Annotated in this window: 53 protein-coding genes and 1 pseudogene (2 of these 54 running past the window's edge); 25 read left to right on the plus strand and 29 right to left on the minus strand. The window is 72.5% G+C overall.

Translation table 11 applies throughout. From position 1 onward, the window contains the following. From OG965_RS12720 to OG965_RS12735, 4 genes are all read right to left on the minus strand, one after another. Positions 1-1,801 carry the 5' portion of an endo-alpha-N-acetylgalactosaminidase family protein gene (locus OG965_RS12720; protein WP_371652117.1) on the minus strand. It extends 1,268 nt beyond the left edge of the window, so only the first 1,801 of its 3,069 coding nucleotides appear in the window; it begins with the start codon at positions 1,799-1,801; its stop codon lies off the left edge, out of view. Between the two features lie 254 nt (positions 1,802-2,055). Further along, positions 2,056-3,195 carry a sensor histidine kinase gene (locus OG965_RS12725; protein WP_371652118.1) on the minus strand — a complete coding sequence of 380 codons (1,140 nt, stop codon included), beginning with the start codon at positions 3,193-3,195 and terminating at the stop codon, positions 2,056-2,058. Next, positions 3,192-3,845: a response regulator gene (locus OG965_RS12730; protein ID WP_371652120.1), complete on the minus strand. Its 654-nt coding sequence runs from the start codon at positions 3,843-3,845 to the stop codon at positions 3,192-3,194. The genes OG965_RS12725 and OG965_RS12730 overlap by 4 nt, the downstream gene beginning before the upstream one ends. A gap of 82 nt (positions 3,846-3,927) precedes the next feature. Continuing rightward, the gene (locus OG965_RS12735) at positions 3,928-4,710 is read right to left on the minus strand and encodes a trypsin-like serine protease (protein WP_371652121.1); all 783 of its coding nucleotides are present in this window, start codon (positions 4,708-4,710) and stop codon (positions 3,928-3,930) included. A gap of 268 nt (positions 4,711-4,978) precedes the next feature. Here OG965_RS12735 and OG965_RS12740 point away from each other — a divergent pair, with 268 nt between their 5' ends. From OG965_RS12740 to OG965_RS12770, 7 genes are all read left to right on the plus strand, one after another. Then, positions 4,979-5,887 (plus strand): hypothetical protein, encoded by a 909-nt coding sequence (locus OG965_RS12740; protein WP_371652123.1) that lies wholly within the window; start codon positions 4,979-4,981, stop codon positions 5,885-5,887. A 331-nt stretch (positions 5,888-6,218) separates the two neighbouring features. After that, positions 6,219-7,388, plus strand: a complete 1,170-nt coding sequence (locus OG965_RS12745) for an ABC transporter substrate-binding protein (RefSeq protein WP_371652124.1) — start codon at positions 6,219-6,221, stop codon at positions 7,386-7,388. A gap of 8 nt (positions 7,389-7,396) precedes the next feature. Beyond that, positions 7,397-8,299 carry an ABC transporter permease gene (locus OG965_RS12750; protein WP_371652125.1) on the plus strand — a complete coding sequence of 301 codons (903 nt, stop codon included), beginning with the start codon at positions 7,397-7,399 and terminating at the stop codon, positions 8,297-8,299. Then, positions 8,287-9,156, plus strand: coding sequence for an ABC transporter permease (locus OG965_RS12755; RefSeq protein WP_371652126.1), 870 nt, complete (start codon positions 8,287-8,289; stop codon positions 9,154-9,156). Before OG965_RS12750 ends, OG965_RS12755 begins: the two co-directional genes overlap by 13 nt. Continuing rightward, a complete protein-coding gene (locus OG965_RS12760; protein WP_371652127.1) occupies positions 9,153-10,211 on the plus strand; it encodes an ABC transporter ATP-binding protein in 1,059 nt (352 codons plus the stop codon). Before OG965_RS12755 ends, OG965_RS12760 begins: the two co-directional genes overlap by 4 nt. Then, positions 10,208-10,858 (plus strand): HAD family hydrolase, encoded by a 651-nt coding sequence (locus tag OG965_RS12765; protein WP_371652129.1) that lies wholly within the window; start codon positions 10,208-10,210, stop codon positions 10,856-10,858. The genes OG965_RS12760 and OG965_RS12765 overlap by 4 nt, the downstream gene beginning before the upstream one ends. Before the next feature lie 40 nt (positions 10,859-10,898). Beyond that, complete coding sequence (locus OG965_RS12770) at positions 10,899-11,657, plus strand: GntR family transcriptional regulator (protein WP_371652130.1); 759 nt, start codon at positions 10,899-10,901, stop codon at positions 11,655-11,657. 43 nt (positions 11,658-11,700) lie between these two features. Here the strand turns inward: OG965_RS12770 and OG965_RS12775 are convergent, their stop codons facing one another. After that, positions 11,701-12,108 carry a ribonuclease domain-containing protein gene (locus OG965_RS12775; RefSeq protein ID WP_371652131.1) on the minus strand — a complete coding sequence of 136 codons (408 nt, stop codon included), beginning with the start codon at positions 12,106-12,108 and terminating at the stop codon, positions 11,701-11,703. Positions 12,109-12,285: 177 nt separating this feature from the next. Between OG965_RS12775 and OG965_RS12780 the strand changes: the two genes are divergently transcribed. Next, positions 12,286-12,756: a MarR family winged helix-turn-helix transcriptional regulator gene (locus OG965_RS12780; RefSeq protein WP_371652133.1), complete on the plus strand. Its 471-nt coding sequence runs from the start codon at positions 12,286-12,288 to the stop codon at positions 12,754-12,756. Between the two features lie 26 nt (positions 12,757-12,782). Here OG965_RS12780 and OG965_RS12785 read toward each other — a convergent pair whose 3' ends face one another. Further along, a complete protein-coding gene (locus OG965_RS12785) occupies positions 12,783-13,664 on the minus strand; it encodes an SDR family oxidoreductase (protein ID WP_371652135.1) in 882 nt (293 codons plus the stop codon). 1 nt (position 13,665) lies between these two features. After that, entirely contained in the window at positions 13,666-14,445 is a 780-nt protein-coding gene (locus OG965_RS12790; RefSeq protein ID WP_371652136.1) for an SDR family oxidoreductase, read from the minus strand. A gap of 56 nt (positions 14,446-14,501) precedes the next feature. Between OG965_RS12790 and OG965_RS12795 the strand changes: the two genes are divergently transcribed. From OG965_RS12795 to OG965_RS12810, 4 genes are read left to right on the plus strand one after another with little or no spacing between them, the layout of a single operon-like run. After that, positions 14,502-15,266 (plus strand): enoyl-CoA hydratase family protein, encoded by a 765-nt coding sequence (locus OG965_RS12795; RefSeq protein ID WP_371652137.1) that lies wholly within the window; start codon positions 14,502-14,504, stop codon positions 15,264-15,266. Continuing rightward, a complete protein-coding gene (locus tag OG965_RS12800) occupies positions 15,263-16,111 on the plus strand; it encodes a CoA transferase subunit A (RefSeq protein ID WP_371652139.1) in 849 nt (282 codons plus the stop codon). The genes OG965_RS12795 and OG965_RS12800 overlap by 4 nt, the downstream gene beginning before the upstream one ends. Next, a complete protein-coding gene (locus tag OG965_RS12805; protein WP_371652140.1) occupies positions 16,108-16,845 on the plus strand; it encodes a CoA-transferase subunit beta in 738 nt (245 codons plus the stop codon). The genes OG965_RS12800 and OG965_RS12805 overlap by 4 nt, the downstream gene beginning before the upstream one ends. After that, the gene (locus OG965_RS12810) at positions 16,845-17,912 is read left to right on the plus strand and encodes an NAD(P)H-dependent flavin oxidoreductase (RefSeq protein ID WP_371652141.1); all 1,068 of its coding nucleotides are present in this window, start codon (positions 16,845-16,847) and stop codon (positions 17,910-17,912) included. Before OG965_RS12805 ends, OG965_RS12810 begins: the two co-directional genes overlap by 1 nt. 294 nt (positions 17,913-18,206) lie before the next feature. On the opposite strand, the gene OG965_RS12815 is transcribed toward OG965_RS12810, so the two are convergent. The 5 genes from OG965_RS12815 to OG965_RS12835 form a co-directional block, all read right to left on the minus strand. Continuing rightward, entirely contained in the window at positions 18,207-19,799 is a 1,593-nt protein-coding gene (locus OG965_RS12815; RefSeq protein WP_371652142.1) for a DEAD/DEAH box helicase, read from the minus strand. A gap of 94 nt (positions 19,800-19,893) precedes the next feature. Beyond that, positions 19,894-20,097 (minus strand): cold-shock protein, encoded by a 204-nt coding sequence (locus OG965_RS12820; protein WP_053727847.1) that lies wholly within the window; start codon positions 20,095-20,097, stop codon positions 19,894-19,896. Positions 20,098-20,285: 188 nt separating this feature from the next. Further along, entirely contained in the window at positions 20,286-21,443 is a 1,158-nt protein-coding gene (locus tag OG965_RS12825) for an acetyl-CoA C-acetyltransferase (RefSeq protein ID WP_371652144.1), read from the minus strand. 27 nt (positions 21,444-21,470) lie between these two features. Next, positions 21,471-22,085 carry a TetR/AcrR family transcriptional regulator gene (locus tag OG965_RS12830; protein WP_371652146.1) on the minus strand — a complete coding sequence of 205 codons (615 nt, stop codon included), beginning with the start codon at positions 22,083-22,085 and terminating at the stop codon, positions 21,471-21,473. A 15-nt stretch (positions 22,086-22,100) separates the two neighbouring features. Then, entirely contained in the window at positions 22,101-22,889 is a 789-nt protein-coding gene (locus OG965_RS12835) for an SDR family oxidoreductase (protein WP_371652147.1), read from the minus strand. A gap of 76 nt (positions 22,890-22,965) precedes the next feature. Here OG965_RS12835 and OG965_RS12840 point away from each other — a divergent pair, with 76 nt between their 5' ends. After that, positions 22,966-24,114 carry an acyl-CoA dehydrogenase family protein gene (locus tag OG965_RS12840; protein ID WP_371652148.1) on the plus strand — a complete coding sequence of 383 codons (1,149 nt, stop codon included), beginning with the start codon at positions 22,966-22,968 and terminating at the stop codon, positions 24,112-24,114. After that, positions 24,111-25,166: an acyl-CoA dehydrogenase family protein gene (locus tag OG965_RS12845; RefSeq protein ID WP_371652150.1), complete on the plus strand. Its 1,056-nt coding sequence runs from the start codon at positions 24,111-24,113 to the stop codon at positions 25,164-25,166. The genes OG965_RS12840 and OG965_RS12845 overlap by 4 nt, the downstream gene beginning before the upstream one ends. Here the strand turns inward: OG965_RS12845 and OG965_RS12850 are convergent. The 5 genes from OG965_RS12850 to OG965_RS12870 all read right to left on the minus strand — a co-directional run bounded on the left by OG965_RS12850 (position 25,163) and on the right by OG965_RS12870 (position 30,231). Next, a complete protein-coding gene (locus OG965_RS12850; protein ID WP_371652151.1) occupies positions 25,163-25,891 on the minus strand; it encodes a VWA domain-containing protein in 729 nt (242 codons plus the stop codon). The two genes, OG965_RS12845 and OG965_RS12850, sit on opposite strands and share 4 nt — an antisense overlap. An 81-nt stretch (positions 25,892-25,972) precedes the next feature. Then, positions 25,973-27,073, minus strand: coding sequence for a hypothetical protein (locus OG965_RS12855; RefSeq protein WP_371656930.1), 1,101 nt, complete (start codon positions 27,071-27,073; stop codon positions 25,973-25,975). Between the two features lie 13 nt (positions 27,074-27,086). After that, on the minus strand, positions 27,087-27,305 hold the full coding sequence (locus OG965_RS12860) for a hypothetical protein (protein WP_371652152.1): 219 nt from the start codon (positions 27,303-27,305) through the stop codon (positions 27,087-27,089). 62 nt (positions 27,306-27,367) lie between these two features. Beyond that, positions 27,368-28,432, minus strand: a complete 1,065-nt coding sequence (locus OG965_RS12865) for a hypothetical protein (RefSeq protein ID WP_371652154.1) — start codon at positions 28,430-28,432, stop codon at positions 27,368-27,370. Then, positions 28,429-30,231, minus strand: coding sequence for a DUF2334 domain-containing protein (locus OG965_RS12870; RefSeq protein ID WP_371652156.1), 1,803 nt, complete (start codon positions 30,229-30,231; stop codon positions 28,429-28,431). The genes OG965_RS12865 and OG965_RS12870 overlap by 4 nt, the downstream gene beginning before the upstream one ends. Positions 30,232-30,536: 305 nt before the next feature. Between OG965_RS12870 and OG965_RS12875 the strand changes: the two genes are divergently transcribed. The 4 genes from OG965_RS12875 (at position 30,537) to OG965_RS12890 (ending at position 33,987) form a co-directional block, all read left to right on the plus strand. Beyond that, entirely contained in the window at positions 30,537-30,755 is a 219-nt protein-coding gene (locus OG965_RS12875) for a hypothetical protein (RefSeq protein ID WP_371652157.1), read from the plus strand. Then, positions 30,752-31,996, plus strand: coding sequence for a glycosyltransferase family 2 protein (locus tag OG965_RS12880; RefSeq protein WP_371652158.1), 1,245 nt, complete (start codon positions 30,752-30,754; stop codon positions 31,994-31,996). The genes OG965_RS12875 and OG965_RS12880 overlap by 4 nt, the downstream gene beginning before the upstream one ends. An 87-nt stretch (positions 31,997-32,083) precedes the next feature. Next, positions 32,084-33,274 carry a non-hydrolyzing UDP-N-acetylglucosamine 2-epimerase gene (gene wecB, locus OG965_RS12885; protein WP_371652159.1) on the plus strand — a complete coding sequence of 397 codons (1,191 nt, stop codon included), beginning with the start codon at positions 32,084-32,086 and terminating at the stop codon, positions 33,272-33,274. After that, positions 33,271-33,987 (plus strand): calcium-binding protein, encoded by a 717-nt coding sequence (locus OG965_RS12890; RefSeq protein WP_371652160.1) that lies wholly within the window; start codon positions 33,271-33,273, stop codon positions 33,985-33,987. The genes wecB and OG965_RS12890 overlap by 4 nt, the downstream gene beginning before the upstream one ends. A gap of 131 nt (positions 33,988-34,118) precedes the next feature. On the opposite strand, the gene OG965_RS12895 is transcribed toward OG965_RS12890, so the two are convergent. From OG965_RS12895 to OG965_RS12905, 3 genes are all read right to left on the minus strand, one after another. Further along, on the minus strand, positions 34,119-35,579 hold the full coding sequence (locus OG965_RS12895) for a glutamate synthase subunit beta (protein ID WP_371652161.1): 1,461 nt from the start codon (positions 35,577-35,579) through the stop codon (positions 34,119-34,121). Further along, positions 35,572-40,143: a glutamate synthase large subunit gene (gltB, locus tag OG965_RS12900; protein WP_371652162.1), complete on the minus strand. Its 4,572-nt coding sequence runs from the start codon at positions 40,141-40,143 to the stop codon at positions 35,572-35,574. Before gltB ends, OG965_RS12895 begins: the two co-directional genes overlap by 8 nt. 423 nt (positions 40,144-40,566) lie before the next feature. After that, entirely contained in the window at positions 40,567-41,298 is a 732-nt protein-coding gene (locus tag OG965_RS12905; protein WP_371652163.1) for a VIT1/CCC1 transporter family protein, read from the minus strand. A 242-nt stretch (positions 41,299-41,540) separates the two neighbouring features. Between OG965_RS12905 and OG965_RS12910 the strand changes: the two genes are divergently transcribed. The 7 genes from OG965_RS12910 to OG965_RS12940 all read left to right on the plus strand — a co-directional run bounded on the left by OG965_RS12910 (position 41,541) and on the right by OG965_RS12940 (position 49,702). After that, a complete protein-coding gene (locus tag OG965_RS12910; RefSeq protein ID WP_371652165.1) occupies positions 41,541-42,542 on the plus strand; it encodes an ADP-ribosylglycohydrolase family protein in 1,002 nt (333 codons plus the stop codon). Beyond that, positions 42,542-43,894, plus strand: coding sequence for an ADP-ribosylglycohydrolase family protein (locus tag OG965_RS12915; protein WP_371652166.1), 1,353 nt, complete (start codon positions 42,542-42,544; stop codon positions 43,892-43,894). Before OG965_RS12910 ends, OG965_RS12915 begins: the two co-directional genes overlap by 1 nt. A 61-nt stretch (positions 43,895-43,955) precedes the next feature. After that, positions 43,956-45,119, plus strand: a complete 1,164-nt coding sequence (locus OG965_RS12920) for an ADP-ribosylglycohydrolase family protein (protein WP_371652168.1) — start codon at positions 43,956-43,958, stop codon at positions 45,117-45,119. Next, positions 45,116-46,816: an ADP-ribosylglycohydrolase family protein gene (locus tag OG965_RS12925; protein WP_371652170.1), complete on the plus strand. Its 1,701-nt coding sequence runs from the start codon at positions 45,116-45,118 to the stop codon at positions 46,814-46,816. The genes OG965_RS12920 and OG965_RS12925 overlap by 4 nt, the downstream gene beginning before the upstream one ends. Further along, positions 46,813-47,718, plus strand: a complete 906-nt coding sequence (gene rbsK / locus OG965_RS12930; protein WP_371652171.1) for a ribokinase — start codon at positions 46,813-46,815, stop codon at positions 47,716-47,718. Before OG965_RS12925 ends, rbsK begins: the two co-directional genes overlap by 4 nt. Next, entirely contained in the window at positions 47,715-48,902 is a 1,188-nt protein-coding gene (locus tag OG965_RS12935; protein WP_371652173.1) for a CaiB/BaiF CoA transferase family protein, read from the plus strand. Before rbsK ends, OG965_RS12935 begins: the two co-directional genes overlap by 4 nt. After that, entirely contained in the window at positions 48,899-49,702 is an 804-nt protein-coding gene (locus OG965_RS12940) for a CoA ester lyase (RefSeq protein ID WP_371652174.1), read from the plus strand. The genes OG965_RS12935 and OG965_RS12940 overlap by 4 nt, the downstream gene beginning before the upstream one ends. A gap of 156 nt (positions 49,703-49,858) precedes the next feature. Here the strand turns inward: OG965_RS12940 and lgt are convergent, their stop codons facing one another. The 9 genes and pseudogenes from lgt to OG965_RS12985 form a co-directional block, all read right to left on the minus strand. Next, complete coding sequence (gene lgt / locus OG965_RS12945; RefSeq protein ID WP_371652175.1) at positions 49,859-50,776, minus strand: prolipoprotein diacylglyceryl transferase; 918 nt, start codon at positions 50,774-50,776, stop codon at positions 49,859-49,861. Between the two features lie 302 nt (positions 50,777-51,078). Further along, a pseudogene (locus tag OG965_RS12950) lies at positions 51,079-51,900 on the minus strand (DsbA family protein); the annotation flags it as partial. Positions 51,901-52,029: 129 nt separating this feature from the next. Continuing rightward, entirely contained in the window at positions 52,030-52,845 is an 816-nt protein-coding gene (trpA, locus tag OG965_RS12955) for a tryptophan synthase subunit alpha (RefSeq protein ID WP_371652176.1), read from the minus strand. Continuing rightward, a complete protein-coding gene (gene trpB / locus OG965_RS12960; protein ID WP_371652178.1) occupies positions 52,842-54,089 on the minus strand; it encodes a tryptophan synthase subunit beta in 1,248 nt (415 codons plus the stop codon). Before trpB ends, trpA begins: the two co-directional genes overlap by 4 nt. Positions 54,090-54,238: 149 nt before the next feature. Continuing rightward, positions 54,239-54,394 (minus strand): tryptophan biosynthesis modulator TrpM, encoded by a 156-nt coding sequence (trpM, locus tag OG965_RS12965; protein ID WP_190088809.1) that lies wholly within the window; start codon positions 54,392-54,394, stop codon positions 54,239-54,241. A 4-nt stretch (positions 54,395-54,398) separates the two neighbouring features. Next, a complete protein-coding gene (gene trpC, locus OG965_RS12970; RefSeq protein ID WP_371652180.1) occupies positions 54,399-55,208 on the minus strand; it encodes an indole-3-glycerol phosphate synthase TrpC in 810 nt (269 codons plus the stop codon). Positions 55,209-55,356: 148 nt separating this feature from the next. After that, a complete protein-coding gene (locus tag OG965_RS12975) occupies positions 55,357-55,794 on the minus strand; it encodes a DUF2752 domain-containing protein (RefSeq protein ID WP_371652181.1) in 438 nt (145 codons plus the stop codon). Between the two features lie 73 nt (positions 55,795-55,867). Then, a complete protein-coding gene (locus tag OG965_RS12980; protein WP_371652182.1) occupies positions 55,868-56,140 on the minus strand; it encodes an HGxxPAAW family protein in 273 nt (90 codons plus the stop codon). Positions 56,141-56,271: 131 nt separating this feature from the next. Beyond that, positions 56,272-56,781: the 3' portion of a TIGR02234 family membrane protein gene (locus OG965_RS12985; protein WP_371652184.1), read on the minus strand. It continues 141 nt past the right edge of the window; the window shows 510 of its 651 coding nt (coding positions 142-651); its start codon lies off the right edge, out of view — the gene reads right to left on this strand; it ends in the stop codon at positions 56,272-56,274.

Here is a 56,781-nt window from a genome sequence, read left to right on the forward strand (position 1 = left end):
TGGTGATCCGGCGGGTGCCGTCGGCGTCGGAGACCGAGGTGGCTCCGGGCCCGAAGAAGGTGATCTCGTGCTCGCTCCAGCGCCGGATCGGATACGCCTGGAGGTACTTGGCGGGCAGCGACCGCGTCCAGATCAGCTCGTAGAACGCCGTCCAGTCGGTCTTGCCGACCCACCCCTCGAAGTTGCCCATGCGGGCATGGCCGAGCAGGGTCGGCCACTTGTCGGCGAAGACGTCCTTCTGGTGGTTCCGGACGAAGCGGATCAGCCGGGAGTTGATGCCGCGCGAGGTGTCGCCGCCGTAGTCGGTCTCGTTGGCCCAGTGCGACCAGAGCGAGGAGCGCTCCAGGCCGTGGCCCCACTCGGAGGTGACCAGCCAGCCCTGGGCGCGCAGTTCGCGCTGGAGGCGGTCGGAGGTCCAGCCGGACTCGCGGAACACGTCGATGTAGAGGGCGCCCAGCGCCGGGTCCGCGTCGCGGCGCAGCGCGGCGAAGCGCCGCGCGATGTCACCGGAGACCAGGTCGCGGCGCTGGTCGATGCGGTACGACTGGTCGAGCCAGTCCCACTGCTCGTTCGCCTTGTCGACCAGCGTCTCGGAGAAGGCGTGGGCGACGGGGTAGGACTCGGTGGCGTTGACGTGGACGGCGAAGTCGCTGTTCCACTTCTTCCCTTCGCGGACCAGGTGGTTGAGGTCCTCGATGCCGCCCGCGCGCTCGTTGTAGTTGCCCGCGTAGTCGGGGTGGGCCGAGTCGTGGCCCTCGGACTGGTAGCCCTTGAGCAGTGTGTACTGGCGCAGGCCGTCGGTGGCGAGCGAGATCCGCTTGACGTTGTCGAGGGTGGCCAGGAACGGGTTGGTCGCCTGCGAGGCGAAGTTGAACGGGATGTGCGGGACGACCCGCAGATGCTGCTCGTCGGCGCCGAGCGGGCTGACCATGATGTCGCGGAACGCGATGGCCGCGTCCTGCCAGTCGACGGTGCCGTCGCCGTTTCGGTCACCGGTGACGATCACGGTGGCGTACGGCAGCGGCTCGGTGTCCGGCACGGCGGCGGTGGCGGCCCGGTGCGTCCACTGGCCGGGGACGAGCCGCGCCTCCACGTACCCGTCGCGCTTGCGGGTCTGGCGCCACAGCCGCCCGTTCTCCCAGGTGGTCCCGGCCGCGCTGTCGGGCTTGTCGTAGACGGTGTTGGTCTCGACGGCCCCGCCGAGCCCGTCGTGCGCGAGCACCGCGTACGCGCAGCCGACCGGCGCCGCGTCCGGGGCGGTGTCCGCGGTGACCCGGACGAGCGTGTCTCCGCTCTTCGCCTTGTCCAACTGGATCCGGGCGGCGAGCAGCGCCGCGCCCGGCTGGTCGCTGCGCACGGAGAGCAGGGCGAGGCCGGGGATCTGGAGGGTGCCCACGCGCAGGGCCGCGGTGTCGTCGATCCGGGTCACCCGCCAGTCGACGCGGTGCCCCTCGACGCGGATCTCCACGCCGATCTCGGTGCCGCCCTCGAAGGCGAGCGTGTACGCGGCCCGGTCCCGGCCCGTCCGCACGGTGACCCGGGGCGTGTGCGCGACCCCGTCGACCAGCACGCTCGTGACCGGCTCCTCCTGCCCGTACAGCTTCGCGCCGGTCGCGCGGTCGGTGTACGAGACGATGCGCGGGAACGCGGTGCCGACCCGCACCTCCAGGTCGCGCGAGCGGATGGCGCTCTCCCCGGCGGCGAGCGCGACCCCGGGCGCCCCCAGCGCGACCCCGGCCCCGGCCAGCGCGGTGGCCGCCACCACCGTCCTCCGCTTCGGTCCGCTTGCTTCAGCGTTCACGCCGGCTTCCTCCTCGTGACGGGGTCTCGTGCCAGGTCACGATGGGCCGGGAGGGGGGTGCGCGCCCATGGACAAAGGGGGAGGGGGTGTTGGACTAAGCGCTTCGGGTGCGGGTTGTGGTGGGCTGGTCGCGCAGTTCCCCGCGCCCCTAAAAATGCCGCTTCGCGGCAATCACCTGGGCGCCCCGCAGGGGCGCTTCAGGGGCGCGGGGAACTGCGCGACCAGCCCCCGCCCACCCGCAGACGAACCCCGGGCTAAAGAAGCGGCAGGACTGCCAGCACCAGCCAGCCCCCCTCCGGCGCCGGGCCCGCCGTCAGTTCGCCGCCGAGGGCCGTCACCCGCTCGCCCAGGCCCGCGAGGCCGAACCCCCCACCCCGCGCGCTCGGCGGCAGCCTCGCCGCGCGGGAGCCGTCGTCCGCGACCCGGACCTCAAGGCCGTCCTCGACCAGCCGCAGCCCCACCCGCACCGCACTCGCGTCGGCCGCGTGCTTGCGCACATTGGTCAGGGCCTCGCGGACCACGCGGTAGGCGGCCGCCGCGACCTCGCCGGGGAGGCTTTCGTCCAGGCCCGCCTCCACGTACAGCACGGCCGGCGGGCCCGCCAGGGAGAAGCGGTCGGTCAGCTCGCGCAGCTGCGCCAGGCCCGCGACCGGCTCGGTCTCCGGCTCGCCCTCGCGCAGCACCCGCACCAGCCGGCGCATGGCGCTCAGCGCCTCGCCGCCCGCCTCCTCGATCCGGCCGAAGGTATCGGCGGCCCGCTGCCCCTCGACCGAGGTGAAGCGGGCCGCGCGGGCCTGGACGACGATGCCGGTGACGTGGTGGGCGATCAGGTCGTGGAGCTCGCGGGCGAGTTCGATGCGCTCGGCCGTGCGGACGGCCTGGAGGTCGCGCACGCGCTGCCAGGACTGGGCGCGCAGCAGCAGCGAGTACGCACTGACGACCACCGTGAGCACCGCGAAGAGCAGGGTGAACCGGCCGGGCGAGGCGTCCCGGACCGGCACCGCCATACAGCCGAGCCCGAGCACAGGACCGAGGACGGCGGCGGTGCGGGACGGCGCCCGCAGCAGGACCGCCGCGAGCAGCACCAGGAGCGCCACCGCCTCGCCCATCCCCCAGACGACCTCCGGGCGGTCGAGGAACATCAGCCCGGTCGCGGCCCAGGTGACGACCGCGGCGGCCCAGGCCCGTACGACGAGGTCGAGTCGGGGCCACGGCAGTGCGCACAGACAGACCACCAGGCCCGAGGCCCAGACGACGGCGTGCGGCGAGGTGGGCCGGCGGGCCAGCGCCAGGCCTTCGAAGACGACGAGCCCGACCAGGACGGCGGCGAGCGCCGCGCGGGCGGCCTCGGCCCACCGGGGGTGGCGGCGCAGCCAGCGGCGGAGCGGGCTCACGCCGCGCCCGTGGCCAGTCCGCTCTCCCAGGCCCAGGCGGCGATCTCCACCCGGTTACGGGCGCCGAGCTTGCCCTGCACATTGGCCAGATGGGTCTTCACGGTGGAGAGGGAGACGTACAGTTCGGCGGCGATCTCGGCGTTGGTGGCGCCGCGCGCCAGACAGCGCACGACGTCGCGTTCGCGCTCGGTGAGGGGTTCGGCGGGCTGCCGCAGGGACGTGGCGGGGCGGGCGGCGGCGAGCTCGCGCAGCAGCCGGACCGTGATCGCCGGGGAGACCAGGGAGTCCCCGGCGGCCGCCGCCCGTACCGCCTCGACCAGCATCTCGGGGCTGGCGTCCTTGAGGAGGAAGCCGGAGGCGCCGCCGTGCAGGGCGGCGTGGACGTACTCGTCCAGGTCGAAGGTGGTGACGATGACGATGTGCGGGCGGTCGCGGCCGGAGAGGCGCCGGGTGACTTCGAGCCCGTCGAGGCCGGGCATGCGGATGTCGAGGAGCAGGACGTCCGGGTCGTGCCGGTCCACCGCCTCCAGGGCGGACGGGCCGTCGAAGACGTCGTCGAGGACGTCGATGTCGGGCCTGCTCTCCAGGATCATGCGGAACCCGGTCCTGACCATCTCCTGGTCGTCCGCGATGACCACTGTGATCGGCATGTCCACATATGACCAGATTGGGCCGGACGCCCGCAAATTCGGGGCGCCCGGCCGGGAGGAGCCGTGCGGTGCGAGCGGCGCGCTAGAGGGTGGCCGCGGCCTTCGCGATGTCGGCGGCGAAGGTCGAGACCTCGCTGTACACGCCCGGGTAGCCGGGCTCGGCGCAGCCCTGGCCCCAGCTCACGATGCCGACCTGGATCCAGGCGTTGTTGTTGTCCTTGCGGAACATGGGGCCGCCGGAGTCACCCTGGCAGGTGTCGACGCCACCCTGCTGGACGTAGCCCGCGCAGATCTCGTCGCTCGGGACGAGGTCGCTGCCGTACGCCTGCTGGCACTGGGCGTCGGAGACGAACGGGACCGTCGCCTTGTAGAGGTAGCGCTGCTGGCCGCCGCCCTCGCTGCGGGCGCCCCAGCCGGCGATGGTGAAGGTGCCGTTGTTGAACGCGGTGGTGGTGGCGAGCTTGAGGGTGGGCTGGTCGACCGGCTTGGCGAGCTTGATCAGCGCCCAGTCCTTGCCCTGGCCGTTGTAGCCGGGCGCCTGGAGCACCTTGGTCGACTTCACCTTGATGGCGCTGCTGCTTTGGAGGTCGACGACGCCCGCGGTCGCGGTGATGGAGGTGTTGTTGCCGGAGCCGCTCACGCAGTGGGCGGCGGTGAGAACGATCTGCTGGGTGTAGAAGGCGCCGCCGCAGCCCATGGAGAGGCGGACCATGAACGGGAACTCGCCCTGGGCGGCCCGGGTTCCGCCGACCACGGGCGCCTGGGACGCGGAGGCTCCCGTGACGGGCTGGAGGGTGAACGCGGCGAGGGTGACCGCCGCGACGGCTATGCATCTCTTGAGCGCACGCACGAGGGTGTTCTTCAAGGGACTGCCTTTCGTGGGGGGGTTGAACGTGGGGGGGGTTGAGCGTGGGGATTGTCGGACGTTGGGGATTGTCGGACGTGGGGATTGGACGTCTCCGCGCTCCGGCGCGCCGCTGGGATGACATGGGCGCGTCAATGCGCGTGTTGTGGATTATCGGAGCTCCCCGGGCGCCCAACAAGGGCGACTTTCCGGCCATGTGTACGAAGGCGGGGTGCCGCGGGTCCCTCGTACAGTGGAGGCTGGTTCACCGTCGTACGGGGGTGACAGCGTGGCCCATACGAACGCGGCCGGGTCCGGGGCGAGTCACGGCTCCAGTCCTGTCGTCCACGGGTATCCGCACATCGAGACCGTGCGGGCGGCGATCACCGCGCTGTACCGGCGGCTGTCGTCCGACGGGATCCAGGGGTACGCCACGAGCATCCTCCCCGCCGACGTGGCCTTCGCCGACCACGACGACCTCCATCTGGGGGCCCAGCGGGTGGCCCGGGCGCTGGTCCAGCACCTGCATCTGCCGGACGCCCGGATGATCGTCGGATTCCGCGAGATGCAGCACGCGGCGTCGGTCGAACTGGCCGCGGGGCCCGAGTACTTCATCGAACTCAACGACCGCTTCCGGCGCCACCGGCGGGACATCGGGGCGGCCCTCGCGCACGAGATCACGCATGTGCTGCTGCACCGGCTCGGGCTGGAGTTCCCGGGGACGCGGGACAACGAGATCCTCACGGACACGGCGACCACGTACCTGGGGGCGGGGTGGCTGCTGCTCGACGCGTTCCGGGAGGACGGGGTGTCCAGCCAGAAGCTGGGGTACCTGACGCCGGAGGAGTTCGGTTACGTACTGGCGAAGCGGGCGGCCGTGTTCGGCGAGGACCCGTCGCCGTGGTTCACCAGCCCGCAGGCGTACCCCGCGTACCAGGCCGGGCTCGCCCGGGCCCGGCGCGACGAGCAGCAGCCGCCGCTGGTGGCGGCCGGGTGGGCGGGGCGGCGGCGGTACGCCCGCGACCGGCGGGGTGCGCGGGGGTCGGTGGGGGCGCCGTACTCCTTCGAGGGGGAAGGTTCCTCGCTGCGGGTGTGCTTCTCGTGCCCGACGTGCGGGCAGCGGAATCGGGTGGGGGTTCGGGGGAGGGTGCGGGTGCGGTGCGGGGTGTGCCGGACGGTACTGACCTGCGATACGTAACCCCCCTCCGGGGCTGCGCCCGCGGACCCCGTTCGTCTGCGGGCCGCGTGTGGCTGGTCGCGCAGTTCCCCGCGCCCCTAACGGGGCCCGCACCTCGAACGCCGGAGGAGCTGGAATTACCTAAGGGGCGCGGGGAACTGCGCGACCAGCCCCCACCGGACCCGCAGACGAACCCGCAAATCAGCCACCACCCCACCGGCCCGGCCGAAATTCGCCCCCTCCCGCCCTCCCCGACGCCCCGCGTTCACCGCCGCGTCACGCCCCACCCCCGTAATGAAGGAGTTGTCTGTACAACAGTTGGCTGTACAACCTCGCCCCTCATGGAGCCCTCGTGACGACCGCCCCCCGTATCCGCACCGCCGGTATCGCCCTCGCGCTCACCGCATCCGCGTTCGCTCTTGCCGCCTGTGGCGCGAAGAGTGACGCCAAGAACGTCGACTCGGGCGGGAAGGGCGGCGGGGTTTCCGCCGCGGCCGCCGGGTCCGCCGCCGAGGCCGGCGGGATGGATGCCCTCATCGCCGCCGCCAAGAAGGAAGGCACGCTCAACGCCATCGCCATCCCCCGCGACTGGGCCAACTACGGGGCCCTCATCGACGGGTTCCAGAAGAAGTACGGGATCAAGGTCGCCGTCGAGAACCCGGACGGGACCAGTCAGGACGAGATCAACGCGGTCAAGACCCGCAAGGGCCAGGACCGCGCCCCGGACGTGCTCGACCTCGGTGCCTCGTTCGCGCAGGCCGCGGCCCAGCAGGGGCTGACCGCCCCGTACAAGGTGACCGCGTACGACAAGATCGCCGAGGGGCAGAAGGACGCGCAGGCCCGCTGGTTCAACGACTACGGCGGCTACGTCTCCATCGGCTGTGACGCCAAGCGTGTGAAGCAGTGCCCGCAGACCTTCGCCGATCTGCTGAAGCCGCAGTACAAGGGGCAGGTCGCGCTCAACGGCAACCCGACCAAGTCGGGTTCGGCCTTCGCCGGTGTGTATGCCGCCGCCCTCGCCTCCGGCGGGTCCTTCGACGACATCCAGCCCGGTCTCGACTTCTTCGGCAAGCTCAAGAAGAACGGGAACTACAACCCCGTCGAGTCCACCCCGGCCACCGTCGAGAAGGGTGAGACCCCGATCAGCATCGACTGGGACTACCTCAACGCCGGGTATGGGGAAGAGTTCAAGAGCAAGGGGCTGGACTGGAAGGTCGCCGTGCCCAGTGACGGCATCTATGCCCAGTACTACTCCCAGGCCATCAACAAGGACGCGCCGCACCCCGCCGCCGCCCGACTGTGGCAGGAGTACCTGTACTCCGCCGAGGGGCAGAACCTGTGGCTGAAGGGGCACGCCCGTCCCGCGCTGATGACCGCCATGGAGCAGGACGGCTCGCTCGACAAGGCCGCCGCGGCCGCGCTGCCCAAGGTCGCGGGCACCCCGAAGTTCCCGGCCGAGGCGCAGACCGCCAAGGCCAAGCAGGTCCTCGCCGCGGGCTGGGCCAAGGCGATCTCGGGCTGATCTGATCCATGACCTCGTCACTCATCACCTCCTCCTCGTCGGGGGCCGGCGCCGCGACCGACGTGCGCCGTCCCCGGCGGCGGGGCCTCAAGGCCCCCGGGCCCTGGCTCGCCGCCCTGCCCCTGCTCGCCTTCGTGGCCCTCGCCTTCGGGCTCCCCGCCGTCGCCATGTTCAACGGCGCGCTCACCGTCAACGGCTCGTACGGGCTCGGCAACCTCGACCAGTCCCTGCACGGCGCCTACCGCACCGCGCTCCTCGGCAGCCTCAAGCTGGCCGCCGTCACCGCGGGCATCGGCTCGGTGCTCGGACTGCTGCTCGCCCAGGCCGTCGTCACCTCGCGCGGCCGGGCGCTGCGCGAGGCCGTGCTCACCGCGTCCGGCGTCCTCGCCAACTTCGGCGGTGTGCCGCTGGCGTTCGCCTTCGTCGCGACCCTCGGCAACGCCGGTGTGCTCACCACCCGCCTCGGCCTCGACCGGCACGGGTGGAGTCTCTACAGCTTCTGGGGACTCACCCTTACCTATCTGTACTTCCTGGTGCCGCTGATGGTCCTCACCGTCGCTCCCGCGCTCGACGGGCTGCGGCCGCAGTGGCGCGAGGCCGCCCTCAACTCCGGTGCCAGTGCCTGGCAGTACTGGCGGCACGTGGGCATCCCGGTGCTGCTGCCGACGCTGCTCGGCGGGTTCGTGCTGCTCTTCGGCAGCGCCTTCGCCGCGTACGCCACGGCCGCCGCGATGGTCGGCAGCTCGGTGCCGCTGGTGACGCTCCAGATCGCGGACGCGCTCTCCGGCAACGTCCTGATCGGCCAGGAGAACGTGGCGCTCGCCCTCAGCCTCGACATGATCCTGGTCGCGGCGCTCGTCATGGCCGTCCATCTGCCGCTGCAGCGAAGGAGCGCCCGATGGCTCGCCTGATCCCGGCCGGGGTGCGCCCGTGGCGCGGCGTCGTCCTCGGCGCCGCCGGGCTCTACTTCCTGGTTCCGCTGATCGCGGCTCTCGTTTTCACGGTGGATGTGCCGGGTCAGGGGTTCACCCTTGATTCGTACACGCAGATCTTCTCCGCCGACGGCTTCACCACCGCACTGCTGCTCTCCCTCGGCCTCGGGCTCACCACGGTCGCCCTGGCGCTGCTCCTGACGCTCCCGGCCGCGCTCGCGGTGCGGCTCTCCGGCTCGGGGCGGCTGCGCTCGGTGCTCGAAGTGGTCTGCACACTTCCGCTGGTGGTGCCGCCGGTCGCGCTGGTCGCCGGGATCGGGACCGTGCTGAAGTGGGGGCCCGACCACCTCGCCACCACTCCGCTGTACGAGACGTTCGTCGCGGTGCAGGACCCCGACTTCCCCGTAGTGCTGGTGCTCGCGTACGTGGTGATGGCGCTGCCGTTCGTCTACCGCTCGCTGGAGGCGGGGCTGCGGGCCGTCGACGTCCGTACGCTCGTCGAGGCCGCCCGTGACCTGGGCGCCTCCTGGCCCCGGGCGATCGTCTCGGTCGTCCTGCCCAATCTGCGCACCGCGCTGCTCAACGCCTCGTTCCTGGCGCTCGCGCTGGTGCTCGGCGAGTTCACCGTGGCGCAGCTGCTCGGATTCCAGCCGTTCGCGGTGTGGATCGTGCAGGCGTCCGGCTCCAACGCCCAGCTGTCCGTGGCCGTCTCGCTGCTCAGCCTGGTGCTGACCTGGGTGCTGCTGCTGGCTCTGACCGCCGTCTTCCGTACGCGTGCCGCCCGTTCGGCGCGCGCCCCCCGCAGTGACAAGACCAAGAAGGAGGCGGGCGCGTGACGATCACCGACGCACCTGCGCGCACCGGAACCGCCCTGAGGATCCGGGGGCTGCGCCGCACCTTCGGCTCCGCCGTCGCGCTCGACGGGCTCGACCTCGATGTCGCACCCGGTGAACTCCTCGCCCTGCTCGGCCCGTCGGGCTGCGGCAAGACCACGGCGCTGCGGGTCCTCGCGGGCTTCGAGAAGCCCGACTCCGGTCAGGTGCTGCTCGACGGCGAGGACATCGTGCCGGTCCCGGCCAACCGTCGCGACACCGGGATGGTCTTCCAGTCGTACAGCCTCTTCCCGCATCTGACCGCGGCCGACAACGTGGCCTTCGGGATGCGGATGCGCAGGGTCGCGGCGGCCGAACGGCGTTCGCGCGCCGCCGAGTTGCTGGAGCTCGTGGGTCTGCCCGACCACGGCGGGCGCTTTCCGCACCAGCTCTCCGGCGGTCAGCAGCAGCGCGTGGCGCTGGCCCGGGCGCTCGCCCTGCGGCCCCGGCTGCTGCTCCTCGACGAGCCGCTCTCGGCGCTCGACGCCCAGGTGCGGGTGAACCTGCGCGAGGAGATCCGGCGGCTCCAGCTGGAGCTCGGGATCACCACCGTGTTCGTCACGCACGACCAGGAGGAGGCCCTGTCGATGGCCGACCGGGTCGCGGTGATGCGCGGCGGACGGCTCGAACAGTGCGCGACCCCGGCCGAGTTGTACGACCGTCCGGCGACCGCGTTCGTGGCGTCCTTCATCGGCACCATGAACCGCGTCCCGGGGCGCCTCGCCCCCGACGGGCAGGCCGAGGTCCTCGGCGTCACGCTTCCCGTGGACGGCCCGGCGGCCGGTGCCACCGCGTTCCTGGTGCGCCCCGAGGCGCTCGACGTGTCGGCGGACGGCCCCGACCTCGTGACCGGCAGCTCCTTCCACGGGGCCAGCACCCGGCTGCGCGTCCGGCTCGCGGACGGCACCGAGGTGAAGGCCGATCTGCCCTCGCACGCGGCGGGCGCGTTCGGCGCGGGCGCGGCCGTCACCGTACGGCCGCAGCGGCGTCCGGTGCTCGCGGCGGGTGAGGAGGCGTGAGCGGGCTGCGGGCGGTGCTCTTCGACATGGACGGCACCCTGGTCGACACCGAGCGGGCCTGGGTCGAGGTCGTCGAGCAGATCGCGGCCCGGCACGGGTACGCGCTGGTGGGCACCGGGCGCACAGCGGTGTACGGGCGGTCCGTCGAGGACACCGCCACGATGCTGTACGAGCCGCTCGGCGTTCAACAGGACGTTCTGGCAGCCGAGTTGGGCGACGGGTTCGCCGCGCGGCTCGCCGACGGGGCCGAGCCCCGGCCGGGCGCGCTGCGGCTGCTTTCGGTGCTGCGCCGCAACCACGTGCCGACCGCGCTGGTGTCGGCGTCGCCGCGCGCCGTCGTCGACCGGGTCGCGGCCTCCCTGGCCGGGCACCGCTTCGACGCGGTGTACGGGGCGGAGGACACCGTACGGACCAAGCCCGCGCCCGATCCCTATCTGGCGGCGGCAGCGGCGCTCGGCGCCGAGCCTTCACGGTGCGTGGCCGTCGAGGACACGGTGACGGGAGTGACGTCGGCCGAGGCGGCGGGGTGCGCGGTGCTCGCGGTGCCGTCGATGGAACCCATCGCGCCCGCGGCGGGCCGGACCGTGCTGGCTAGTCTGGAGGAAGCCGATCTGGCGTTGCTGCGCTCGCTGATCAGCGTGCACTAGCGGGCAGTTGACGGGGACAGGAACGGGGACGGGGAACGACATGGCAGGCAAGGCGGCGCCGCTGTACCGGAAGGTGGCCGGCGATCTGCGGGCGGCCATCACCGCCGGGGAGTACGGGTCGGGGGCGCGGCTGCCCGCCGAGGACGAACTCGCCCGTACCTACGGCGTGTCCAGGGGCACGGTCCGCCAGGCGCTCGCCGCGCTGCGGGCCGACGGTCTGGTCACCTCGCGGCGCGGGGCGCGGCGGGTGGTGCTCGGCGGGGGCGGGACGCGGCTCCAGAGCTTCGAGGAGCTGCGGTCGTTCGCGCGCTGGGCGCGCTCGCAGGGCGAGGAGCCGGGCGGCCGGACGGTCGCGGTGGATCCGGGCGGGGCGACCGAGGAGGAGGCGTACCACCTGCGACTCCCGGTCGGGGAGCGGATCTTCCGCGTCCTTCGGGTCCGTACGCTCTCCGGGACCCCGGTGATGGTGGAGCGCACGACCTACCCGGAGCGGGTGGGCGAGCTGGTGGCGGCGATGGACCCGGGCCTCGCCTCCCACGCCGACGAGCTGGAGGCGCACGGGGTGCTGTTCAGCGACGCCCTGCACACGATCGACGTGGTCCCGGCGGACGCCGCCGACGCGGAGCTGCTCGGCTGCCGGGCCGGTGACGGCCTGCTGCGCGAGCGCCGCCGCTCCACCGACCCGGCCGGCCTGCCGCTGGAGTGGTCCCAGGACCGCTATCTGCCGGGCACGGTGGCGTTCACCGTCCGGAACTCGTCGGGGTCGAGGGCGATGGGCAGGAGCCTCAACGGCTCGTGAGGCTCCTGCCCGCCCGGGTCCGCCCGGGTCCGCCCACTGTCGCTCAGCAGCCGTGGTCGACCAGGTCGAACGTCGCGTAGTGGTCCGAGGTGTAGTAGTCCTGGTCGGTCTGCTGTCCGGTGACGATGCGGCGGGCGCCGCGCGTCGGGGAGCCGGGCGTCTTCACGGTGTACTCGTGGTAGTAGCCGCTCGACTCCGACGGCAGCACGTGCTCGCGGTTGGAGAAGACGACGCCGTCCTGGGAGTACGGGAACGGGCCGCCCTTGTCGATGAGCCGCAGCGTGTCGTACGCCTGCGAGGGCAGGTCGGAGTAGCAGATGCTGCCGACGCTCTGTACGGACACCGTCGACGAGGCGGCCGCGGTGGCCGGAAGTGCGGCCGGGCCGAGGAGGAGGGTGGCGGCGAGAGTGGCTATTCCGCCGAGCGTGGTGATGCGTGGGGGGATTCTCATGCGGTCATGATGACGCGCGTAGAGCAGCGGCCGTCAACATCAACTCCGTTGAATTTCCCACGAGTTAACCTGCGGCACCCGCCCGTAACGGAAGCGTCTGCCGCTCTTTGCTCTCATAGGAAGAATTTGGCCATTCTTTCGTTTACGCGAACTAAAGACTTGCTACTCTCTCCCGCCATGGACCACAGCCTCGCTGCCGACCGTGCCAAGGCGGTCGAAGATCTTCTCTCCGTGACGCGCGCACACAGCGGTGTCACGGTGATGTTCCACACCGCGGTCGCCGAAAGGCAAGGCCTGGGCGCCTCCGAAACCAAGACGCTCGACCTGCTGGAACGGTTCGGTCCGCTCACCGCGAAGGAACTCTCCCAGCACACCGGCCTCGCCCCCGCCTCCGTCACCGGCCTCGTCGACCGCCTGGAGGCCAAGGGGTTCGTACGACGTGCCAAGCACCCCACGGACAAGCGGCGCGTCCTCATCGAGATCCGCTGGGAGAACATCGATGGCCTGAAGCGGTTCTTCGTGGACTGGTCCCATCAAGTGGCCGAATTCTGCGAGGAGTTCACCACGGAGGAGCTGGGGACCGTGATCCGCTTCCTCGCCGGCAACAGCACGCTCCAGCGCGAGGCGGCGGCGCGGCTGGGGCGGTAGCGCGGGACGCGCCGCCGCCCCGCCCCTCACCCCGCCCCGTACACCGCCCCCGGCACCTCCGCCTCCCCCAGCAGCCGTCGGGCCGCCTCGCCCGCCTCCGCCGGGGTCCAGCGGGCCCCCTTGTCCGCCGTCGGACCTGCGCGCCAGCCCTCCATGACCGTGATGCGGCCCCCCTCCGCCTCGAAGACCCGGCCCGTCACGCCCTCGCTCGCCGCCGAGCCGAGCCACACCACCAGCGGCGACACGTCCTCCGGCGCGGCCGCGAGGCCGGTGAAGACCCGCTCGGTCATCCGGGTGCGCGCCGCCGGGGCGATCGCGTTGACCTGGACGCCGTACCGCGCGAGCTCCGCCGAGGCCACCAGGGTGAGGCCGACGATCCCGGCCTTGGCCGCCGCGTAGTTCCCCTGGCCCACACTGCCGAGCAGACCCGCGCCCGAGGTCGTGTGGACGACCCGGGCGACCGGACGGCGGCCCGCCTTGGACTCGGCGCGCCAGTGCGCCGCCGCCTCCCGCAGCGGCAGGAAGTGACCCTTGAGGTGGACCCGGAGGACCGCGTCCCAGTCGTCCTCGTCGAGGTTGACCAGCATCCGGTCGCGCAGGAAGCCCGCGTTGCTCACCAGCGTGTCCAGGCGGCCGAAGTGGTCGAGGGCCGCTTCGACGAGGGAGGCCGCTCCCTTCGCCGTCGCGATGTCCCCGCCGTGCGCGACCGCCTCGCCGCCCGCCGTACGGATCTCGGCGGCGACCCGCTCGGCCGGGCTGCCGGGGGCCGGGGCGCCGTCGAGGCCGACGCCGAGGTCGTTGACGACGACCTTCGCCCCCTCGGCCGCGAACGCCAGGGCGTGCGCACGGCCGAGCCCCCGCCCCGCCCCGGTCACCACGACGACCCGTCCCGCACTGCTGTCCGTCATCTCAACTCCCTTGCCGCTCGGGCGATTTGTTGACCGTGGCCGCGTCCAGGAACGCCGGGCGCTCGCCGCCGCCGTGGACCAGGAGGGACGCGCCGGTGATGTACGCGGCCCGGCCGGAGGCGAGGAAGACGGCCGCCTCCCCCACCTCGTCCGGCTCGGCGAGGCGACCGAGGGGCACGGTCCGGGCGACGGCCGCGACGCCTTCCTCGTCCCCGTAGTGCAGCTGCGCGAGCTCGGTGCGGACCATGCCCAGGACGAGCGTGTTGACCCGCACCCCGGGCGCCCACTCCACCGCCATCGAGCGGGCCAGGTTCTCCAGGCCCGCCTTGGCGGCGCCGTACGCGGCGGTGCCGGGCGAGGCGCGCGTACCGCTGACGCTGCCGATCATCACCACCGAGCCGCCGGACGCCCGCAGATGCGGGTACGCGGCGAGCGAGGCGGTGAGCGGCGCGGTGAGGTTGAGCTCCACCACGCGCGCGTGACGCTCGGCGGACGACTCCCCGAGGAGGCGGTAGGGCGTGCCGCCCGCGTTGTTGACCAGCACGTCGAGGTGCCCGTACGCCGCCGCGACCGCGTCGAAGAACTCCCGTACGGCGGAGGGTTCGCGCAGGTCGAGCGGGCGGAACTCGGCCTCCCTGCCCCCCGCTTCGACCGGCCGCTCCGGTGGCCTGCGGGCGCAGACCACCACCTCGGCGCCCGCCGCGAGGAACGCCCGCGCGATGCCCGCGCCGACGCCCCGGGTGCCGCCCGTGACGACCGCCGCCTTCCCGGCCAGCTCCATCCGCTGCTACCTTCCCTACCTAACAAATGTTTGGTGGAAAGGTAGCTGATCCGCTCATGGGTGTCTCCACCACCGGCCCCGAGAAGGGGATTTCCCTCGTCACCGTCGACTTCCCGCCCGTCAACGCGCTTCCCGTGCACGGCTGGTACGAGCTGGCCGACGCCGTGCGCACGGCCGGGCGCGACCCCCGGATCCGCTGTGTCGTCCTGGCCGCCGAGGGGCGCGGCTTCAACGCCGGGGTCGACATCAAGGAGATGCAGCGCGACCCCGGCCACAGCGCGCTCATCGGCGCCAACCGGGGCTGTTACGAGGCCTTCGCGGCGGTGTACGAGTGCGAGGTGCCGGTGGTCGCGGCGGTGCAGGGGCACTGCCTGGGCGGCGGGATCGGCCTGGTCGGCAACGCCGATGTGGTGGTCGCGAGCGAGGACGCCACCTTCGGGCTGCCCGAGCTGGACCGGGGCGCGCTCGGCGCCGCCACCCATCTGGCCCGGCTCGTCCCCCAGCACCTGATGCGCGCGCTCTACTACACCTCGCGGACGGCCACGGCCCGGGAACTGCTGGCCCACGGATCGGTGTGGAAGGTCGTCCGGCGGTCCGAACTCCTCGACTCCGCCCTGGAGTTGGCGCGTGAGATCGCCCGCAAGGACGGCTCGCTGATCCGGCTGGCCAAGGCCGCCATCAACGGCATCGACCCCGTCGACGTCCGCCGCAGCTACCGCTTCGAGCAGGGCTTCACGTTCGAGGCCAACCTCAGCGGCGTGGCCGACCGGGTCCGCGACACCTTCGGCGAGCAACCGGGGAAGGGGAGGGAGCGGGCATGACGGACAAGACCATGACGCCCGAGGAGGTCGTCGCGCGGCTGCACAGCGGCATGACCCTCGGCATCGGCGGCTGGGGCTCGCGCCGCAAGCCGATGGCGCTGGTCAGGGCGCTGCTCAGAGCGCCGGTGACGGATCTGACGGTGATCTCGTACGGCGGCCCGGACGTCGGCCTGCTCGCGGCCGCCGGAAGGATCCGCAGACTGGTCGCCCCCTTCGCCACCCTCGACTCCATCCCGCTGGAGCCGCACTTCCGCGCGGCGCGCGAGGCGGGGGCGTTCACGCTGACGGAGATCGACGAGGCGATGTTCATGTGGGGGCTGCACGCGGCCGCCAACCGGCTGCCCTTCCTGCCGGTACGGGCCGGACTCGGCTCGGACGTCATGCGGGTCAACCCCGGTCTGCGGACGGTGACTTCGCCGTACGAGGACGGGGAGACGTTCGTGGCCGTGCCCGCGCTCCACATGGACGCGGCCCTGGTCCACCTCAACCGCGCCGACCGGCTCGGCAACGCCCAGTACCTGGGCCCCGACCCCTACTTCGACGACCTGTTCTGCGAGGCCGCCGACAGCGCGTACGTCTCCTGCGAACGTCTCGTCGAACCGGGCGGCTTCGCGGACGCCGTCCCGCAGACCCTCCTCGTCGGACGCCACTCGGTCACGGGCGTCGTCGAGGCGCCGAACGGGGCGCACTTCACGTCGTGCGTACCGGACTACGGGCGGGACGAGCCGTTCCAGAAGCTGTACGCGACGACGCCGTGGGACGAGTTCGCCACGCGGTTCCTGGCGGGGCCGGACGAGAAGAGCTACCAGTCGGCCGTCCAGGCCTGGCACGAGGAGGTCCGATGACGGACTCGACCGTGGTGATCAGCCGCGCCGAGTACTGCGTGATCGCCTGCGCCGAGGCGTGGCGCGGCGACGGGGAGGTGCTGGCCAGTCCGATGGGCCTGATCCCGTCGCTCGGCGCGCGGCTGGCCCGGCGCACCTTCGCCCCGGACCTGCTGCTCACCGACGGCGAGGCGACGCTGGTCGGGGCGGACGGGGCGGCCGAGGGCTGGCTGCCGTACCGCCGCCATCTGACCATGGTCACCGGGGGCAGACGGCACGTGATGATGGGCGCGAGCCAGATCGACCGGTTCGGCAACCAGAACATCTCCTGCATCGGCGACTGGGCGGCGCCCACCCGCCAGTTGCTCGGGGTGCGCGGCGCCCCCGTCAACACCCTCAACAACCCGGTGAGTTACTGGATCCCGCGCCACTCCCCCCGGGTGTTCGTACCCGAGGTCGACATGGTGTGCGGCGTCGGCTACGACCGGGCGGCCGCCGCCGGGGCGCGTTACCACCGCATCCCCCGGGTCGTCAGCGACCTCGGCGTCCTCGACTTCGCCACACCCGGCCGCACGATGCGGCTGGCGTCGCTGCACCCCGGGGTGACGGTGGAACGGGTACGCGCGGCGACGGGCTTCGAGCTGACGGTGGAGGACAAAGTCCCGTACACGCGAGATCCGACTACTGAAGAACTGCACCTGATACGAGAGGTGCTGGACCCGGAGGGGCGGCGCGACGGGGAGGTCCGTCGCTGATGGAGACGGCACTGACCCGCCTGGTGGGGGTGCGGCACCCGATCGTACAGACGGGGATGGGGTGGGTGGCCGGTCCCCGTCTGGTGTCGGCCACGGCCGAAGCCGGGGCGCTGGGCATCCTCGCCTCGGCGACGATGACCACGCGGGAGCTGCGCGCGGCGGTACGGGAGGTCAAGTCGCGTACGGACGCGCCGTTCGGGGTGAATCTGCGGGCGGACGCGGGGGACGCACGGGAGCGGGTGCGGATCATCGTGGAGGAGGGGGTACGGGTGGCGTCCTTCGCGCTCGCCCCCTCGCGGGAGCTGATCGCCTCGCTCAAGGACGCCGGGGTGGTGGTCGTGCCGTCCGTCGGGGCGCGGCGGCACGCCGAGAAGGTGGCGGCGTGGGGCGCGGACGCGGTGATCGTGCAGGGCGGGGAGGGCGGCGGGCACACCGGCGAGGTGGCGACGACGGTCCTGCTGCCGCAGGTCGTGGACGCGGTGGACATCCCGGTGGTGGCGGCCGGGGGCTTCCACGACGGGCGCGGGCTCGTGGCGGCGTTGGCGTACGGGGCGGCGGGGGTCGCGATGGGCACGCGGTTCCTGCTCACGTCGGACTCTCCGGTGCCGGATGCGGTGAAGGCGCGGTATCTGGCGGCGGGGGTGTCCGATGTGATCGTGACGCGGGCGGTGGACGGGTTGCCGCACCGCATGCTCCGCACGGAGCTGGTGGCGTCGCTCGAACGGGCCGGGCGGGTGCGTTCGCTGGTCTCGGCCGTGCGGCACGCGGCGGCGTTCCGCTCGCTGTCGGGCTCGTCGTGGGCCCGCCTCGTCGCGGACGGCCGCGCGCTGCGCCACGGCAAGGACCTGACGTGGAGTCAGGTGCTGCTCGCGGCGAATACGCCGATGCTGCTGCGGGCGTCGATGGTGGAGGGGCGGGTGGAGGCGGGGGTGATGGCGTCGGGGCAGGTGGCGGGGGTGATCGAGGATCTGCCGAGTGTGGGGGAGCTGGTGGGGCGGGTGATGCGGGAGGCGACGGCGACGCTGTCGACCCTCCGGGACCTGGGCCCCACCCCGCCCCTTCCCTAAACCCTCCGGGGGTGGGAGGGGGGTGGAGGTGGGCTTTCCCGGGGGCTACGCCCCCGGACCCCCGGGCGGGGCTGCGCCCGGCCGCCGTTCGCCTGCGGGCCGTCCGTGGCTGGTCGCGCAGTTCCCCGCGCCCCTCAAATGCCGCTGCGCGCCATCCCCTGGGCGCCCCGGAGGGGCGCTTCCAGGGGCGCGGGGAACTGCGCGACCAGCCCCCACCGGGCCCGCAGACAAACACGGGGCCCGGGGCGAAGCCCCGCAACGGGGTGTGGGGGCTGAAACCGGTGGAAGATCCGGCTACGCCGGCGTGCTGCGGCGGCCGCCCGACTGGGGGCGGCCACGGCGCGCGCCGCCGGCCTGGGCGCGGGCGCCCTGGGACTGGGCACCCCGGGCCGCGCCCTGGGACTGCCCACCCCGGCCACCCTGGGCGGAGCCCTGCGTGCGGCCACCCTGGGTGGAGCCCTGCGTACGGGCGCCCTGGGACTGGCCCGTGCGGCCCGACGACGTGCGGGAGCCCGAGCGGGCGCCCCGGCTCCGGGTGCGGGTACCCGACGGCGGCGTCGGGGCGGGGACCTCGACCACGACCGGCACGCCGGACGGCTCGCGCGCGCCCGTGACCCGTACCAGCTCCTCGTCGCTCGACTTCACCGCCGCCGTCCGGGGACGGATCCCCGCGAACGTCATCAGACGGCTCATCTCGCGCTTCTGCTCGGGCAGGACCAGCGTCACGACGCTGCCCGACTCGCCCGCGCGGGCGGTGCGGCCGCCCCGGTGGAGGTAGTCCTTGTGGTCCGTGGGCGGGTCGACGTTGACGACCAGGTCGAGGTCGTCGACGTGGATGCCGCGCGCCGCCACGTTCGTCGCGACGAGCGCGGTGACCTGGCCGTTCTTGAACTGCTCAAGGGTGCGGTTGCGCTGCGGCTGGGAGCGGCCGCCGTGCAGGCCCCCCGCCCGTACGCCGCTCGCGAGCAGCCGCTTGACCAGCCGGTCGACCGAACGCTTGGTGTCCAGGAACATGATCACCCGGCCGTCGCGCGCCGCGATCCGCGCGGTGACGGCCTTCTTGTCGGTCTCGTCCTGGATGTAGAGGACGTGGTGTTCCATCGTCGTGACCGCGCCCGCCGACGGGTCCACCGAGTGGACGACCGGGTCGGTCAGGAACATGCGGACCAGGCGGTCGATGTTCTTGTCCAGGGTCGCCGAGAACAGCATCCGCTGACCACCCGGCTCCACCTGCTTCAGCAGCGCCACGACCTGCGGCATGAAGCCCATGTCGGCCATCTGGTCGGCCTCGTCGAGCACGGTGATCCGCACCTGGCCGAGCACGCAGTCGCCGCGCTCTATGAGGTCCTTGAGACGGCCGGGCGTCGCCACGAGCACCTCGGCGCCGCGCCGCAGCGCGTTCGCCTGCTTGGTGAGCGAGAGCCCGCCCACGACCGTGGTCAGGCGCAGGTTGACGGCCGTGGCGTACGGCGTCAGCGCGTCGGTGACCTGCTGGGCCAGCTCACGCGTCGGCACGAGTACGAGGGCGAGCGGCGCCTTCGGCTCGGCGCGGTGGCCGGCCGTACGGGCGAGGAGCGCGAGGCCGAAGGCGAGGGTCTTGCCCGAGCCCGTGCGGCCCCGGCCGAGGATGTCGCGGCCCGCGAGGGAGTTCGGCAGGGTCGCGGCCTGGATCGGGAACGGCTCGGTGACGCCCTGCGCGGCCAGCGTCTTGAGGAGCGCCGCGGGCATGTCGAGGTCGTCGAAACCGGCCACCGAGGGCAGCGCGGGCGTGACCGTTTCCGGCAACGTGAATTCGCCCTGCGGCTGCACGGTCCGGCCGCGCGCGGCGTTCGCGGCGGGCTTGGCGGAGCTGGAGGTGGAGCGCTTGCGGGGGGTCATACGCGTCATACGGAAATTGCCTTCCTGGGCCCGGTGGACGGACAGCACGCAAGCCGGGACCCGCACCTGCGCGGTGCGGGCCCCGGCTCGGAATTCGCCGTGATCAGGCGGGGAGGATGTTCTCCGCCTGCAGGCCCTTCTGACCCTGGGTGACCTCGAAGGAGACCTTCTGGCCCTCAAGGAGCTCACGGAAGCCGGAGGAGGCGATGTTCGAGTAGTGGGCGAAGACGTCCGGGCCGCCACCGTCCTGCTCGATGAAGCCGAAGCCCTTTTCCGAGTTGAACCACTTCACGGTGCCAGTAGCCATGTCATTCTCCTGAATAGGTAGGGGCCCCATCCGGAGAAAGCCGGAAAAACAATAATGCGCCTGAGGAACATTCCCGTCAGGCGCACATAAAGTCTATGGGTACCAAAACTGCAACGGAGAAACTGTACCACGTCACCCCCTCAGGGGCAGGTGCGGCCGTGTGGGCCGCACCACTCCCCCGGGCCCGGTCAGAGGCGCTCGATCACCGTCACGTTCGCCTGGCCACCGCCCTCGCACATCGTCTGGAGGCCGAGGCGGCCGCCCGTGCGCTCCAGCTCGTGCAGCAGCGTCGTCATCAGCCGTACACCGGTGGCCCCCAAAGGGTGACCGAGCGCGATGGCGCCCCCGTTGACGTTGACCTTCGCCGGGTCCGCGCCGGTCTCCTTCAGCCAGGCGAGCACCACCGGCGCGAAGGCCTCGTTGATCTCGACCAGGTCGATCGCGTCGATCGTCAGGCCCGTCTTCTTCAGCGCGTACGCCGTCGCCGGGATCGGCGCCGAGAGCATTCGGATGGGGTCCTCGCCACGTACCGAGAGGTGGTGGATCCGGGCGCGCGGGGTGAGCCCGTGCTCCCGTACGGCCCGCTCGCTCGCCAGGAGCATCGCCGCCGCGCCGTCCGAGACCTGGGAGGAGCACGCGGCGGTGATCGTGCCGCCCTCGACGACCGGCTTCAGGGCGGCCATCTTCTCCGGGGTCGTGTCGCGGCGCGGCCCCTCGTCGACGCGCACGTCGCCGTACGGCACGGTCTCGCGTACGAAACGGCCCTCGTCGACCGCCCGGATCGCGCGCCGGTGCGAGCGGAGCGCGAACTCCTCCTGGTCCTGGCGGCTGATCCCCCACTTGTGCGCGATGAGCTCGGCGCCGTGGAACTGGTTGACCGGCTGGTCGCCGTACCGCGCCCGCCAGCCGGCCGAGCCGGCGAACGGGCCCTCGGTCAGGCCGAGCGGCTCGGCCGCCTGCCGGGAGGCGAAGGCGATCGGGATCATCGACATGTTCTGGGTGCCGCCCGCGACCACCAGGTCCTGGGTGCCGGAGAGCACGGCCTGCGCGGCGAAGTGCACGGCCTGCTGGGACGAGCCGCACTGGCGGTCGACGGTGACGCCCGGCACCTCCTGCGGCAGCCCGGCCGCCAGCCACGCCGTCCGCGCGATGTCCCCGGCCTGCGGCCCGACCGCGTCGAGGCAGCCGAAGACGACGTCCTCGACGGCGGCCGGGTCGATCCCGCAGCGCTCGACGAGCGCGCCGAGCACATGCGCCCCCAGATCCGCCGGATGGACGCCCGCGAGCCCGCCCCCGCGCCGCCCCACCGGGGTGCGCACCGCTTCGACTATGTATGCCTCGGCCATTCCCGACTCCCTTGACCTGCCAGCGGATTACTCTCGTACGGCGATTCCGTCCAGCACCATCGACAGGTACTGGCGGGCGATCTCCTCCGGGCTGTGCTGTCCGCCGGGCCGGTACCAGGACGCGGCCACCCACACCGTGTCGCGGACGAACCGGTAGGTGAGCCGGACGTCCAGGTCCGCGCGGAACGCGTTCGCCGCGACCCCGCGCTCCAGGGTCCCCAGCCACGCCTGTTCGAACTTCCGCTGCGAGTCGGCGAGGTAGCCGAAGCGCGGCAGCGCGGTGAGGTGCCTGGACTCCTTCTGGTAGATCGCGACGGCGGCCCGGTGCCGGTCGATCTCCCGGAAGGACTCGGTGACCAGGGCCTCGATGGTCTCGCGCGGGCCGAGCCCGGCCGCGAGGACGGCGTCGTACCCCTCCCACAGCTCGGTCAGGAAGGTGGAGAGGATCTCGTCGAGCATCGATTCCTTGGAATCGAAGTGGTAGTAGAGGCTGCCCGCGAGCATGCCCGCCTCGTCGGCGATCCTGCGGACGGTGGTGGCGTTGTAGCCCTGGGCGGCGAACACCTCGGCCGCGGTGGCGAGGAGTTCTCCGCGCCGCTCGGGCACGGCGGTCACCTGGGGCTTCTTCTTGTTCGCTGGCACGCGCCCATTCTGGCCCTACGCGTGCTGGCTGCTGACGGCGACGACTTCGCCGGTCATGTACGAGGAGTAGTCGCTGGCCAGGAAGACGACGACGTTGGCCACCTCCCACGGCTCGGCGTACCGCCCGAAGGCCTCCCGCGCGGCGAGTTCGTCGAGGAGCTCGGCGGAGGTGACCTTGGCGAGGTGGGGGTGCATGGCGAGGGAGGGCGAGACCGCGTTGACCCGCACTCCGTGGGCGGCCGCCTCGATCGCCGCGCAGCGGGTGAGCGCCATGACGCCCGCCTTGGCGGCGGCGTAGTGGGCCTGCCCGGCCTGGGCGCGCCAGCCGACGACGGACGCGTTGTTGACGATCACGCCGCCCCGGCCGGCGGCTCGATAGGCGCGCAGGGCCGCCCTGGTGCACCGGAAGGTGCCGTTGAGGGTGACGTCGAGGACCCGGTCCCACTGCTCGTCGCTCATGTCGGCCAGCTCGGCCGTGCCGCCCAGGCCCGCGTTGTTGACGACGACGTCGAGGCGGCCGTGGAGCCGTACCGCCTCGGCGAAGAGCGCGCGCACCTGTGCGTCGTCGGTGACGTCGCAGGGCAGCGCGGCCACGGCGCCGGCGCCGAACTCGGCCGCCAGGGCCTCCTCGGTCTCCTTGAGCCTGCGCGCGTGCGCGTCGCTCACCAGCACCCGCGCGCCCTCCTCAAGGAACCTGCGGGCGGTCGCGCCGCCGATCCCGGCCCCGGCGGCGGCGGTGACGACGGCGGTGCGGCCGTCGAGGAGACCGTGCCCGGGCACGTACGGAACCTTGTTGTCGGTCACGTCCGCAGGCTAACCTACCAAACACTTGTTAGGGAACGCTTGTTCAGGGAACGGTCGCGAAGGGGCGGGCCCCGCAATGGACTTGGACCACACGGCCGAGGAGGACGCCTTCCGCGCCGAGGCGCGGGCGTGGCTCGCCGCCCATGTGCCGGCCGCGCCGCTCCCCTCCCTGGAGACGGCGGAGGGCTTCGCCGCGCACCGGGAGTGGGAGGCCGGGCTGTACGCCGGGCGCTGGTCGGCCGTCTCCTGGCCCGAGCGGTTCGGGGGCCGGGGCGCCGACATCTTCCGGTGGCTGGCCTTCGAGGAGGAGTACTGGGCGGCGGGCGCGCCCGGCCGGGTCTCCCAGAACGGCATCAGCCTGCTCGCACCGACGCTCTTCGACCACGGTACGGAGGAACAGCGCGCCCGGGTGCTGCCGGACATGGCGAGCGGGGCGGTGGTGTGGGCGCAGGCCTGGTCGGAGCCGGAGGCCGGGTCCGACCTGGCGTCGCTGCGGTCCCGGGCCGTGCGCACGGACGGGGGCTGGCTGCTTTCGGGCCAGAAGACGTGGTCGTCGCGGGCCGCGTTCGCCGACCGCGCCTTCGGCATCTTCCGTACGGACCCGGCGGCGCCCCGGCCCCACCAGGGCCTGACCTACGTGATGTTCGACCTGCGGGCCCCCGGAGTCACCGTCCGCCCGATCGGCCGCCTCGACGGCAGGCCGGCGTTCGCGGAGCTGTTCCTGGACGAGGTGTTCGTCCCCGACGAGGACGTCATCGGGGAGCCGGGGCAGGGCTGGCGCATCGCGATGTCCACGACCGGCAACGAGCGCGGGCTGACCCTGCGCTCCCCCGGCCGCTTCCTGGCCGCCGCCGACCGGCTCGTACGGCTGTGGCGCGAGCGCGGCGAGGACCGCGGGGCGCGCGACCGGGTGGCGGACGCAGTGATCGGGGCGCGGGCCTATCAGCTGTTCACGTACGCGGGCGCGTCCCGCTTCGCGGCGGGCGGGGAGATGGGCGCGGAGTCGAGCCTGAACAAGCTGTTCTGGTCGGAGTACGACATCGCGCTGCACGAGACGGCGCTGGAACTGCTGGGCGCGGAGGGCGAGTTGGCCCAGTCGCCCGACGGCTGGGGAGAGGGATACGTCTTCGCGCTCGCCGGACCCGTCTACGCCGGTACGAACGAGATCCAGCGCGACATCGTCGCCGAGCGCCTGCTCGGCCTCCCGAAGGGCCGCCCCCGATGAGGTTTCTGCCGACCGCCGAGCAGCGCGACTTCACCCGCTCCCTGGACGCGCTCCTGACCGCCTCGGACACCCCGTCGGCCGTCCGGTCCTGGTCGGCCGGGGACCACGGGCCCGGCCGGGCACTGTGGGCGCGGCTCGCCGGGGCGGGAGTGTTCGCGCTCGCGGCGCCGGAGGCGTACGACGGGATGGGCCGCCGCCCGGTCGAACTCGCCATGGCTTATCGGGAGTTGGGCCGTCACGCGGTGCCGGGACCGCTGGTGGAGACGGCGGCGACGACGGCCCTGCTGTGCCACCTGGCGGACGGCGGCGACCCCGCCCCGGCCAAGCGCCTGCTGCCGGGCCTGCTCACGGGCGAGCGCGTCGTCACGCTGGCGGTGCCGGACGGGGAGGGCGGGGGGTACGTGCTGGATCCGGACGGGGCGAATGTGGTGCTGGTGGCGACGGGGGCGGGCGGGGCGGAAGAGGCCAGGGCGTTGCACCCCGGCCGCCGCCTCGCGTCCACCCCCGCCCCCGAGCTCCGGCTCGCCCCCGGCCACGGCCCCCTCCTCGCCTCCCTCGACCCGGCGCGGCGGCTCGCGCGCCCGGACCCCGGAGGGGAACTCCTCTCCACCGGTCCCCTGTTGGCGGAGGCGATCGGGTGCGCGGTGCGCTGGGCCCGGCTCGCGGCGGCCGCCCAGGCGGTCGGGGTGGCCGAGGAACTGCTGCGGCGGACCGTCGCGTACGTCAAGCAGCGCACCCAGTTCGGGGTGCCGATCGGCTCGTTCCAGGCGGTCAAGCACCGGCTCGCGGACACGCTGCTCGCGGTGGAGTTCGCGCGGCCGCTGGTGTACGGGGCGGCACTCACCCTCGCCCCGGGCGACCTCGCGGCGGCAAAGGCGACGGCGGGCGAGGCCGCGTACACGGCGGCCCGGACCGCGCTCCAGCTCCACGGCGCGATCGGCTACACCGAGGAACTGGACCTCTCCCTCTGGCTCCGCAAGGCGCGCCCACTACGCGACACCTGGGGCACACCGGCCGCCTGCCGGGCGGAGGTACTGGCGGCGTACTCCTAGGCGTCTTCTCGCACGATCCCTCGCGCCCGCGCCGCCCGCAGCCAGTGCGGGAACTCCCCGAGGAGACGGTCGTAGAGCTCCGCGTCCGTCACCCGGCGCGGGTCGGCGCCCGCGTGGAAAAACCCCGCGTTGTCGACGGGCCGAAGCGCCGGGACCGCCAGCTCGTCGAGCTTGCGCAGAAAGTCGAACTGCCGACTGCCGGGGTCGCCGAAGCCGATGAACTGCCAGAACATCGGCAGCCCGGCGGCCTTGCAGACGTATCGCTCGGCGGCGAACTTGCTGCTCGGGCCGCCGTCGGTCTGGAAGACGACGAGCGCGGGGGCGGTGGCGCCGCTCTCCAGGTAGTGGTCGATCACCGCGTCCATGGCCAGGTGGTAGTTGGTCCTCCCCATGTGGCCCAGGTTCGCGACGATGCGTTCGATCCGACCGTGGTGGTTCTCGATGCCGATCTCGGTCTGCGCGTCGATGTCCGTGGAGAAGAAGACCACCGGGACCCGGCCGTCGTCGTCGAGGTGCGCGGACAGGCCAAGGACCCGGTCGGCGAGCGCCTGCACGCTGCCGTTCTTGTAGTACGGGCGCATCGAGCCCGAGTAGTCGACGACCAGGTAGACCGCGGCCTCCTCGTCGGCCAGGCCGTGGTGTTCCAGGGAGACGGCGGCGGCCTTGTAGAGGGAGACGAGCGCGGGCGCGGCCTGCTCGACCTTCCGCAGGGAAATCGCTGCCATGCTGCTCGTCTCCGTTCACGGAACCCCTGGGCGTACGGCGGAACGCAGAGCGTACGCCACAGGACACGGCAGCGGTTCCGGCTAACCAGGTGTCTGGTCCTGGAACGACGGCAGGGTGAAGATCCGCTCCTTCGACGGATCGTCCATCAACTCGACCAGTGGCAGCACCAGTTCCCACAGGTCGCGTTTGTCGACCTCGCGGGCGAGCGCGTCCAGGTCGTCGTCGGTGAGGGCTGCCGCGGAGGCCGCGATCGTCTCGCGGGAGTCGTCGGGGAGGAGTTCGGCCAGGGGGAGGAACTCCGCCCACAGGCCCGTGGCCACCACCGCCGGGACGATTCCGGTCAGGATCCCGGGGTCGCGCAGGGACGGGAGGAGGGCGACCGTGCGGCGGTCGTCGTCGGAGAGGAGGGCCACCAGGGGGAGCAGGGACTCCCACAGGTCCTGGGCGGCCACTGTTCGTACGAGCGAGTCGAGGGCTTTGGGTGGCTGGCGCGCCGCGAGCGTGGCGATACGGGCGCGCCGGTCGCCCGTCACCAGGCCCGCGACGGCCAGCGCCTCGGGCCACAGGCCGTCCGCCGCCGACGCCACGATCCGCGCCAGGCGCTCCTCCCCCATCAAGTCGACTATGCGGCCCAGATGGTGGGGCAGGTCGATCACGCTGCCCGTCCTCAGCACCACCGCGTCCTCGACCTGCGGCAGTATGCGTTCGAGGGCCGAGTCGCGCAGGTGGCCCACGAAGCGGCCCATGGTGAGGTGGTCGCCGCGTTCGGCCAGGGCGACGGAGACGCGTACGAGGAGGTTCTCGTCGAGGCGGTCCACGATGCCGGGGATGCGGCGCGGGTCGAGGTGCGCGCACGACTCGGCGGTGAAGGCGACCGGCAGTTTCTCGATGATGTCGGCGGCCCGGGCGGGTTCGAGTTTGCCCGCCACGGCGGCCGCCAGACGCGGCCCCAGCGCCTTCTGGGAGATCGCGGCCGCGACCCCGGCGGGCACCAGCTTGGTGGCGCGGGCGATCCGGTCGAGCATCTCCGGTGTGCCGTCGAAGAGCGCGGCCACGGTCTGCTCGCGCAGCCGCCGCAGGTCGTCGGCGGGGAGAGTGGACAGGAACGCGAGTTCGTCCGGGTCGCGGCCGAGCAGGCGGGCGATCTTCTCCGTCTCGGCGCGGCCGAGGAGCTTGTCCATGTCGGTCACCGGCTCACTTGAAGAGGATGCGGCGGACGGGGCCCCGGGCGAGCGCGGGGACGAGCTTCAGCGCCTCCTCGGCGGCCTCGCCGAGACCGGCGGCCCGGGAGGCCCGCTCACCGGCCAATGCCGTGGCGAGCAGTGTCAGCTGATCAGACGTCAGGCCCGCCAGGCTTTCCGGCGGCGGTGCGCCCAGCTCCGTACCCAGTCGTGACAGCGCTTCGGTGCTCATGGAAACCTCCCGGCGACATCGGCGGCATCGGCCCGGTCCCGAGAGTGGAGCGGATTTGACTTTTAGTCAATAGCGTCGCCACTCCCCGCCCACCGCGACCTCAGCACCTCCTCCGCCGGCTTGCCGTGCGGCGTGTACGCGAGCTTCGCCGGGGTCTCCCCGCTGTCCGGCCAGTCGTCCCACATCCACCAGCACACCCCGGCCCACCAGTCCCGGCCCGTGAAGGTGTCCAGCAACGCCCGGTATCCGGCGGCCTGTTCGTCGGTGTCCTGGCGCTTGCTGACCGTCCAGGAGTACGGCGCCGTGGTCGAGCCGCGCTGGCTCGTGTACCCGGCCTCGGTGAACAGGATCTTGCGGTGCTGCCGTCCGGAGAAGGCCGCCAGTTCGTCCGCGACCGGCCGCCAGGCCCGGCCCAGCTTCCCCGCGTCGGCCGTGGGGGCCGACCCCAGCGGCCAGTAGGCGTCGATGCCGATGACGTCGAGCTCCGGCCAGAAGGGGACCTTGGCGTACTCGTCGTAGTTGGCCGCGTACGTCAGCGGCTCCCGGTAGCGGGCGCGGACCGCCGCGATCACCCGCCGCCATGGCTCCAAGTCGCCCGACACTCCAGCGAGTTCGGTGCCGACCACGAACCGCTCGGCCCCCGTGTCGTTCCCGATCGCCGCGTAGTGGGTGATGAACTTCTCGTACGAGGCGAACCAGGCCGCCCGGTCGGCGGGGCGGATCTCGGCCCGGTCGGTCCCGTCCACCAGGTCCACGTGCGGCTTCAGCATGACCTTGAGCCCGGCCCGGTGCGCCAGGGCGGTGATCCGCCGCAGGCTCGCGTCGCTCGCGGTCTCCCCGGTGGGGTGCTGCTCCACGTCCTTGGTGGTCCGCTGGTACCAGGTGGGCGTGAAGACGACCCAGCGCGCCCCGGTGTGCGCGATGTCCCGCAGATACGTCTCGGCGCGCGGGCTGTCGTAGTCGTCCGCCGACCAGGACGGCAGCGTCATCCCCCGCACCTGACGGTCATCAGCGGCCCCGGTCCGGCTCGGGCCGGAGTCGTCCCCCGGCTCCCCGGAGCAGCCCGCGAGCACGAGCGCGGCGGCCGCGGCAAGAGCCGCGACCGCCTTCTTTCGAGTGGTGCTCACAGCGCCGCGGGGCTGACGAAGGTGTAGCCGAGGGCCTTGATGCCGTCGATCGTGTCCTTCAGCGGCTGGACCGGATAGTAGGGGTGGTAGAAGAAGCTCGCGAAGCCGTCCCGGACCGCCAGGTTGGCCTTGGCCGAAGCGATCAGGTCCGCGGGCAGCCGCGGGGGATGGTTGTTGTACGCCACGGGCTCATAGTTCCCGATGTTCTCCGGCAGCACCTTCGTCCCGTACACATCGTTGACGACGTACGGGAAGAACTGGCCGATGAACCGGTTCGGCTCCGCCGTACCACCGCTCAGCGTCCCGGCGAAGTACAGCGAACGTTCCAGCCGGGCCGAGTAGTTCTGCGCGAAGAGGCGGTAGTCCGTGGCGGAGGCGGCGTAGTGCGGAGTGGTCCACAGCAGGGGCCTGGGCAGCCCGGCCGCGGTGAACGCCGCGCGGCCCGCGGTGATCCGGGACTGCGCCCAGGACGTGGAGTCCTCGGCCACCGGCCCGTCGTAGACGACGCTGTCCGCCGCGTCCACGTGCGCCCGGTAGAACTCGAAGTCGTCGCCGGTCACCCCGGTGTACGGGTTGTCGATGTTCCCGTACTGGTGCGTGTAGCCGTGCTCCATCAGCACGGCGCCGCGCGCCAGCATGTACTTCAGCGCCGAGACGACCTGCGGCCGCTGCGCGAGCGACACGGTCTGCGGCGTCCCCCCGCTGTAGACGCCCCGCGGATCCTTGTAGACCGGGATGACATTGATGCCGTACGGAATCCGCTGGGAGTACAGGTAGTCCGCCATCGCCCGCAGCTGTGCCGGGTCGGCGTCGGGGCTGATGTCCTCCAGGCGGACCATCGCCCGGTGACGGGCGGCGGTGCCGGGGGCCAGCGAGTCGTGGAGCATGTCCTCGAAGGCGATCACGCGGTCGCTCTCGGAGACATAGGTGAACGGGATCTCCCCGACATAGGTGAGGTTGGCCGACCGCACCGCCCACGGGAACGTCCTGCCGCTCGCGGAGTCCAGCGCCTCGGCCACCCTGGTGACCGCCGGATAGCCGCTACCGGTCAGGATGTTGGGGCGCAGCACGCCGCCGTCCTGCCCGGCCGGGATCTTCCGGGTGAGGTTCTGGCCTCCGTAGGCGACCTGGCTGACGTTGCCGACGGAGCCGCCGTCCTCGAAGTACGAGGTGGTCGGGTCCCAGCCGTACTTCTGGGTGAACTGCGCGACCCCCACCGCGTTGCCCATGTTCCAGATGTTGTCGCCGACCCAGGTCACCGGGGTCGTCGAGGCCTGGACGTCCTGGTAGAAGGCGGCCGGCACGGCGTCCGGCAGGGAGCCGCCGTAGTAGGTGGAACCGACGTAGACGGCCGCCGTGTACTGGCCGAGCATCCCGGCGGTGTACTGGGAGACCGGCTTGGCGGTGACGGTGCCGAAGTGACCGCCGAGGTTGGCCGTGGCCATGGCGTACAGCTCACCGAGGTACCCGTAGGGGCCCGTGGTGTCGTACAGGACCAGCGTCGAGGTCGTCTCGGGCGCGGCCGCCGCGAGGAGCTCTCGCACGGTGGACGTCACCGTCGACAGGAGCTCCTTGACGGGTGACCGCGGCGCCGCCCGGCGCCGGGTGTCCGCCGCGAGGTGGGCCTTCGCCCAGTCGGCCAGGCCCACCCGGTTGACGTTCGCGGTCGGTGCGATCGACTCCGGCCGCGGCGGGCGGCCGTCCGGTGACGCGGCCGAGGCCGCGAACGCGGTGCCCACCAGCACCGCCATCAACAGGAACACGACGGAGATCCGGCGCCGGCCCCGCCGCCTGCGCACGGTCGCTCTTCTCAAGGATTTCATGAGTGATTGCCCCCCTCTTTGCCATGGAATGGCAGACCAGGGAACCTTGCCGGTTTTCCCGGCCGGGACCCTGGTCGAATGAGGGCCACGATTCTTCTGGCCGACCGCAAAGTGTGTCAATAGCGCACGGCCCCCACTCCGAATGCACCCCGCGCCCCCTGATTCGATCCATGAACTTTTAACTTCGCGCTCGCGGCACTCTCCGAACCTGCTACGTTCGCCATCTCACGCGGAAACGTGTGGGTAAAAATGGGGGGGAACCCATGTACGGAAAACCTGCCTTGGGCACAGTGCTGCCGCTGGCGGGGATGGCGGCGGCACCCGAGGCCGTGCCGGGCCTACCTTTGGCCAAGGCTCTGCAGGCCACAGCGGGTGCGGGCTTCGTTCTCTACTGCCTGGTCGCCTGCATCCTCATATCGATCAGAATTCGGCTCCGCTGGCACACCGGTTCGAATATTCAGCCCGACGGGGCACACCCCGACGACCTGGGGCAGAAATGATCGTCGAACTGCTGCTGTGGTCCAGCATTTCCATCATTCTCATGGCGGGCTGCTACAACACCGGTCTCTTTCTGCTCTCCAGGCGCCGGGCGCCCCGCAGAAAAGGACCGCGCAAAGAAAGGCTCTATGTATTTCTTCTCGCCTGCCTCAATGAAGAGCAGGTGCTGGCCGAGAGCCTGGCACGGATCACCGCACTTCCCGCCGGGAATTTCCTGGCTCTGGTCATCGACGACGCCTCGGACGACCGTACGTCCGAGATCGCCCTGGCGGCGGGCCCCGAGCGGGTCCTGCTCCACCGGCGCGAACTGCCGGACGCCCGGCGCGGCAAGGGGGCCGCGCTCAACGACGGCGTACGGTTCCTGGCCGAATCCGGGGTGCTCGACGGGCACGATCCGGACGACGTCATCCTCTGCGTGGTCGACGCGGACGGGCGCCTCGACGCCCATGTCGTCCAGTCCGTCGACCCGTTCTTCGACGACCCCCGCACCGGAGCCACCCAGATCTGCGTGCGGATGTACAACCGGGGCACCAAACTGCTCGCCCGCCTCCAGGACATGGAGTTCGTGGTCTACGGCGATGTCTTCCAGAGCGCGCGCCGCTTCATCGGCAGCGTCGGCATGGGCGGCAACGGCCAGTTCATGCGGCTGTCGGCGCTCCACACCCTGGGGCCCGGCGGCCCCTGGAGCGACAGCCTCACCGAGGACCTGGACCTCGGCGTACGGCTGATCGCCAAGGGCTGGGTCACCCAGCACTGCACCTCGGCCTCGGTCTCCCAGCAGGCCGTCCTCACCCTGCGGCGCCTGGTACGGCAGCGATCCCGCTGGTTCCAGGGCCACCTCCAGTCGGCCGGACTCGTCCCGCTCATCCTGCGGGAGGTCCCGACCCGCCCGGCGCTCGACCTGCTGTACCACCTCTCCAGCCCGGTGCTGATCCTGCTCACCTCGCTGCTGCCGCTGTCCTTCCTGGTCGCCCTCGGCGGCACGGTCCTCGCCTCCGTCGAGGCGGGCAGGGCGCTGGTGTCACCGATGTGGCTGCTCGGCCCGTACGTGCTCTCCTTCACCGCCGCGTACGCGTACGGCTTCGTGTACGCCAAGCGCGAGCGGGAGTTGGGGCTCGTGCGGTCGGTGCTTGTCGCCCACGTCTTCGTGTTCTACGGCTACATCTGGTTCGCCGCCGGATGGATGGGGCTGTGGCGGATGGCGACCGGCAAGACCACCTGGCTCAAGACCGCCCGCACCTGAGCGGCGACCCCGCGCCGGGGCTCATAGGCGCATCTCTCACTTCTCTCATCGTGCTCGTCCTTGTCATAGGGGGGACCTATGTCTGCCATGTCCGCGTTTCCTTCCGCCGCGCCCGTACGGGCCATGCTGGTGCTCGGGACCCGGCCCGAGGCGATCAAACTGGCGCCGCTCGCCCGGGCGCTGGCCGGCGGTACGGAGTTCGAGCCGGTCGTCGTGACCACCGGCCAGCACCGCGAGATGCTCCACCAGATGCTGGGGCTCCTGGGGGTCGACGTCCGCCACGCCCTCGACGTGATGCGCAACCGCCAGCAGCTCTCCGATCTGACGTCCCGTCTGGTGGAGGGGCTCGGCCAGCTCCTGCGCAGGGAGCGGCCCGACCTGGTGGTGGTCCAGGGCGACACGACGACCGCGCTGGCCGGGGCGCTCGCCGCGTTCTACGAGCGCATCCCCGTCGCGCACGTGGAGGCGGGGCTGCGCACCGGGGTCCTGGACAACCCGTTCCCCGAGGAGCTCAACCGCTGCCTCATCGGGCGGATCGCGCGCTGGCACTTCGCCCCCACCGAGCGCGCCGCCCGGCATCTGCGGGCCGAGGGCATCCCCGAGGGCCAGATCTTCACCACCGGCAACACCGTCATCGACAACCTCCACTGGGCGCTCGCCGAGGGGCTCGGGCAGTGCGCGTTCCGCACCGCGCGGCGGCGGATCCTGGTCACCCTGCACCGCCGGGAGAACCAGGGCGCCCGGATGCGTGCGATGGGCCGGGCGCTGGGCCGGCTCGCCGAGCGGGGCGACGTGGAGATCGTGATCCCGCTGCACAAGAGCCCGGCGGTGCGCGAGGCACTGCTGCCGCTTACCGGCCAACCCGGCATCACCCTGGTCGAGCCGCTGGACTACCCGGACTTCACGGCCACGCTCGCGGGCTGCGACCTCGTGCTGACCGACTCCGGCGGCATCCAGGAGGAGGCGCCCAGCCTCGGCAAGCCCGCACTGGTGCTGCGGACCACCACCGAGCGGCCGGAGGCGGTGGAGGTCGGGGCGGCCCGGCTCATCGGCACGGATCCGGAGGCGATCGTGAGCGCGGCGGCCGCGCTCCTCGACGACCCCGGCGCGTACCGGCGGATGGCGACGGCGGGCAATCCGTACGGGGACGGCGGCGCGACCGCCCGGATCGTCACCCAGCTCACCGAGGACTTCGCGGCCGAAGTCCCGTCCGCCCCCGTGCCCTTGCTGCCTGCGCGCCCCACGAGCGGCGGACCGGGTCCATACTCGACGGCATGACGACAGCCCCGCGTCTGCGGCGTCCGGACCCGCCGGCCGGGCCCGGTGGCCGCAGACGCAGAGCCACCGCCCTGGTCCTGGCCGCCGCCCTGCTGGCGGCCGGGGCCTTCGGGCTGAGCAGGTGCGTGGCCGACGGGGGCCCGGCGCCGCGCGAACCCTGGGCCGACGGCACGGCACACGGCCGCTGGCAGTCGGTGTTCAACGGCCACGGCGTCAACACGGGGGACGACGACGCCCTGGACCTTGCCCCGCGGCGGGCCACCGACCCCGGCACCACCCACGCGGGCCTCGTGGTGAGCCGGGCCGTGTACGGCGACGTCCGCTACGAGGCCCGGATGCGTACGGTCGAGCAGCTGCGCACCCCGGCGCCGAACACCTGGGAGGTGGCCTGGCTGGTGTGGGCGTACACCGACCCGGAGCACTTCTACTACATGACCCTCAAGCCCAACGGCTGGGAACTGGGCAAGCGCGATCCCGCCTACCCCGGCGGCCAGCGCTTCCTGGCGACAGGCGAGCGGGGCTTCCCGGTCGGCAAGGGGTACACGGTCCGGGTCCAGCAGGAGGGCGGCCACCTCCGGGTGGCCGTGGACACGGCGGGCCTCGCCAACTTCACGGACACCGAGCGCCCCTACCTCCAGGGCGCCCTGGGGGCGTACACGGAGGACGCGCGGGTGGAGTTCCGGGAGCTGCGGGCCGAGGGCCGCAAGGGGTGACGCGCCGCGGCGCCCGCCCAGTCGTCCGGTCGGGGACAGTGGGGCAGGCGCCGCGCTGCGGGGGTCCGGGGTATCCCCCCGATCCGGCGCAGCCCGTACACCGTTGTACGGAACGATTTGGGTGGAGCGGACTAGACCGTCAGCGCCCGGTCCGTCGGACGGATCGGGGCGGGCAGTGCGCTCCTCCCCGTAAGGTACCGGTCCACACCACGTGCTGCCGAACGGCCCTCCGCGATCGCCCAGACGATCAAGGACTGGCCGCGGCCCGCGTCACCGGCCACGTACACTCCGTCGACATTGGTCGCGAAGTCCGCGTCGCGTGCGACGTTGCCGCGCTCGTCGAGCTTCAGGCCGAACTGCTGGACCAGGCCGTTGGCCTGGTCGGTGCCGGTGAAGCCCATGGCGAGGGTGACCAGCTGCGCGGGGATCTTCCGCTCGGTGCCCGGCTTCTGGGTCAGCTTGCCGTCGACGAACTCGACCTCGACCAGGTGCAGGAACTGGACGTTGCCGTCCTCGTCGCCCTCGAAGTGGGTGGTGGAGACCGAGTAGACCCGCTCGCCGCCCTCCTCGTGGGCCGAGGTGACCTTGTAGAGCATCGGGAAGGTCGGCCAGGGCTGGCCGGTCGGCCGGTCCTCGCTCGGCTGCGGCATGATCTCCAGCTGGGTGACCGAGGCCGCGCCCTGGCGGTGGGCGGTGCCCACGCAGTCCGCGCCCGTGTCACCGCCGCCGATCACGACGACGTGCTTGCCCTCGGCGGTGAGCGGCGGCGCCACGAAGTCGCCCTCCTGCACCTTGTTCGCCAGCGGCAGGTACTCCATGGCGAAGTGGATGCCGCCCAGCTCGCGGCCGGGGACCGGCAGGTCGCGGGAGACCGTGGCGCCGGCCGCGATGACCACCGCGTCGTAGCGCCTGCGCAGCTTCGCCGCGTCGATGTCGCGGCCGATCTCGACCTCGGTGCGGAACTTGGTGCCCTCCGCGCGCATCTGCTCGATGCGGCGGTTGATGTGCACCTTCTCCATCTTGAACTCGGGGATGCCGTAGCGCAGGAGGCCGCCGATGCGGTCGGCGCGCTCGTACACCGCCACCGTGTGACCGGCCCGGGTCAGCTGCTGGGCGGCGGCCAGGCCCGCCGGGCCCGAGCCGATGACCGCGACGGTCTTGCCGGAGAGCCGCTCCGGCGGCTGCGGGGTGACGTCGCCGCTGTCCCACGCCTTGTCGATGATGGAGACTTCGACGTTCTTGATGGTGACGGCGGGCTGGTTGATGCCGAGCACGCACGCCGACTCGCAGGGAGCCGGGCACAGCCGCCCGGTGAACTCCGGGAAGTTGTTGGTGGCGTGCAGCCGCTCGGAGGCCGCCGACCAGTCCTCGCGGTAGGCGTAGTCGTTCCACTCGGGGATCAGGTTCCCCAGCGGACAGCCGTTGTGGCAGAACGGGATGCCGCAGTCCATGCAGCGCCCGGCCTGCTTGCTGATGATCGGCAGCAGCGAGCCGGGAACGTAGACCTCGTTCCAGTCCTTGACGCGCTCGGCCACGGGGCGGGTCTGGGCGACCTCGCGACCGGTGGTGAGAAAGCCCTTGGGGTCAGCCATTGGTCGCCGCCTCCATCATCTTCTCGGTGGTCTCCTGCTCGGAGAGACCGGCGAGCTCAGCGGCTTCCTTGGCGGCGAGCACTGCCTTGTACGTGGACGGGATGATCTTGCTGAAGCGCTCCGCCGCGACGGGCCAGTCGGCGAGCAGCTTCTCGGCGACCGTGGAGCCGGTCTCCTCCTGGTGGCGGCGCACGACGTCGTGCAGCCACTGCTTGTCGGCCGCCGAGGGGGCCTCGACCGCCGCCAGGTTGCCGGAGTTGACGTGGTTCGGGTCGAGGTCGATCACGTACGCGATGCCGCCGGACATACCGGCCGCGAAGTTGCGCCCGGTCTCGCCCAGGACCACCGCGTGGCCGCCGGTCATGTACTCGCAGCCGTGGTCGCCCACGCCCTCCGAGACCACCAGGGCGCCGGAGTTGCGGACGCAGAACCGCTCGCCGGTGCGGCCGCGCAGGAACAGCTCGCCGCCGGTCGCGCCGTACGCGATGGTGTTGCCCGCGATGGTCGAGTACTCGGCGAGGTGGTCGGCGCCCCGGTCCGGGCGGACGATCACGCGGCCGCCGGAGAGGCCCTTGCCGACGTAGTCGTTGGCGTCGCCCTCCAGGCGCAGCGTCACACCGCGCGGGAGGAAGGCGCCGAAGGACTGGCCGGCCGAGCCGGTGAAGGTGACGTCTATGGTGTCGTCGGGCAGGCCCGCACCGCCGAACTTCTTGGTCACCTCGTGGCCGAGCATGGTGCCGACGGTCCGGTTGATGTTGCGGATCGCGATCTGGGCGCGGACCGGCTGGGCGGCCTCGGCGGAGGCGGCGCCCAGCGCGTCGGCGGCGAGCTCGATGAGCTCGTTGTCGAGCGCCTTCGCCAGGCCGTGGTCCTGCTCGACCCGGGCGTGGCGCACCGCGCCCTCGGGCAGCTCGGGCACGTAGAAGAGCGCGTCCAGGTCGAGGCCCTGCGCCTTCCAGTGGCGCACCGCGCGGCTGGTGTCGAGGAGCTCGGCGTGGCCGACGGCCTCCTCGATCGTACGGAAACCGAGCTCGGCGAGGAGCTCGCGGACCTCTTCGGCGATGAACTGGAAGAAGTTGACGACGTACTCGGCCTTGCCGGAGAACCGGTCGCGCAGCACCGGGTTCTGGGTGGCGATGCCGACCGGGCAGGTGTCCAGGTGGCAGACGCGCATCATGACGCAGCCGGAGACGACGAGCGGCGCGGTCGCGAAACCGAACTCCTCGGCGCCGAGCAGCGCGGCGATGATCACGTCACGGCCGGTCTTGAGCTGGCCGTCCGTCTGCACCACGATCCGGTCGCGCAGGCCGTTGAGCAGCAGGGTCTGCTGGGTCTCGGCGAGGCCGAGCTCCCAGGGGCCGCCCGCGTGCTTGAGACTCGTCAGAGGAGAAGCGCCCGTGCCGCCGTCGTGGCCGGAGATGAGGACGACGTCCGCGTGCGCCTTGGAGACACCCGCGGCGACCGTGCCGACACCGACCTCGGAGACCAGCTTCACGTGGATACGTGCCGCCGGGTTGGCGTTCTTGAGGTCGTGGATCAGCTGGGCCAGATCCTCGATGGAGTAGATGTCGTGGTGCGGCGGCGGCGAGATGAGGCCGACGCCCGGGGTGGAGTGCCGGGTCTTGGCGACCCACGGGTAGACCTTGTGGCCGGGCAGCTGGCCGCCCTCGCCGGGCTTGGCGCCCTGCGCCATCTTGATCTGGATGTCGTCCGCGTTGACCAGGTACTCGGAGGTCACACCGAAGCGGCCGGAGGCGACCTGCTTGATGGAGGAGCGGCGCGCCGGGTCGTACAGACGGTCCGGGTCCTCGCCTCCCTCACCGGTGTTGGACTTGCCGCCCAGCTGGTTCATGGCGATGGCGAGCGTCTCGTGCGCCTCGCGCGAGATCGAGCCGTACGACATGGCGCCCGTGGAGAAGCGCTTGACGATCTCGGAGACCGGCTCGACCTCGTCGATGGAGATCGAGGGGCGGTCCGAGGAGAAGCCGAAGAGCCCGCGGAGCGTCATCAGCCGCTCGGACTGCTCGTTCACGCGCTCGGTGTACTTCTTGAAGATGTCGTACCGGCGGCCGCGGGTGGCGTGCTGGAGGCGGAAGACCGTCTCCGGGTCGAACAGGTGCGGCTCGCCCTCGCGGCGCCACTGGTACTCGCCGCCGATCTCCAGGGCGCGGTGGGTGGCCGCGATGCCGGAGACGGGGTACGCCTTGGCGTGCCGGGCGGCGACCTCCTTGGCGACGACGTCGATGCCGGCGCCGCCGATCTTGGTGGCGGTGCCGATGAAGTACGTGCCGACGAACTCCTCGTCGAGGCCGACGGCCTCGAAGACCTGGGCGCCCCGGTAGGAGGCGACGGTCGAGATGCCCATCTTGGACATCACCTTGAGGACGCCCTTGCCGAGCGCGTAGATCAGGTTGCGGATGGCCTGCTCGGGCTCCAGGCCCTCGATGAAGGTGCCCGCGCGGACCAGGTCCTCGACGGACTCCATCGCCAGGTACGGGTTGACGGCCGCGGCGCCGTAGCCGATGAGCAGCGCGACGTGGTGCACCTCGCGCACATCACCGGCCTCGACGAGCAGACCCACCTGGGTGCGCTGCTTCGTACGGATGAGGTGGTGGTGGACGGCGGCGGTGAGCAGCAGCGACGGGATCGGCGCGTGCTCGGCGTCGGAGTGCCGGTCGGAGAGGACGATCAGTCGGGCGCCGTCCTCGATGGCGGCGTCGGCCTCGGCCCGGATGGCCTCGATGCGCTCGGCGAGCGCGGCGCCGCCGCCGGAGACCCGGTAGAGGCCGGAGAGCGTGGCGGCCTTCATCCCCGGCATGTCGCCGTCGGCGTTGATGTGTATCAGCTTCGCCAGCTCGTCGTTGTCGATCACCGGGAAGGGCAGCGTGACACTGCGGCAGGACGCGGCGGTCGGGTCGAGCAGATTGCCCTGCGGGCCGAGCGAGGAGCGCAGCGAGGTGACGAGCTCCTCGCGGATGGCGTCCAGCGGCGGGTTGGTGACCTGCGCGAACAGCTGGGTGAAGTAGTCGAAGAGCAGCCGGGGGCGCTCGGAGAGGGCCGCGATCGGCGAGTCCGTGCCCATCGAGCCGAGCGGCTCGCCGCCGGTGCGGGCCATCGGCGCGAGGATGACGCGCAGCTCTTCCTCGGTGTAGCCGAAGGTCTGCTGGCGGCGGGTGACCGAGGCGTGCGTGTGCACGATGTGCTCGCGCTCGGGCAGGTCCTCCAGCTCGATCTCGCCGGTTTCCAGCCACTCCTTGTACGGCTTCTCGGCGGCCAGCGCCGCCTTGATCTCGTCGTCCTCGATGATGCGCCGCTCGGCGGTGTCGACGAGGAACATCTTGCCGGGCTGCAGCCGCCCCTTGCGGACGACCTTCGCGGGGTCGATGTCGAGCACGCCGACCTCGGACGACAGGACCACGAGTCCGTCGTCCGTCACCCAGTACCTGCCCGGGCGCAGACCGTTGCGGTCGAGGACCGCGCCGACCTGGGTGCCGTCGGTGAAGGTGACGCAGGCCGGGCCGTCCCAGGGCTCCATCATCGTGGCGTGGTACTGGTAGAAGGCGCGCCGGTCCGGGTCCATCGAGTCGTGGTTCTCCCACGCCTCGGGAACCATCATCAGGACGGAGTGCGGCAGCGAGCGCCCGCCGAGGTGGAGGAGTTCCAGCACCTCGTCGAAGGAGGCGGAGTCGGAGGCGTCCGGCGTACAGACCGGGAAGATCCGCTCCAGGTCCTTGGCGTCCCGGCCTTCCCCGAACAGCTCGGTGACCAGCTGCGACTCGCGGGCCACCATCCAGTTGCGGTTGCCCTTGACCGTGTTGATCTCGCCGTTGTGCGCGACGAAGCGGTACGGGTGGGCGAGCGGCCAGGAGGGGAAGGTGTTCGTCGAGAAGCGCGAGTGGACCAGCGCGACGGCGGTGGCGAACCGGCGGTCGGAGAGGTCCGGGAAGAACGGCTCCAGCTGCCCGGTGGTGAGCATGCCCTTGTAGACGATCGTCCGGGCGGAGAGCGAGGGGAAGTACACCCCGGCCTCGCGCTCGGCGCGCTTGCGCAGGACGAAGCCCTTGCGGTCCAGCGCGATGCCGGTGGACGTGCTGTCGGCGACGAAGATCTGCCGGAAGGCGGGCATGGTGGCGCGGGCGCCGTTGCCGAGCAGCTCGGGCGTGACGGGCACCTCGCGCCAGCCGAGGACGTCCAGGCCCTCCTCGGCGGCGATGGCCTCGATCTTCGCCACGGCCGAGGCGTTGTCCTCGACGGGCAGGAAGGCGATGCCGACGGCGTACGCACCGGCCTCGGGCAGCTCGAAGGAGGTGACCTCGCGCAGGAACGCGTCCGGCACCTGGAGCAGGATGCCGGCGCCGTCACCGGAGTCCGGCTCGGAGCCGGTGGCACCCCGGTGTTCGAGATTGCGCAGTACGGTCAGCGCCTGCTCGACCAGCTCATGGCTGGCCTCACCGGTCAGGGTGGCCACGAACCCGACACCGCAGGCGTCGTGTTCGTTACGGGGGTCGTACATCCCCTGCGGGGCGGGTCGACCGTCCATGGGCGACCAGGCGTCGGAACGCATCGGCTCTCCCGTCGTCGTCGTGGCATATGAATAGCCGAGGGACGACGTTGGCCCTCTGCGAAATTTCGTGCAGGTTACATGATGGGACGGATCTCGGGAACCGGATAGTCCGTTCCAGCATGCGGACACTCGGGCGGCGATCGCCATGCCTTCCGGGGCAGGCTTCATTGCCTGCGTCGGCGGAGTGTGTACGGCCTATGCCCGGTGTTCAAAGATGCGAAACCGCCGAGTAACGACTAGTTATGTGGGGTCCTGCATACTCCCGCATTCTACGGGCGCCGGGACGATCCCGCGCAGGACGTAGGTCACATGGTGACCCCGGACTCGCGCGCCCGCACGGCGAAGGCCCGCCCGGACGGGGGTACGTCCTGGCGGGCCTTGCGGGAGGAGAGGGGCCGGGGGGCCCAGGGGGCCGGGTCCCGGTCAGCCCACCGCCGTGCCGAAGAGCGAGCCAAGGCCGAAGGTGAGGGCCGCGGCCGCGCCGCCCAGGGCCAGCTGGCGCATTCCGCTGAACAACCACGAGCGCGCGGTGACCTTGGCGACCACGGCGCCGCAGGCGAAGAGACCGACCAGCGCGAGCAGCACGGCGGGCCACAGGGCACTCGCGCCGAGCAGATACGGCAGTACGGGCAGGATCGCGCCCAGCGCGAACGAGCCGAAGGACGAGACGGCCGCGACGGTCGGCGACGGCAGGTCGTCCGGGTCTATGCCGAGCTCCTCGCGGGCGTGGATCTCCAGCGCCTGCTCGGGGTCGCGGGAGAGCTGCATGGCGACCTCGCGGGCGAGCGCGGGCTCGACGCCGCGCGACACGTACAGCTCGGCCAGCTCCTCCATCTCGTCCACCGGGTGCTTGCGCAACTGCTGGCGCTCGACGTCGAGTTCGGCCTCGACGAGCTCGCGCTGCGAGGCGACGGAGGTGTACTCGCCGGCGGCCATGGAGAAGGCTCCGGCGGCCAGGCCCGCGAGGCCGGTGACGATGATGGTGTGCTGCGAGACGGCGCCGCCCGCGACACCCGTCATCAACGCCAGATTGGAGACGAGCCCGTCCATGGCGCCGAAGACGGCGGGGCGCAGCCAGCCGCCGTTGACGTCCCGGTGCGTGTGGTTGTCCCGGTGCGCCTCGTGCAGCGCGGCTTCGGTGTTGATGACGGACACAGCTCTCCCCTTGCGTTCAGCAGCGGGCTCTCGCGTCCCGCTCCCCCTCGTCTTCGTCGAAATTACGCTCGATGTAAGCCCCGCGCTAGCAAGGCAGGCCGTACTTACCCAGGTCAGAGGGGTGTCGTGCTCATCCGTGTCCGCTCTTGCACACATGTGGCGGGAGGGTGACAGATGGACTCCTGGCTCGTTCGGCGTGGCAGAGATCAAGCGAAGGATCAGGCGACGTCGAAAGGCCTCCCATGGAGTTGATCGCCAGCGGCCCGGGAACAGCCGAGGCCATCCGCGAGCGAGCCAGAGGCGCGCTGCTGGGCCTGGCGGTGGGGGACGCGCTCGGAGCCCCCGCCGAGAACCTCAAACCCTCGGAGATCCGGCGCCGCTGGGGCCGGATCGAGGGCTTCGTCTCCGACGACCCGGCGGGTACGGACGACACGGAGTACGCCATCTTCTCGGGCCTGCTGCTCGCCCGGCACGGCTCGGCGCTCACCGTCACGCACGTCGAACACGCTTGGCACCACTGGATCGCGGACCGCGACGAAGGACCGTTCCGGGGCGCGGGCTTCAGCGAGCGCGGCACCCTGGAGAACCTCCGCCGGGGTCTCGCCGCCCCCATCTCCGCCCAGCACCGCCACGCCTGGAGCGACGGCCTGGCCATGCGCGCGGCCCCCTTCGGCGTCTTCGCCGCGGGGGCGCCGAAGGAGGCGGCGCGGCTGGTGGCGATCGACGGCTGCGTCAGCCACGAGGGCGAGGGCATCTACGGCGGCCAGGCGGTGGCGGCGGGCGTCGCGGTGGCGATGACGGGCGCGGGCCTCACGTCCGTGATCGCGGCGGCCCTGTCGGTGATCCCGATGGACTCCTGGACCGCACGCTCGCTGCGCCGCGCGGTGGCGGTGGCCGACCAGGGCGAACGGGCCGTCCGCTCGGCGGTCGTGATCGGCGGCTACCCCTGGACGGACCTGGCCCCCGAAGCGGTCGCCCTGGCCTTCGGCGCCTTCGCCACGGCCCGGGGCGACTTCACGGCATCGGTCCTGACGGCCGTGAACATGGGCCGCGACGCGGACACGACGGCGGCGGTGGCGGGCGCCCTGGCAGGCGCGCACGGCGGCGCCGCGTCGATCCCCCCCGACTGGTCGTCCGCGATCGGCCCGGTCCGCGGCAGCTGCCTCCCCGAGATGCGCGGCTACCACGTCCTGGACATCGCGGACTTGCTGACGCCGGATCCGGAAGAAGAGGAGAGCGCGTGATGGGTGACGAGGTTTCAGCTGGGGGTACGGGGACGCAGCTTCCGGGCGGGAGTCCGGGGACGCAGCCCCCGAGCGGGGTGCAGGGGCCGCAGGCCCCGCTGGGGGCCGGGGGGCAAAGCCCCCGGGAAAACCCACTCACGTCAACCCACCCACACCCCCGGAGGGTTTCGGGAAGGGGCGGGGTGGGGGAATCCCGGCGCGAAGCGCACCCCGCACCATCGCCGCACCAAGCCGACCGCATCGAAGGCCTCCTCCTCGGCCTGGCCGCAGGCGACGCCGCCGGGTGGCCCGCCGCGAGGCACCGCGCCGCCCGCATGCCCGAGTGGACCCGAAGACTCACCCGCGAACTCGACACCTTCGCCGAGCAGAACGCCACCACCACCCTCCCCGTCCCCATCGCCCTCAACCAGCCCCCCGAACCCCTGCGCCTGGGCCCGTCGGACGACGCCGAGTGGGCCGCGTTCGCCGCCGAGACCGTGCTCACCGCCGCCGAGCCCCTGCTCGCCCACCTCACCCCGGCCCGACGCGTCCGCGCCGCCGTCGACCGCGCCTGGAACCTCCTCGCCGCCGAGGTCGCCGCGGCCGCCGAGCGCGCCCCCGAGGTCGAGTCCGCGGTGCTCCCGCTGCGTGCCCGCATCTCCGTACGCGCGGGCCTCGGCAACCTCGCCACCGGCCTGCGCCCGCCCGCCACCGGCCACGACAACCCGCACTACTTCGACGACGCCGCCTGCGTACGCGCCGCGGTCCTCGCCGTCGTCCACCCCGGCGCGCCCCGGGAAGCCGCCGAACTGGCCGAGTTCGACGCCCGCTACACCCAGGACGGCGACGGGGTGCACGGCGCCCGCGCCATCGCCGCGGCGGTCGCGGCCGCGCTCGGCGGGGCCGGCGTCGAGGACGCCGTTGCGGCCGCCCTCGACGAACTCCCGCCCGACACCGAGATCGGCCGCAACGCCCAGCACGCCGTCAAGCTCGCGCACGACTTCGCCGACGACACGGCGGGCGCGTTCGCCCTGGTGCCGCTCCTGGAGCACCAGATCGTGGACCACGTCTACAGCTACGGGATCGCCGCGGCCGAGACCGTCCCCGTCGCCCTCGCCCTCGCCACCGCCTCGCGCGGCACGGTCGCCGAGGCGGTCCCGGCCGCGGCCTGTCTGTCCCGGGTCGCGGACTCGGCGCCCGCCCTCGCCGGGGCGCTCACCGGCGCGCTCGGCGGCGGCGCCTCGATCCCCGCCCCCTGGCTCGACGCCTGCCGCACCCTGTCCGGCTGCGCCCTGCCACGCCTGGCCGGTACCGACCTCGTGGAGCTCGCCGGGCTCCTCGCCGACACGCTGCGCCACCCCCCGGGCGGCTGAGCTTTTCGCGAAAATACCGCGAACCACCCCGAACTGACCGCCCAGGGTGGACAATTCCGGCATGACGCTCACGACGTCGTACGCGACGCTCACTCTTGAGGACCGCATCACCGGCGCCCTGGTAGGCGCGGCCGTCGGGGACGCCCTCGGCGGCCCGGTCGAGGGCTACACCCCGGAGCAGATCGTGGAGCGGCACGGCGGCCGCGTCCACGGCATCGTCGGGCCCTGGCACGGGGACGAGTGGCGTACGGCGCGGCCGATCGCCCCGTACCACAAGGGCGACGGACACATCACCGACGACACCTTGATGACGCACACGCTGATCCGCGTGTACGAGCGGGTCCGCGACCACCTGGACGCGTACGCGATCGCCGACCACCTCGTCCCCGACCTGATCTCCCGCCCGCTCTGGATCCCCGAACTCGAAGCCGAGACGATCCCCCTCCACCGCGTCTTCCTCGCCGAGAAGTGGATCGTGGCCCGGCTGCACTACGGCCACGTCGACCCCCGCGAGGCGGGCACCGGCAACATCGTCAACTGCGGCGCCGCGATGTACATGGCACCGGTCGGCCTGGTCAACGCGGCCAACCCGGCGGCGGCGTACACGGAGGCCCTGGAGGTGGCGGCCCCGCACCAGTCCTCGTACGGGCGGGAGGCTGCGGGCGTCTTCGCGGCGGCGGTGGCGGCGGCGTGCGCCCCGGCCGCGACGGCGGCGGGTGTCGTGGAAACCTGCCTGTCCCTGGCAAAGGACGGAACGCGTGCGGCGATCGAGGCGGTGGCCGAAGCGGCGTCCGGGCACACGGACTTCGAGTCGGCCCTCGCCCCCCTCCGGGCGGCGGTCACCCCCTTCGACACGGTCGGCCCGGACTACCGCGCCCCGTCCCTGGGCGCCCGCCGCCCGTCCCGCCTGCACGCCATCGAGGAGCTCCCGATCGCCCTGGGAATGCTGCTCGTCGCCGACGGCGACTTCCGCACGGCGGTACTCGGCGCGGTGAACTACGGCCGGGACTGCGACTCCATCGCGACGATGGCGGGCGCACTGGCGGGCGCGCTCCGGGGCGAGGCCCCCATCCCCGCCGCCTGGGCCAAACCGGTCGCCGAGGCCAGCCGCCTGGACCTGCACGCCCCCGCGCGGGCCCTCACCGAGGTGACGCGCGAGGTGTACGCGAAGGACCGCGCCCGCCAAGACGCCCACCGCACGGCCTTCGAGGCGCTGACCCGATGACCCCCCTACGCCTGACCTGGGTCCAGCCGGAGGACCTCATCGCCCACGAGCTCCGCCAGGCGAAGGAGGACGGCCGCGACGCGAGAGGGATCGAAGCACGCTGGGCAACGGCGGGCGGCACAGCGCCCGGCCCTTCGGGCGCGTCCTCGACCCCGGCACCTCCGGCGTTGCGCGCCCTGGCGATCCAGCTGTTGGACGAACTGGCAGAGGTTCCTTCCCCGTTGGCGGACAGGGAACCGACGGACTTCGAGGCGATCAGATCCACGACATCAACCTGGCCCGACGGCTCCAGCAACCCACCCACCCCGGGGCGGAAGCCCGAAGGGGGTGCAGGGGGCGAAGCCCCCGCCAGGGTTCCGGGGCGCAGCCGCGCCCGGGGGCCCGGGGACGAAGCCCCCAGCCACCCACCCACCCCTCCCGTCCGGGGTCCGGGGCGCAGCCCCGCAAGCGGGGTGCAGGGGGCGCAGCCCCCGCTCGGGGGTCTGGGGGCGAAGCCCCCAGGAACACCTCCCCCTACCCCCACCCACCCCCGGAGGGTTGCGGGAAGGGGCGGGGAGGGGCAAACTCACGCCCTCCACGCCGCCTGGCTGGGCCGAGCCGTCGGCTGCCTGCTCGGCAAACCCGTGGAGAAGCTGCCGCTGACCGGCATCCGCGCAATCGCCCGCGCCACCGGCAACTGGCCCCTCCACACCTGGTTCACCGCCCACCGCCTCCCCGCCGAGCTGGCCGCCGCGTACCCCTGGAACCGCCGCTCCGCCCCCACCTCCCTCGCCGAGAACATCGACGGCATGCCCGAGGACGACGACCTCAACTACCCGCTCCTCGGCCTGCTCCTCCTCCAGCGCCACGGCCCCGCCTTCACCACCGCCGACGTGGCCCGGCTGTGGCTGGACGAGCTCCCGGCGGGGCGTACGTTCACCGCCGAGCGCATCGCGTACCGCAATCTCCTGGACGGGATCGAGCCGCCGCACACCGCCACCCACCGCAACCCGTTCCGCGAGTGGATCGGCGCCACCATCCGCGCCGACGTCCACGGCTGGACCAACCCGGGCGACCCCGCGGCCGCCGCCGAGCAGGCGCACCGCGACGCCGCCCTCACCCACACCGCCAACGGCGTGTACGGCGCCATGTTCACGGCCGCGGCGATCTCCATGGCCACCACCGGCGCGTACGACGTGCACGCCTGTCTCGACGGCGGTCTCGCCGTGATCCCCCCGCGCTCCCGCCTGGCCGGGGCCGTCCGCCTCGGGATCCGCCTCGCCCGCGAGGAGGGCGACTTCGACACCGTCGTCGACCGGCTGCACACGGCCCTCGGCGCCTACCACTGGGTGCACTCCGTCCCCAACGCCGCCCTGCTCGCCGCCGCCCTCACCCACGCCGACGGCGACTTCTCCGGCTCCATCTGCCGCGCGGTGTCCGGCGGCTGGGACACCGACTCCAACGGGGCCACCGCCGGATCGCTCGCGGGACTCCTCGCCGGGCACCCGGACGCGCTGCCCGCCCGCTGGACCGCACCGCTCAAGAACCGCCTCGCCACCACCGTCGCCGGCTTCGACGGCACCGGATTCGACACCCTCGCAGAACTGACGGCGGAACTGGCGGCGGAACCGACCGCACCAGCGACCGCGCAAGTGACCGCACACGCACCCGCTCAACAGACCGCACAACTCGTCCCCCAGGAGGTACGGAGCGCATGACGCGCATCGCGGTGCTCGGCAGCACCAACATGGACCTGGTCGCCTACGTGACGGCCGCCCCGCGCCGCGGCGAGACCGTCACCGGTCACGACTTCCGTACGATCCCCGGCGGCAAGGGCGCCAACCAGGCCGTCGCCGCGGCCCGTGCGGGCGGCGACGTCGCGATGATCGGGGCGGTCGGCACGGACGAGTTCGGCGGACGGCTGCGGGCCGCGCTCGACGGCTCCGGCGTCGACACCGACCTCGTGCGCACCACCGAGGGGCCGTCCGGTACGGCCCACATCGTGGTCGACGCGACCGGCGGCAACGCGATCGTCGTCATCCCCGGCGCCAACGCCTCCGTCACCCACCTCGGCCCCGGCGACGAGGCGCTGATCGCGGGCGCCGAGTCGCTGCTGCTCCAGTTGGAGCTGCCGTTGGACACGGTCGTCGAGGGCGCCAAGGCGGCCCGGCGCCACGGGGTGCGGACGGTCCTCACCCCCTCCCCCGTCCAGCCCCTGCCGCCCGAACTCCTCGCCGCCACCGACCTGTTGGTGGCCAACGAGCACGAGGCCGCCGCACTCACCGGCATCGACGACCCGAAGGCGGCCGCCCGCGCGCTCCTTGAGCTGGTCCCCGAGGTGGTGGTCACGCTCGGCGCCCGCGGCAGTCTGTACGCGGCGCGCGACCAGGACCCGGTCGCGGTCCCGGCCCCCGAGGTGACCGCGGTCGACACGACGGGCGCGGGCGACACGTTCGTCGGCGCGCTCGCCGTCGCCCTGGGCGAGGGCCGGGCGATGCCCGAGGCGCTCGGCTGGGCGTCGGACGCCGCCGCGCTCTCGGTCCAGCGGCCCGGCGCGGTGGCCGCCATGCCGTACCGCGCGGAGATCGACGCGGCGGCGGCAAAGGGAACCACCCGGTGACAACTCCGCTGCAACAACTGCGGGTCCTGGACCTCGCCACCCTGTTCGCCGGACCGCTCGCGGCGACGATGCTCGGCGACTTCGGTGCCGAGGTCATCAAGGTCGAGCATCCCCGCCGCCCCGACCCCTCGCGCGGCCACGGCCCCGCCAAGGACGGCGTCGGGCTCTGGTGGAAGCTGCTCGGCCGCAACAAACGGACGATCACCCTCGACCTGTCCACGCCGGGCGGCCGCGAGACCCTGCTCCGGCTCGCCGCCTCCACCGATGTGATCATCGAGAACTTCCGCCCGGGCACCCTGGAGCGCTGGGGCCTGGGCTGGCCCGAACTGGCCGCCGCCAACGACCAGTTGGTACTGGCCCGGGTCACCGGGTTCGGCCAGTGCGGCCCGTACGCCCACCGCCCCGGCTTCGGCACTCTCGCCGAGGCGATGAGTGGCTTCGCCGCCGTCACCGGCGAGCCGGACGGCCCGCCGACGCTGCCCCCGTTCGGCCTCGCGGACTCGATCGCCGCGCTGGCCACCGCGTACGCCGTACTGACCGCGATCACCGCGCGCACCACCACCGGGCGCGGGCAGGTGATCGACATGGCGATCATCGAGCCGATCCTGACCGTCCTCGGCCCCCAGCCCATCTGGTACGACCAGCTCGGCTACGTCCAGCCGCGCACCGGCAACCGCTCCCGCAACAACGCCCCGCGCAACACCTACCGTACGGCGGACGGCAGTTGGCTCGCCATCTCCACCTCGGCCCAGTCGGTCGCCGAGCGGGTGATGCGGCTCGTGGGGCGCCCGGAGCTGATCACCGAGCCGTGGTTCGCCACCGGCTCGGGGCGGGCCGAGCACGCGGACGAGCTGGACGAGGCGGTGGGCGGCTGGATCGGGCGGCGCACCCGTGAGGAGGCGATGGCGGCGTTCGAGAAGGCGGAGGCGGCGATCGCGCCGATCTACGACATCCGCGAGGTGATGACGGACCCCCAGTACCGCGCGCTCGACACGCTCACCACGGTCGACGACCCGGAGCTGGGCCCGGTCCGGATGCAGAACGTCCTCTTCCGGCTCTCCGAGACCCCGGGCGCGATCCGCTGGGCGGGCCGCCCGCACGGCGCGGACACGGACGCGGTCCTGACCGAACTCGGCCTGTCCGCCCAGGAGATCACCGCGCTGCGCGGGACGGGCGCCCTGTGACGAGGATCCCGCTGACCTGGCTGTACGCCCCCGGCGACCGGCCGCAAGTGGTCGAGAAGGCGCTGTCGGCGGGCGCGGACGTGGTGATCGTGGACCTGGAGGACGCGGTGGCGCCGGGCCGCAAGGAGTACGCCCGGGCGGCGACGGCGGAGCTGCTCGCCACCTCGCTGTCCACACCGGTCCACGTCAGGGTCGCCACGGAGGAGGACGTACGGACCCTGGCCGGGCTCCCGGGCCTGTCGGGCCTGCGCCTGCCCAAGGTCACCCATGCCTTCCAGGTCCAGCGCATCGCGGCCCTGGCCCCCGGCGTCCCCCTCCACCCGCTCCTGGAGAGCGCCCTGGGAGTGGAGCACGCGTACACGATCGCCGCCGCCCATCCGGCGGTGCGGGGCATCGCGCTCGGCGAGGCGGACCTCTGCGCCGATCTGGGCGTACGCAACGAGTCGGGCCTGGACTGGCCGCGCAGCCGCGTCGTGGTGGCCGCGAGGGCGGCGGGCCTGGCCCCGCCCGCCCAGTCGGTGTACCGGCACATCAGCGACCTGACGGGCCTGGCCGCGTCCTGCGCCCACGGCCGCTCGCTGGGCTTCCTGGGCCGCGCGGCGATCCACCCGGCACAGCTGCCGGTGATCGAACGCGCCTATCTGCCACCGCCGTCGGAGGTCGCGGCAGCGGAGGAGATCCTCACGGCGTCCCCCACGGACGGGGGCGCCCTGGCACTGCCGGACGGGCGTTTCGTGGACGCGGCGGTGGTGGAGGCGGCGAGGAGGACGCTGTCCCTGGCCCACCGCCCGTACCCCTGAGCGGGGGTGCGCTGTCGTCTGCGGCCCTGTGGGGGCTGGTCGCGCAGTTCCCCGCGCCCCTATAGGGGCGCCCCGGAGGGGCGCATTTAGGGGCGCGGGGAACTGCGCGACCAGCCACATACAGCCTGCAGACAAACACCTGGCCCGGGCGAAGCTTCAGCTCTTGCTCGTCGACCCGTTCTCGGACGGCACCGACTTCTCGACCTCGTCGGACGGCGCATCCCCTGACTCCGGCTCGCCCTCCGCGTCAGCGGACTCCGCGGAGCTCGGCTCGACGACCTCTTCCCGCCCCGGCCGCACCCGCGAAGAGATCACGATGTACGTCACGGCGAGCACGAAGACGGTGATCGCGGTCCAGTCGTTGAGACGCAGCCCCAGCACGTGGTGGGCCTCGTCGACCCGCATGTACTCGATCCAGCCGCGCCCCACGCAGTACGCCGCGACGTACAGCGCGAACGCCCGGCCGTGGCCCAGCTTGAAGCGGCGGTCCGCCCAGATGACGAGGAAGCCGACGCCGAGGCACCACAGCGACTCGTACAGGAAGGTCGGGTGGTAGGTGCCCGCGACCCGGTTGGTGCCCTCGGTGATCTTCAGCGCCCACGGCACGTCGGTGGGCTTGCCGTACAGCTCCTGGTTGAACCAGTTGCCCCAGCGGCCCGCGGCCTGGGCGAAGGCGATGCCGGGGGCCAGCGCGTCGGCCCAGGCCGGCAGCGGGATGCCCCGGCGGCGGCAGCCGATCCACGCGCCCACCGCGCCGAACGCGATCGCGCCCCAGATGCCGAGCCCGCCCTGCCAGATCTTGAAGGCGTCGACCCAGTCCTCACCGTCGCTGAAGTACAGCTGGTAGTCGGTGATGACGTGGTAGAGCCGGCCGCCGACGAGGCCGAAGGGCACCGCCCAGACGGCGATGTCGGCCACGGTGCCGGCTCTGCCGCCCCGGGCGATCCAGCGCTTGTTGCCGTACCAGACGGCGATGAAGACACCGATGATGATGCAGAAGGCGTAGCCGCGCAGCGGGATCGGTCCGAGATGGATCACGCCGGTCGACGGGCTGGGAATGAAGGCGAGGTTCATGGCAGGGTCGACGCTACCTTGCCGGGCGGGCGGTCGGACCACCCACCCGGCAACTTATGAGTAACGAGCGGTACGGCAGGGGCCTAAGGGGCCGCGGGAGCCGGAGCCGCCCCCGCTCCCGTCCCCGCCCCGGACCCGGTCGCGCTTCCCGCACCCGCTCCCGCGTGGGCCGCCGGGGCCCCCGGATGCGCCGGGCCCGGGGCCGGGGCCTTCTTCGGGGCCGCCCCCGGCGTGTGCGCGGACTTCGGCTTCGGCGCCCCGGACGCGGCGGGCGCGCCCGCCGGCGGCGAACTCTGAGCCGACGCCCCCGGCTGCGACGGCGAAACCGTCCCCGGCTGCTTGCCCTTGTTCGCCTCGACGACCCACTTCTTCAGGTTCGCCGGGCTGATCTGCTCGCTGCCCTTCTGCGGGAAGACCGACTCCCCGTTCAGCTGGACCGTCGGCGTGCCGCTGAAGCCGCCGTTCTGGAAGGCGTCGTTGGACTTGCCGACCCAGCTGTCGTGCTTGCCCTCCTCCACACAGGAGCGGAAGCCGACCGTGTCGAGGCCGGGGACCTTCTGGGCCAGCTCGATCAGCTTGCTGTTCTTCGCGAACGCGTCGTCCGTCTCCTTGGGCTGGTTGCTGTAGAGCACGTCGTGGTACGCCGAGAACTTCCCGGCGTCCTGTGCGCAGCCCGCCGCGTTCGCCGCGTGCAGCGAGCCGTTGCCGCCGAGGTTGCGGTCGATCAGGGTGGCGAGGTGGTACTGGACGCGGATCTGTCCGCTGCCCTCCAGCTCGTGGATCGTGGCCCGGAAGCTGTTCTCGAACGCGGCGCAGGCCGGGCAGCGGAAGTCCTCCCAGACCGTGAGCGTGGACGGCGCGTCGGCGGCGCCCACCGGGATGGCCAGCTTGTCCTTGCCCTCGGCGCCTGCGGGCGCGAGCAGCGGGCCCGCCGTGCTCTTCTTGCCGTCGCTCTTGGTGTTGGCCGCGATCACGCCGATCACGGCGGCCAGCCCGAGGACGCACACCACCGCCCCGGCGACGATCATCGTGCGTCTGCGGCGGTCCTGGGACCGCTGCCGCTCGCGCTCCTGGGCCAGCCGCTCGCGGGCCGTTCTCTTGCCTTCTTGGTTCTTCTCGCTCACACCCGCAGCAACGAACCGGGGAGGCACCCACGTGCCTCCCCGGTCCCATATCCACCCGTACGAGCTAACGCGGTCCGGGTCCGCCCTACTCGGGCGGGGTTACGGAGCGTTGCGGCTCGGCCTACACCCTTACGGCGTACGGCGTACGCCCTGCGCGAGTTCACCCGCGAGGGCGCGCACGGCGGCGAGCCCGCTCGCGTGGTCCGGCGCGTCCAGCATCCGCTGGACGAACGCCGAGCCGACGATCACTCCGTCGGAGAAGGCCGCGACCTCCTGGGCCTGCTCCGCGTTGGACACGCCGAGGCCGACGCAGACGGGCAGGCCGGTGGTGGCCCGGGTGCGCCGCACCAGGTCCTCGGCCTGCGCGCCGACCGACGCGCGCGTGCCGGTGACGCCCATCAGGGACGCCGCGTACACGAAGCCGGAGCCCACCGCGGTGATCTGCGCGAGCCGCTCGTCCCTGCTGCTGGGCGCGACCACGAAGACCGTGCCGAGGCCGTGCTTGTCGGCGTGCTCGCGCCACAGCGCGGACTCCTGGACCGGCAGGTCGGGCAGGATGCAGCCGGCGCCGCCCGCCTCGGCCAGCTCGGCGGTGAAGCGCTCCACGCCGTACCGGTCGATGGGGTTCCAGTACGTCATCACCAGCACCGGCTTGCCGGTGGCCGCGTGGGCCTCGCGGACCGTGCGCAGCACGTCGGCGATCTTCACCCCGCCCTTGAGGGCGATGTCGTCGGCGGTCTGGATGACCGGCCCGTCAAGGACCGGGTCGCTGTGCGGAAGGCCGACCTCGACCACGTCCGCGCCGCCCTCGAAGACGGCCTTGACCGCGTCGATGCCGCCGTCGACGGTCGGGAACCCGGCCGGCAGATAGGCGATGAGCGCGGCCCGGTCCTCGGCCTTCGCCTTGGCGAGGGTGTCGCTCAGCAGAGTCACGTTCCCGCTCACTTCGCGTCCCCCTCGGCCCCGTTGTCGTACAGCCCGAAGTAGCGGGCCGCCGTGTCCATGTCCTTGTCGCCGCGCCCGGAGAGGTTGACCAGGAGCAGCCCGTCCTTGCCGAGCTCGCGGCCGACTTCGAGGGCGCCCGCGAGCGCGTGCGCGGACTCGATCGCCGGGATGATGCCCTCGGTGCGCGAGAGCAGCCGCAGGGCCTGCATGGCCGCGTCGTCGGTGACCGCGCGGTACTCGGCGCGGCCGGTGTCCTTGAGGTAGGAGTGCTCGGGCCCGATGCCCGGGTAGTCCAGACCGGCCGAGATCGAGTAGGGCTCGGTGATCTGGCCCTCGTCGTCCTGGAGCACGTACGAGCGCGAGCCGTGCAGGATGCCCGGCTCGCCCGCCGTCAGGGTCGCCGCGTGCTCGCCGGTCTCGATGCCGTGCCCGCCGGGCTCGCAGCCGATCAGACGGACGTCCGCGTCCGGGATGAAGGCGTGGAACAGCCCGATGGCGTTGGAGCCGCCGCCGACGCAGGCCACGGCCGCGTCCGGGAGCCGTCCGGCGCGCTCCAGGATCTGACGGCGGGCCTCGACACCGATGACCCGGTGGAAGTCGCGGACCATGGCCGGGAACGGGTGCGGGCCCGCGACCGTGCCGAACAGGTAGTGCGTGCGGTCCACGTTGGCGACCCAGTCGCGGAACGCCTCGTTGATGGCGTCCTTCAGGGTGCGGCTGCCGGACTTCACGGGGATGACCTCGGCGCCGAGCATCCGCATCCGGGCGACGTTCAGCGCCTGGCGCTGGGTGTCGACCTCGCCCATGTAGATGGTGCACTCAAGCCCGAAGAGGGCGCAGGCGGTCGCGGTGGCGACGCCGTGCTGGCCCGCGCCGGTCTCGGCGATGACGCGGGTCTTGCCCATGCGCTTGGTGAGCAGCGCCTGGCCGAGCACGTTGTTGATCTTGTGCGAGCCGGTGTGGTTCAGGTCCTCGCGCTTGAGGAAGACCCGGGCGCCGCCCGCGTGCTCGGCGAACCGGGGCACCTCGGTGAGGGCGCTCGGGCGGCCGGTGTAGTTGACCATGAGGTCGTTGAGCTCGGCGGCGAAGGCGGGGTCGGCCTTGGCCTTCTCGTACTCGACGGCGACCTCGTCCACGGCGGCGACCAGCGCCTCGGGGATGAACTTGCCGCCGAACGCGCCGAAGTAGCCCTCGGGGCTGGGTACGTGACCCTCGGGGTCGGGGATGAAGAACTCGTGGGACATGGGGATACCTCCCCGGGGCGCCTTGGCCCCGGTCCTGGGTTGGCGTGTGGTCACGAGTGCGCCCAGGCGCCGCTGCGGTGAGGTGAGTGCGCGACTACAGGCCGTCGTGGGCCGGTCGCGCAGTTCCCCGCGCCCCTATGGGGCGCGGCTCAAGCGGCGCTCAGGGCACCGCGCCATCGCATCCCGTTGACCTGGCCCGGCTCGTCGCCGATCACGTATCGCACCCGCCGCCCGTGCACCCGGCGCGCCGGAGCGCGGCAGCCGCGCGGGCGGCAGCCGGGGGCGAGACGGGCGGCAATGGGCATGGGGTCAGTTCCGTCCGTGGCGCAGGGCCGGGTGGGCGCCGGCGGCCACCAGGTCGGCGACGGCCGCCCGGGGGTCCTTGCCGGTGACCAGGGACTCGCCGACCAGGACGGCGTCCGCGCCGGCGTTGGCGTACGCGATCAGGTCGTGCGGGCCGCGCACACCCGACTCGGCGATCTTCACGATGTGCGAGGGGATCTCCGGGGCGACGCGCTCGAAGACGGTGCGGTCCACCTTGAGGGTCTTCAGGTCGCGCGCGTTGACGCCGATGATCCGGGCGCCCGCGTCGACCGCCCGCTCGACCTCGTCCTCGTCGTGCACCTCGACCAGCGGGGTGAGCCCGATGGACTCGGCCCGCTCGATCAGCGAGACCAGGGCGGACTGCTCCAGGGCGGAGACGATCAGGAGCGCCAGGTCGGCCCCGTACGCCCGGGCCTCCCACAGCTGGTACGCGGTGACGATGAAGTCCTTGCGCAGCACCGGGATGTCGACCTTGGCCCGGACGGCCTCCAGGTCGGCGAGCGAGCCGCCGAAGCGGCGCTCCTCGGTGAGCACGGAGATGACGGCGGCGCCGCCCGCCTCGTAGTCGGCGGCGAGGGCCGCCGGGTCCGCGATGGCCGCGAGCGCACCCTTGGACGGGCTGGAGCGCTTGACCTCGCAGATGACCTTGACGCCTTCGCCGCGCAGGGCCGCGACCCCGTCCCGAGCCTGGGGCGCCTTGGCGGCGCGCTCCTTGAGCTCGTCGAGGCCGACCCGCGCCTGCCGCTCCGCCAGATCGGCGCGGACGCCCTCGATGATCTCGTCGAGCACACTCACGCGAGCGGCCCCCTTCCAGGACGGTGACGTTGACGATCGGCCAGGATCAGCCATGACGATGGTATCCGCACCGGAGCGAAGGGCCCGCATCCGGTTGACGCCCGTCCCACTCCTCGGACAGCCGGGACGTGGGGAGATATACGGAATGTCACGGCGCGAGCACGGCCCCGAACGGTAGATTCCGGACAACTGAGAAGGCCAGCAGCACCGCCCCGATGCCCCACCAGTGGGCGTCCTTGAGGTCGACACGGAAGGGCAGCCCGCGCGTGGCGCGGACGGCCCAGACCACCCAGAGGGCCGCGAAGAGCACATAACCGGCCACCGCGAGCGCGTTGGCCCCGATGGCCGCGCCGAAGTCGCCGGTGACGAAGTCGTGGGCGCTGCGCAGACCGCCGCAGCCGGGGCAGTAGATCCCGGTGAGCCGCAGCAGCGGGCAGACGGGGTAGTGGCCGGGCTCGTTCGGGTCGACCGCGCCCACGTACGCGAAGGCGGCGGCGACCCCGGCGAGGGTGCCCAGCGGCACGAGCAGCCGGCGCGCCGCGGGGAAGGCCGTCGGGGCGGGCGTCGGGGTCGGGGTGGCGTCCACGCGGTGATTGTCCCCGTTCACGCGGAGAGGCGCAGCCCCAGGGGGCCGCGCCTCATCTGCGTACAGCGTTGTCTCAGCGGGCCTCGGCGAGGCGGGCGCGGGACTTGGCGCCGGCGTCCTCACGGGCCGCGGCCATCTCGGCCGACTCCTTGGGAGCGCCGAGGCCGGCCATCTTCATGACGCCGCCGACGACGCCACCGAGGAGAGTGAGCGCCGTACCGGCCCAGAAGCCGATCGGGTTGGCGGCGACGATGAAGACCGAGGCCGCGCAAAAGCCGATGAAGGAGATGATGACACCGGTCCAGGCGGCCGGGGTGTGTCCGTGGCCGCCGCTGCTGCCCGCCATGAGTTGCTCCTCGTTGGTGAATCTCTGGGTCGCGGAGTCGGCCGCTCAGTCCGGGGACGCCGACCGCTCACCGACCATTGTCGCCCACCCGCGCACGTGCCCCGAGCCTGGGGTCGCCGCCGTGGGGCAGCTCACACTCCGGTCGGGTCCTCGCCCCGGTCCAGGGCCTTCCACAGCTCCTCGGGCCGGTCCGGGTCCTTGACCGGGCGGGGCTTGCGGGCCCGGGGGCTGCCGTCGCGCTCGTAGCGCCCGCCCATCGCGGGCCAGGCGGCGCCGAACCGCAGCGCGAGCAGCCCGGCGACCAGGAGCAGCAGGCCGCCCGCGAAGGTGACGTAGGGCCAGGCGGTGTGGGTGAGGCCGCCGATGGTCGCGGCGGCGTCGCCGCTGGTCCTGGCGGCCTTCTCGTCCAGCGCGGAGCTGTCGTCGGCGCCGAGGAAGGCGGCGAGCGCGGCTCCGGCGCCGCTCAGCGCGAGCAGCCCGGAGACCAGGAGCCGGCCGGCCCGGCGGACCGCGAAGACCGCCACGAGCGCGGCGAGCCCGACTATCGCGAGCGCGGCGGGCACGCCCGTCACGTTCTGCCCGGTGGCGCGCAGCGGCACGGAGCCGCCCCCGACCGCGGCATGGCCCTCGGCCCAGATCTG

Origin of the sequence: Streptomyces sp. NBC_00224 (assembly GCF_041435195.1) — a bacterium.
Classification (GTDB): domain Bacteria; phylum Actinomycetota; class Actinomycetes; order Streptomycetales; family Streptomycetaceae; genus Streptomyces.

Coding starts and splice junctions, on each gene's coding strand:
- lgt (WP_371652175.1), bottom strand. CDS start 50,776: ATGAACCTCGCCTTCATTCCCAGCCCGTCGACCGGCGTGATCCATCTC.
- OG965_RS12800 (WP_371652139.1), top strand. CDS start 15,263: ATGACGGACAAGACCATGACGCCCGAGGAGGTCGTCGCGCGGCTGCAC.
- OG965_RS12895 (WP_371652161.1), bottom strand. CDS start 35,579: ATGGCTGACCCCAAGGGCTTTCTCACCACCGGTCGCGAGGTCGCCCAG.
- OG965_RS12795 (WP_371652137.1), top strand. CDS start 14,502: ATGGGTGTCTCCACCACCGGCCCCGAGAAGGGGATTTCCCTCGTCACC.
- OG965_RS12780 (WP_371652133.1), top strand. CDS start 12,286: ATGGACCACAGCCTCGCTGCCGACCGTGCCAAGGCGGTCGAAGATCTT.
- OG965_RS12925 (WP_371652170.1), top strand. CDS start 45,116: ATGACCCCCCTACGCCTGACCTGGGTCCAGCCGGAGGACCTCATCGCC.
- OG965_RS12820 (WP_053727847.1), bottom strand. CDS start 20,097: ATGGCTACTGGCACCGTGAAGTGGTTCAACTCGGAAAAGGGCTTCGGC.
- OG965_RS12845 (WP_371652150.1), top strand. CDS start 24,111: ATGAGGTTTCTGCCGACCGCCGAGCAGCGCGACTTCACCCGCTCCCTG.
- OG965_RS12880 (WP_371652158.1), top strand. CDS start 30,752: ATGATCGTCGAACTGCTGCTGTGGTCCAGCATTTCCATCATTCTCATG.
- OG965_RS12840 (WP_371652148.1), top strand. CDS start 22,966: ATGGACTTGGACCACACGGCCGAGGAGGACGCCTTCCGCGCCGAGGCG.
- OG965_RS12775 (WP_371652131.1), bottom strand. CDS start 12,108: ATGAGAATCCCCCCACGCATCACCACGCTCGGCGGAATAGCCACTCTC.
- OG965_RS12920 (WP_371652168.1), top strand. CDS start 43,956: ATGACGCTCACGACGTCGTACGCGACGCTCACTCTTGAGGACCGCATC.
- OG965_RS12855 (WP_371656930.1), bottom strand. CDS start 27,073: ATGGACAAGCTCCTCGGCCGCGCCGAGACGGAGAAGATCGCCCGCCTG.
- OG965_RS12805 (WP_371652140.1), top strand. CDS start 16,108: ATGACGGACTCGACCGTGGTGATCAGCCGCGCCGAGTACTGCGTGATC.
- OG965_RS12755 (WP_371652126.1), top strand. CDS start 8,287: ATGGCTCGCCTGATCCCGGCCGGGGTGCGCCCGTGGCGCGGCGTCGTC.
- OG965_RS12860 (WP_371652152.1), bottom strand. CDS start 27,305: ATGAGCACCGAAGCGCTGTCACGACTGGGTACGGAGCTGGGCGCACCG.
- OG965_RS12750 (WP_371652125.1), top strand. CDS start 7,397: ATGACCTCGTCACTCATCACCTCCTCCTCGTCGGGGGCCGGCGCCGCG.
- trpB (WP_371652178.1), bottom strand. CDS start 54,089: ATGTCCCACGAGTTCTTCATCCCCGACCCCGAGGGTCACGTACCCAGC.
- gltB (WP_371652162.1), bottom strand. CDS start 40,143: ATGCGTTCCGACGCCTGGTCGCCCATGGACGGTCGACCCGCCCCGCAG.
- rbsK (WP_371652171.1), top strand. CDS start 46,813: ATGACGCGCATCGCGGTGCTCGGCAGCACCAACATGGACCTGGTCGCC.
- OG965_RS12770 (WP_371652130.1), top strand. CDS start 10,899: ATGGCAGGCAAGGCGGCGCCGCTGTACCGGAAGGTGGCCGGCGATCTG.
- trpM (WP_190088809.1), bottom strand. CDS start 54,394: ATGCCCATTGCCGCCCGTCTCGCCCCCGGCTGCCGCCCGCGCGGCTGC.
- OG965_RS12790 (WP_371652136.1), bottom strand. CDS start 14,445: ATGGAGCTGGCCGGGAAGGCGGCGGTCGTCACGGGCGGCACCCGGGGC.
- OG965_RS12810 (WP_371652141.1), top strand. CDS start 16,845: ATGGAGACGGCACTGACCCGCCTGGTGGGGGTGCGGCACCCGATCGTA.
- OG965_RS12915 (WP_371652166.1), top strand. CDS start 42,542: ATGGGTGACGAGGTTTCAGCTGGGGGTACGGGGACGCAGCTTCCGGGC.
- wecB (WP_371652159.1), top strand. CDS start 32,084: ATGTCCGCGTTTCCTTCCGCCGCGCCCGTACGGGCCATGCTGGTGCTC.
- OG965_RS12910 (WP_371652165.1), top strand. CDS start 41,541: ATGGAGTTGATCGCCAGCGGCCCGGGAACAGCCGAGGCCATCCGCGAG.
- OG965_RS12850 (WP_371652151.1), bottom strand. CDS start 25,891: ATGGCAGCGATTTCCCTGCGGAAGGTCGAGCAGGCCGCGCCCGCGCTC.
- OG965_RS12980 (WP_371652182.1), bottom strand. CDS start 56,140: ATGGCGGGCAGCAGCGGCGGCCACGGACACACCCCGGCCGCCTGGACC.
- OG965_RS12815 (WP_371652142.1), bottom strand. CDS start 19,799: ATGACGCGTATGACCCCCCGCAAGCGCTCCACCTCCAGCTCCGCCAAG.
- OG965_RS12730 (WP_371652120.1), bottom strand. CDS start 3,845: ATGCCGATCACAGTGGTCATCGCGGACGACCAGGAGATGGTCAGGACC.
- OG965_RS12785 (WP_371652135.1), bottom strand. CDS start 13,664: ATGACGGACAGCAGTGCGGGACGGGTCGTCGTGGTGACCGGGGCGGGG.
- OG965_RS12825 (WP_371652144.1), bottom strand. CDS start 21,443: ATGGCCGAGGCATACATAGTCGAAGCGGTGCGCACCCCGGTGGGGCGG.
- OG965_RS12890 (WP_371652160.1), top strand. CDS start 33,271: ATGACGACAGCCCCGCGTCTGCGGCGTCCGGACCCGCCGGCCGGGCCC.